General features: G+C 45.3%; 52 protein-coding genes (1 of these 52 cut by a window edge). 18 read left to right on the forward strand and 34 right to left on the reverse strand.

Features of this window, described 5'->3' with window-relative positions; all coding sequences use genetic code 11:
* Window positions 1-381: 381 nt before the first annotated feature.
* From A8708_RS13025 to A8708_RS13050, 6 genes are all read right to left on the reverse strand, one after another.
* Window positions 382-1,536, reverse strand: coding sequence for a sulfite reductase subunit alpha (locus A8708_RS13025; protein WP_068663999.1), 1,155 nt, complete (start codon window positions 1,534-1,536; stop codon window positions 382-384).
* 285 nt (window positions 1,537-1,821) lie between these two features.
* Window positions 1,822-3,201, reverse strand: a complete 1,380-nt coding sequence (locus A8708_RS13030; protein WP_068664001.1) for a sulfatase family protein — start codon at window positions 3,199-3,201, stop codon at window positions 1,822-1,824.
* 51 nt (window positions 3,202-3,252) lie between these two features.
* Window positions 3,253-4,077 (reverse strand): carbohydrate ABC transporter permease, encoded by an 825-nt coding sequence (locus A8708_RS13035; protein ID WP_068664003.1) that lies wholly within the window; start codon window positions 4,075-4,077, stop codon window positions 3,253-3,255.
* Complete coding sequence (locus tag A8708_RS13040) at window positions 4,074-4,976, reverse strand: carbohydrate ABC transporter permease (RefSeq protein ID WP_204787525.1); 903 nt, start codon at window positions 4,974-4,976, stop codon at window positions 4,074-4,076. Before A8708_RS13040 ends, A8708_RS13035 begins: the two co-directional genes overlap by 4 nt.
* Window positions 4,977-4,993: 17 nt before the next feature.
* Window positions 4,994-6,484, reverse strand: coding sequence for an ABC transporter substrate-binding protein (locus A8708_RS13045; protein ID WP_068664008.1), 1,491 nt, complete (start codon window positions 6,482-6,484; stop codon window positions 4,994-4,996).
* Window positions 6,485-6,598: 114 nt separating this feature from the next.
* The gene (locus A8708_RS13050) at window positions 6,599-7,450 is read right to left on the reverse strand and encodes an AraC family transcriptional regulator (protein ID WP_068664010.1); all 852 of its coding nucleotides are present in this window, start codon (window positions 7,448-7,450) and stop codon (window positions 6,599-6,601) included.
* 287 nt (window positions 7,451-7,737) lie between these two features.
* On the opposite strand from A8708_RS13050, the gene A8708_RS13055 reads away from it, so the two are divergent.
* The 3 genes from A8708_RS13055 (at window position 7,738) to A8708_RS13065 (ending at window position 11,157) form a co-directional block, all read left to right on the forward strand.
* Entirely contained in the window at window positions 7,738-8,574 is an 837-nt protein-coding gene (locus A8708_RS13055; RefSeq protein WP_167355883.1) for a helix-turn-helix domain-containing protein, read from the forward strand.
* A 92-nt stretch (window positions 8,575-8,666) separates the two neighbouring features.
* Window positions 8,667-10,061, forward strand: coding sequence for an ADP-ribosylglycohydrolase family protein (locus A8708_RS13060; RefSeq protein ID WP_068664012.1), 1,395 nt, complete (start codon window positions 8,667-8,669; stop codon window positions 10,059-10,061).
* Between the two features lie 106 nt (window positions 10,062-10,167).
* Window positions 10,168-11,157 carry a ketoacyl-ACP synthase III gene (locus tag A8708_RS13065; RefSeq protein WP_068664013.1) on the forward strand — a complete coding sequence of 330 codons (990 nt, stop codon included), beginning with the start codon at window positions 10,168-10,170 and terminating at the stop codon, window positions 11,155-11,157.
* Between the two features lie 25 nt (window positions 11,158-11,182).
* On the opposite strand, the gene A8708_RS13070 is transcribed toward A8708_RS13065, so the two are convergent.
* The 14 genes from A8708_RS13070 to A8708_RS13130 form a co-directional block, all read right to left on the reverse strand.
* Window positions 11,183-11,440: a hypothetical protein gene (locus A8708_RS13070; protein WP_082927474.1), complete on the reverse strand. Its 258-nt coding sequence runs from the start codon at window positions 11,438-11,440 to the stop codon at window positions 11,183-11,185.
* Window positions 11,437-11,787: a hypothetical protein gene (locus tag A8708_RS13075; protein WP_068664014.1), complete on the reverse strand. Its 351-nt coding sequence runs from the start codon at window positions 11,785-11,787 to the stop codon at window positions 11,437-11,439. The genes A8708_RS13070 and A8708_RS13075 overlap by 4 nt, the downstream gene beginning before the upstream one ends.
* An 11-nt stretch (window positions 11,788-11,798) precedes the next feature.
* Window positions 11,799-12,086: a hypothetical protein gene (locus tag A8708_RS13080; RefSeq protein ID WP_082927475.1), complete on the reverse strand. Its 288-nt coding sequence runs from the start codon at window positions 12,084-12,086 to the stop codon at window positions 11,799-11,801.
* A 59-nt stretch (window positions 12,087-12,145) separates the two neighbouring features.
* On the reverse strand, window positions 12,146-12,874 hold the full coding sequence (locus A8708_RS13085) for a glycosyltransferase family 2 protein (RefSeq protein WP_068664015.1): 729 nt from the start codon (window positions 12,872-12,874) through the stop codon (window positions 12,146-12,148).
* Between the two features lie 2 nt (window positions 12,875-12,876).
* Entirely contained in the window at window positions 12,877-13,962 is a 1,086-nt protein-coding gene (locus A8708_RS13090) for a glycosyltransferase family 2 protein (RefSeq protein WP_068664016.1), read from the reverse strand.
* Window positions 13,959-14,810, reverse strand: a complete 852-nt coding sequence (locus A8708_RS13095; RefSeq protein WP_068664017.1) for a glycosyltransferase family 2 protein — start codon at window positions 14,808-14,810, stop codon at window positions 13,959-13,961. Before A8708_RS13095 ends, A8708_RS13090 begins: the two co-directional genes overlap by 4 nt.
* Before the next feature lie 252 nt (window positions 14,811-15,062).
* The gene (locus tag A8708_RS35435; protein ID WP_157264748.1) at window positions 15,063-15,383 is read right to left on the reverse strand and encodes a hypothetical protein; all 321 of its coding nucleotides are present in this window, start codon (window positions 15,381-15,383) and stop codon (window positions 15,063-15,065) included.
* A gap of 31 nt (window positions 15,384-15,414) precedes the next feature.
* Window positions 15,415-16,560 carry a CgeB family protein gene (locus A8708_RS13100; RefSeq protein ID WP_068664019.1) on the reverse strand — a complete coding sequence of 382 codons (1,146 nt, stop codon included), beginning with the start codon at window positions 16,558-16,560 and terminating at the stop codon, window positions 15,415-15,417.
* A gap of 15 nt (window positions 16,561-16,575) precedes the next feature.
* The gene (locus A8708_RS13105; RefSeq protein ID WP_068664021.1) at window positions 16,576-17,670 is read right to left on the reverse strand and encodes a CgeB family protein; all 1,095 of its coding nucleotides are present in this window, start codon (window positions 17,668-17,670) and stop codon (window positions 16,576-16,578) included.
* Window positions 17,671-18,552: a dTDP-4-dehydrorhamnose reductase gene (gene rfbD / locus A8708_RS13110; protein ID WP_068664023.1), complete on the reverse strand. Its 882-nt coding sequence runs from the start codon at window positions 18,550-18,552 to the stop codon at window positions 17,671-17,673. It abuts the gene before it with no gap.
* Window positions 18,549-19,550: a dTDP-glucose 4,6-dehydratase gene (rfbB, locus tag A8708_RS13115; RefSeq protein WP_068664025.1), complete on the reverse strand. Its 1,002-nt coding sequence runs from the start codon at window positions 19,548-19,550 to the stop codon at window positions 18,549-18,551. The genes rfbD and rfbB overlap by 4 nt, the downstream gene beginning before the upstream one ends.
* Complete coding sequence (locus A8708_RS13120) at window positions 19,550-20,269, reverse strand: sugar phosphate nucleotidyltransferase (RefSeq protein ID WP_068664026.1); 720 nt, start codon at window positions 20,267-20,269, stop codon at window positions 19,550-19,552. Before A8708_RS13120 ends, rfbB begins: the two co-directional genes overlap by 1 nt.
* A gap of 227 nt (window positions 20,270-20,496) precedes the next feature.
* Entirely contained in the window at window positions 20,497-23,829 is a 3,333-nt protein-coding gene (locus A8708_RS13125; RefSeq protein ID WP_068664028.1) for a WIAG-tail domain, read from the reverse strand.
* Between the two features lie 90 nt (window positions 23,830-23,919).
* The gene (locus A8708_RS13130; RefSeq protein ID WP_068664030.1) at window positions 23,920-25,110 is read right to left on the reverse strand and encodes a glycosyltransferase family 4 protein; all 1,191 of its coding nucleotides are present in this window, start codon (window positions 25,108-25,110) and stop codon (window positions 23,920-23,922) included.
* 217 nt (window positions 25,111-25,327) lie between these two features.
* Between A8708_RS13130 and A8708_RS13135 the strand changes: the two genes are divergently transcribed.
* Window positions 25,328-26,428 (forward strand): YheC/YheD family endospore coat-associated protein, encoded by a 1,101-nt coding sequence (locus A8708_RS13135; protein ID WP_068664032.1) that lies wholly within the window; start codon window positions 25,328-25,330, stop codon window positions 26,426-26,428.
* Window positions 26,429-26,578: 150 nt separating this feature from the next.
* Window positions 26,579-26,752 carry a hypothetical protein gene (locus A8708_RS35440; RefSeq protein WP_157264750.1) on the forward strand — a complete coding sequence of 58 codons (174 nt, stop codon included), beginning with the start codon at window positions 26,579-26,581 and terminating at the stop codon, window positions 26,750-26,752.
* 609 nt (window positions 26,753-27,361) lie between these two features.
* Here the strand turns inward: A8708_RS35440 and nagZ are convergent.
* Window positions 27,362-28,663, reverse strand: coding sequence for a beta-N-acetylhexosaminidase (gene nagZ, locus A8708_RS13140; protein ID WP_068664034.1), 1,302 nt, complete (start codon window positions 28,661-28,663; stop codon window positions 27,362-27,364).
* A 76-nt stretch (window positions 28,664-28,739) separates the two neighbouring features.
* Window positions 28,740-29,036: a hypothetical protein gene (locus tag A8708_RS13145; protein ID WP_068664035.1), complete on the reverse strand. Its 297-nt coding sequence runs from the start codon at window positions 29,034-29,036 to the stop codon at window positions 28,740-28,742.
* Window positions 29,037-29,239: 203 nt separating this feature from the next.
* On the opposite strand from A8708_RS13145, the gene asd reads away from it, so the two are divergent.
* Window positions 29,240-30,028, forward strand: coding sequence for an archaetidylserine decarboxylase (asd, locus tag A8708_RS13150; RefSeq protein ID WP_068664037.1), 789 nt, complete (start codon window positions 29,240-29,242; stop codon window positions 30,026-30,028).
* A gap of 74 nt (window positions 30,029-30,102) precedes the next feature.
* Window positions 30,103-31,317: an MFS transporter gene (locus A8708_RS13155; protein WP_239696666.1), complete on the forward strand. Its 1,215-nt coding sequence runs from the start codon at window positions 30,103-30,105 to the stop codon at window positions 31,315-31,317.
* A gap of 60 nt (window positions 31,318-31,377) precedes the next feature.
* Here A8708_RS13155 and A8708_RS13160 read toward each other — a convergent pair whose 3' ends face one another.
* Both A8708_RS13160 and pdxR read right to left on the reverse strand, forming a co-directional pair.
* Window positions 31,378-32,817 (reverse strand): NAD-dependent malic enzyme, encoded by a 1,440-nt coding sequence (locus A8708_RS13160; RefSeq protein WP_068664041.1) that lies wholly within the window; start codon window positions 32,815-32,817, stop codon window positions 31,378-31,380.
* Between the two features lie 173 nt (window positions 32,818-32,990).
* A complete protein-coding gene (gene pdxR, locus A8708_RS13165; RefSeq protein ID WP_338044194.1) occupies window positions 32,991-34,493 on the reverse strand; it encodes a MocR-like pyridoxine biosynthesis transcription factor PdxR in 1,503 nt (500 codons plus the stop codon).
* A 98-nt stretch (window positions 34,494-34,591) separates the two neighbouring features.
* Between pdxR and A8708_RS13170 the strand changes: the two genes are divergently transcribed.
* Together A8708_RS13170 and A8708_RS13175 are read left to right on the forward strand one after the other, a co-directional pair.
* Entirely contained in the window at window positions 34,592-35,173 is a 582-nt protein-coding gene (locus A8708_RS13170; protein ID WP_068664045.1) for a GNAT family N-acetyltransferase, read from the forward strand.
* Window positions 35,174-35,445: 272 nt separating this feature from the next.
* A complete protein-coding gene (locus tag A8708_RS13175; protein ID WP_068664046.1) occupies window positions 35,446-36,756 on the forward strand; it encodes an aminotransferase class I/II-fold pyridoxal phosphate-dependent enzyme in 1,311 nt (436 codons plus the stop codon).
* A gap of 160 nt (window positions 36,757-36,916) precedes the next feature.
* On the opposite strand, the gene A8708_RS13180 is transcribed toward A8708_RS13175, so the two are convergent.
* From A8708_RS13180 to A8708_RS13195, 4 genes are read right to left on the reverse strand one after another with little or no spacing between them, the layout of a single operon-like run.
* Window positions 36,917-38,134 (reverse strand): MFS transporter, encoded by a 1,218-nt coding sequence (locus A8708_RS13180; RefSeq protein WP_068664048.1) that lies wholly within the window; start codon window positions 38,132-38,134, stop codon window positions 36,917-36,919.
* A 36-nt stretch (window positions 38,135-38,170) separates the two neighbouring features.
* A complete protein-coding gene (locus A8708_RS13185) occupies window positions 38,171-39,481 on the reverse strand; it encodes a D-arabinono-1,4-lactone oxidase (RefSeq protein ID WP_068664050.1) in 1,311 nt (436 codons plus the stop codon).
* Window positions 39,478-40,671 (reverse strand): amino acid deaminase/aldolase, encoded by a 1,194-nt coding sequence (locus A8708_RS13190; protein ID WP_068664052.1) that lies wholly within the window; start codon window positions 40,669-40,671, stop codon window positions 39,478-39,480. The genes A8708_RS13185 and A8708_RS13190 overlap by 4 nt, the downstream gene beginning before the upstream one ends.
* Before the next feature lie 26 nt (window positions 40,672-40,697).
* The gene (locus A8708_RS13195; RefSeq protein WP_068664053.1) at window positions 40,698-42,068 is read right to left on the reverse strand and encodes an aldehyde dehydrogenase; all 1,371 of its coding nucleotides are present in this window, start codon (window positions 42,066-42,068) and stop codon (window positions 40,698-40,700) included.
* A 364-nt stretch (window positions 42,069-42,432) separates the two neighbouring features.
* Here A8708_RS13195 and A8708_RS13200 point away from each other — a divergent pair, with 364 nt between their 5' ends.
* From A8708_RS13200 to A8708_RS36455, 7 genes are all read left to right on the forward strand, one after another.
* On the forward strand, window positions 42,433-43,230 hold the full coding sequence (locus tag A8708_RS13200) for an AraC family transcriptional regulator (RefSeq protein ID WP_068664055.1): 798 nt from the start codon (window positions 42,433-42,435) through the stop codon (window positions 43,228-43,230).
* 153 nt (window positions 43,231-43,383) lie between these two features.
* Window positions 43,384-45,327 carry a hypothetical protein gene (locus tag A8708_RS13205; RefSeq protein WP_068664056.1) on the forward strand — a complete coding sequence of 648 codons (1,944 nt, stop codon included), beginning with the start codon at window positions 43,384-43,386 and terminating at the stop codon, window positions 45,325-45,327.
* Between the two features lie 12 nt (window positions 45,328-45,339).
* Window positions 45,340-46,269, forward strand: a complete 930-nt coding sequence (locus A8708_RS13210; RefSeq protein ID WP_068664057.1) for an ABC transporter permease — start codon at window positions 45,340-45,342, stop codon at window positions 46,267-46,269.
* Between the two features lie 11 nt (window positions 46,270-46,280).
* Window positions 46,281-47,150, forward strand: coding sequence for a carbohydrate ABC transporter permease (locus A8708_RS13215; protein ID WP_068664058.1), 870 nt, complete (start codon window positions 46,281-46,283; stop codon window positions 47,148-47,150).
* A gap of 73 nt (window positions 47,151-47,223) precedes the next feature.
* Window positions 47,224-48,948, forward strand: a complete 1,725-nt coding sequence (locus A8708_RS13220) for a sugar ABC transporter substrate-binding protein (RefSeq protein WP_068664059.1) — start codon at window positions 47,224-47,226, stop codon at window positions 48,946-48,948.
* A gap of 73 nt (window positions 48,949-49,021) precedes the next feature.
* Window positions 49,022-51,472 carry a glycoside hydrolase family 2 TIM barrel-domain containing protein gene (locus A8708_RS13225; RefSeq protein ID WP_239696663.1) on the forward strand — a complete coding sequence of 817 codons (2,451 nt, stop codon included), beginning with the start codon at window positions 49,022-49,024 and terminating at the stop codon, window positions 51,470-51,472.
* Window positions 51,426-52,163, forward strand: a complete 738-nt coding sequence (locus A8708_RS36455; protein ID WP_239696664.1) for a carbohydrate-binding protein — start codon at window positions 51,426-51,428, stop codon at window positions 52,161-52,163. Before A8708_RS13225 ends, A8708_RS36455 begins: the two co-directional genes overlap by 47 nt.
* A 366-nt stretch (window positions 52,164-52,529) precedes the next feature.
* On the opposite strand, the gene A8708_RS13230 is transcribed toward A8708_RS36455, so the two are convergent.
* Both A8708_RS13230 and A8708_RS13235 read right to left on the reverse strand, forming a co-directional pair.
* On the reverse strand, window positions 52,530-52,724 hold the full coding sequence (locus tag A8708_RS13230) for a hypothetical protein (RefSeq protein ID WP_068664061.1): 195 nt from the start codon (window positions 52,722-52,724) through the stop codon (window positions 52,530-52,532).
* A 473-nt stretch (window positions 52,725-53,197) separates the two neighbouring features.
* Entirely contained in the window at window positions 53,198-54,301 is a 1,104-nt protein-coding gene (locus tag A8708_RS13235) for a hypothetical protein (protein WP_068664063.1), read from the reverse strand.
* Between the two features lie 155 nt (window positions 54,302-54,456).
* On the opposite strand from A8708_RS13235, the gene A8708_RS13240 reads away from it, so the two are divergent.
* Window positions 54,457-54,678, forward strand: a complete 222-nt coding sequence (locus A8708_RS13240) for a helix-turn-helix domain-containing protein (protein WP_082927479.1) — start codon at window positions 54,457-54,459, stop codon at window positions 54,676-54,678.
* Window positions 54,679-54,789: 111 nt separating this feature from the next.
* On the opposite strand, the gene A8708_RS13245 is transcribed toward A8708_RS13240, so the two are convergent.
* The 4 genes from A8708_RS13245 to A8708_RS13260 form a co-directional block, all read right to left on the reverse strand.
* Entirely contained in the window at window positions 54,790-55,737 is a 948-nt protein-coding gene (locus A8708_RS13245; RefSeq protein ID WP_068664065.1) for a hypothetical protein, read from the reverse strand.
* An 80-nt stretch (window positions 55,738-55,817) separates the two neighbouring features.
* Window positions 55,818-56,627: a hypothetical protein gene (locus A8708_RS13250; protein WP_068664067.1), complete on the reverse strand. Its 810-nt coding sequence runs from the start codon at window positions 56,625-56,627 to the stop codon at window positions 55,818-55,820.
* 62 nt (window positions 56,628-56,689) lie between these two features.
* Complete coding sequence (locus A8708_RS13255) at window positions 56,690-56,884, reverse strand: helix-turn-helix domain-containing protein (RefSeq protein WP_068664069.1); 195 nt, start codon at window positions 56,882-56,884, stop codon at window positions 56,690-56,692.
* Window positions 56,885-56,941: 57 nt separating this feature from the next.
* On the reverse strand, window positions 56,942-57,484 hold the full coding sequence (locus tag A8708_RS13260; protein ID WP_068664078.1) for a helix-turn-helix domain-containing protein: 543 nt from the start codon (window positions 57,482-57,484) through the stop codon (window positions 56,942-56,944).
* A gap of 150 nt (window positions 57,485-57,634) precedes the next feature.
* Between A8708_RS13260 and A8708_RS13265 the strand changes: the two genes are divergently transcribed.
* Window positions 57,635-57,671 carry the start of a tyrosine-type recombinase/integrase gene (locus tag A8708_RS13265; RefSeq protein WP_068664081.1) on the forward strand. Its footprint extends 1,094 nt past the window's final position, so the window shows 37 of its 1,131 coding nt (coding positions 1-37); the start codon lies at window positions 57,635-57,637; the stop codon falls past the right edge of the window.

Raw genomic sequence — 57,671 nt, forward strand, 5'->3', positions numbered from 1 at the left:
GCGGGCACAGATAAGGCCCAAAAGGGGCCTTATCTGGCCGACCGACGACATCCGCGCGCACGTTCCCGAGCTTTAGCGCCCTTTTCGGGCGCTAACTGCATAGCCCTGCGGCTGCGGGCACAGATAAGGCCCAAAAGGGGCCTTATCTGGCCGACCGACGACATCCGCGCGCACGTTCCCGAGCTTTAGCGCCCTTTTCGGGCGCTAACTGCATAGCCTCGCGGCCGCGGGCAAAGATAAGGCCCAAAAGGGGCCTTATCTGGCCGACCGCCGTCAACCGCGCCAGCCTTCTCGAACGTTAGCTCCCTCTTGCCCGCCAGCCGGCCAACGCCAACACAAAAGGCGAGCAAGCTGATCATCAGCTTACTCGCCTTTTCCATTCTAATAAACGTCGCGTTGGTAACGTCCTTGCTCCTGCAAGCCAGCCAAGTACGCTTCAGCATCTTCGCGGCTTAACTTGCCTTCTTTTTCAATAATGTCGATCAGGGTGTTGTGAACATCCTTCGCCATGTTTTGTTTATCTCCACACACGTAGAAGTAAGCGCCACCCTCTAACCAAGCGAATAGCTCTTGGCTATTGTCCTGCATTTTATTCTGCACATACACCTTTTGCGCTGTATCACGAGAGAAAGCCGCATCGATTTTAGTCAGTGCGCCAGACTGTTGATATTGCTCCAGTTCTTCCTGATACAAGAAATCTGTCGCGGAATGCTGGTCGCCGAAGAACAGCCATGCTTTGCCTGTCGCTTTGCTCACGGCGCGCTCTTGAATAAAGGAGCGGAACGGTGCTATACCTGTGCCAGGACCAACCATGATAATATCTTGTTCCGAAGACTCCGGAAGGTTGAAATGTTTGTTTACTTGAACAAAGACCGGAACCGTTTCCCCTTCATTCAAACGCTCTGCGCACATGACAGAACATACGCCTTTGCGCTCGCGGCCGTGTGCCATGTAGCGAACAGCACCGATCGTAAGGTGAACTTCACCTGGATTAGCTGCAAAACTGCTTGCGATGGAATACAAGCGTGGCGGCATTTTTCTCAATAAAGCGACAATTTCGTGTGGGGAAGCATTCCAAGGTCCGAATTCGCTCAGTAAGTCAAGCAAATCACGGCCATCTGTGTAAGCTTTCAACTGCTCCGCATTTGCAACAAGCTGCTTCAACGCTTCATTATTCGAGAATTCAACAGCTTGCTGAACGATTTTCTTGGACAACAACGTCAGCTCGAAATGCTTCAAAAGCGCTTCTTTCAATGGAAGCGTTTCGTTCTGTTTATTAATGACAACCTCCGTGTCCGCATCCCACTTCATCACCTCAAGGATCGAAGCGACCAACTCCGGATCGTTGTCTGGCACTACGCCTAAGCAATCGCCGGGCACGTAGGACAATCCTGAACCTTCGAGCGAAAGTTCAATATGGCGTGTTTCTTTGCTGGAACTTGCTCCGTTTAAATTAATATTTTTCAATACTTTCGCTTGAAACGGATTGGTTCTAGAAAACAAGGATGGTACTTTTTCGACATCAGTAACTTGCATTTCTCTTCACTCCAGAAATTTTTTTATTATTTAGAATATCACAAGCTGAACAACTTAGATATGCTTATTAAATAATCCTATTATGAATTTTTAACTTTTTCAAACAAATTAAACAATTTGTCATTTTCAAACAGTAATCTTCTGATCCCCTATACTATTCCCCGCTTGAAATTACCAATAAATATATCATTTATATAACTATTACCACATAAATAAAAACATAAAAAAAGGCAGGGATTCCGCCACAGCGTCCCCCTCACCTAAACCTATTTTACAGCTATGAAATTATTGTTTATATTCCTTGGCATGGTAAGGGCCGCCCTCTTTCATTACCGTCCACAAAGGATCTGTATCATCTTTCATGGAAAGCATCATGCTATCATGCCATTCATTTAGCAAATAAATCGCTTGCTTGCATATATCGCTTCTTTCTTCCGCCAGATTGTACTGTTCATAGGGATCATTGTCCAGATCAAACAGCATCTCCCTTGGAAATCCATGGTACCCGTCATGATAGGTTCGAATATAGAGCCATTTCTCGAATCTGACACTCCGCTGACAAACATGCGCGCACTGCGATACGACCAAATACGGTCTACCCGTATCCGTTCCTTGTGTAATACTTTCGGCATAGCTTAGGCCATCCCATGAGTCCGGTTTAGATGTTTGCAGCAGACTAGCCAGTGTAGGCGCGAGATCTAACTGATAATGAAGCCCCTCATCTACGCTGCCTTGGAGACCACCAGGCCATCGGATGATCATTGGAATGCGACAGGTTCCCTGATCGGCAGTACCGTGTTCGGAATAGATCCCTAGTTCCCCCATGTTCTCCCCGTGATCCGCACTAATAATAATGGCTGTTTCTTCTAGAATGCCTAGTCGATCAAGGGTCTGAATGACTTTCCCAATATGCTCATCCATATACTGAATGGCACAATCGTAATTATCGATGAGGGTTCTTAAATCGTTGTGTTCCTCTATCATCTTGTCGTGTCTCGAATGTTTATAGTAATGCGAACGAGCGAGCTTATTCATATCTTGAATACTATGCTGCCCTTCTTTGAGCATGTGGTTTTGAAAAACATCTTCCGTAAGCCAAGCAGGCATGGGCTCATTAGCAAAAGGGTTACCAAAGTCATCCGGCGCTCGATAAGGGGTATGGGGATCCCAAAAATTCAAATGCAGGAACCAATCCTCAGACTTTGCATTATCCTCTAACCATTTAAGAGCTACAGGCAGCACTTCTTCAGCCGATTCGCCGCCTTTGCCACCAACATTGAGTACTTCATTAAACCCTGCATTAAAGGTCCATACGGAATGTCTTTCCGCAAAAGTGCTGATTGACGCTGTCTTCATACCTAATTTTCGCAATACACCTGGAAGGCTTTCCGTGGCCAATCGGTCACCAAACCCTCGCTCTGCTCCTTCGCGCCTCATATCCGCAGCAGTTCCCCCGTGTCCAACGACTCCGGTATGAATCCCGAATTTTCCTGACATCAATGCGGTTCTAGATGGCATACAAGGCGCATCGGAACAGTAATAGTTGGTAAATCGCACGCTTTCTTCTGCGATACGATCAATATGTGGTGAAGTTGCTCGATGGTAACCGTAACAACCGAGATGATCGGGGCGCAAGGAATCTAAATCCAAATATAGTATTCTCATCGATTTGTATCCTACCTTTTGATGTCATTTATAGTTTATGTAATGGAAACGTTAGCCTTTAACAGCTCCAGCAATCCCATCTACAAAGTAGCGCTGGAGGAATAGAAAGATAACAATAATCGGGAGTATCGCGATCGTCCCACCTGCTGCAATACCCGTCCAGTCAACGACGTTCTCCCCTCGTAATGCATATAAGCCTACGGCTAAAGGTCGAAGATTAGGTGAGCTTAGCGTTAGGATCAAAGGAATCATAAAAGAATTCCATGACCAGATAAATTGCATGATCATCACACTGCCAACGATTGGTTTGGATAAAGGAAGCATAATGGTCACAAATGTCCGTATAAACCCACTGCCATCCACAATGGAAGATTCTTCTAACTCCTTAGGGATCTGACTAAAGAAGGTGGAGAAGAGCAGGATAAAAATGATATGCGCCCCGCCAGCTTCAGCAAGAATAACACCTAGTAAATTGTTCATCAGTCCCAAATGTTTGATTAAATCATAGATCGGGATAATCGCGAACTCCATAGGGACGAACATGCTAGAGACCAATACTCCCAATACGAACTTTTTCCCTCTAAATACATACCTGCCAAGCACGTAACCACAAGTAGCCGTAGCGACAAGTACAATAAGGATGGTACTGACGGAAAGGATCACACTATTCAGAAAATAACGTTCAAAGTTCGCTTCGTTCCAAGCTCGAATGAGATTCCCCATGTGAAAGTTATTCGGCATCAACTTTAAACCGTTAGCAAAAAATTCACTCTGTGTTTTGAACGCTGCTGATACCATCCATAAGAATGGATAAATCCAAACTAGACAAAATGAAGTCATCACGATGTGAAATAAGGATAGTCGAAAGATCTTCATGATTTTGCACGACCTTTTATTCGTTTAGTCAGCACAGATTGGATAATGGCTAGGAAAATAATCGTTACTGCGAAGAAAAGGCCCGCTGCCGATGCATACCCTAATTGGGGCAGTCCCATTTCACTAGAGAAAGCGTAACGATAAATATAAGTGGACACAACATCCGTGGCAAAGAAGGGGCCCCCGTTGGTCATTGTTTTAATCAAATCAAACACTTTCAGTGAATTGACGACATTTAGCAATAAAATGACAGCTCCGATAGGCACCAACAGAGGCACTGTTATATGAACAAATAATTTCATCCCTCGTGCTCCATCTACTTCGGCTGCCTCATAAATATCCTTAGGAATATTCTGTAGACCGGCAAGCCAATAGACCATGTTAATCCCTAGATTTTTCCACACGGATATGATGATAACCGTAAACATCGACCATTTGGCATCACCTAACCAATTAATGGGTGTATCTAGCAAACCTATTTTCAAGAGCGCATCATTGACTGCTCCATCACTACCCCATATGAAAACCATGATAATACCGACAATCGATGTCGTTGTAACCACTGGCAAGAAAATCAAGGTCCGATAGATGCTGGCTCCCTTTAACTTGGGACGATTCAAAATAATAGCTAGCACTAGTGGCACCAACAGATGCAGTGGAACTACGCCTAACATAAATTTAAAGCTATTTTTATATGCGTTCCAGAAATAGGGATCCTTCGCCACATCATAAAAATTGTTCAGTCCGACAAAGGTTGAATCTGTTGTTAGACCTGACCAATCCAGCATCGCATAATACAAGCTGGCCGCAATGGGCCAGCCTTGAAACAGAACGAAAAGGACGCCAGTAGGAATTAGGAATATCCAACACCACATTTCAATTCTCCACTTGGTTTTCATGCTGCGTGAACTCCCTATCATTGAATTGACTTATAATCTTGTACGGTGTAGTTCTTGTCAGAACTCCAATTTGAGAATATGAAATCATTTTTATCTACCTTGGCACCTTCCGATTTGGCCTTCGAAATCGCTGTATCCAGGGACTTATTAATATTATCGGATAACTGTTTAAGCGTAGCCGTAGGATCTTGGATTGCCCCGGATACGATAGCTTGCATAATATCGCCTACACCTGGTTGAACATCCTTGTAATTGCTATACACACTTGCAAGTTCTGGATTCCTGATTTGTGGGTTAGGCACGGATCGTGAAAACTTCTGAACAATGTCATAATACTGTTTAAACTGTGGAATCTCCGAGGAACTTTCGTTTACTTCTTTTAAAATGGAGAAGCGATCTCCTGCTTTAACTAGCACCGCCTGGTAATCTTTACTGAAATACTCTTTTAAATATAGGGCAGCTTCTTTCGGATGTTTCGTTGTTTTGGACATTCCGATCCATGGACTAAAGCTTGATCTAGGCAAGAAGCCTTGCTGACCACCATCCGGAATAGGTGGCGCCATAACTCCGAAGTCCAAGTTAGGGTTGTCGCGTTTCCATACGCCAATGGACCATTCGCCCTGTAAAATAAAACCAGCTTGCCCTTCCCCAAATAAGGCTCGAGCTTCAGGAGCAGATATGCTCATCGTCTTCGGATGGAAGCTACCGTCATCTTTCATTCCCTTGTACAAATTCATGACATCAACGACAGCTTTGCTATCATAGCTCGCACTATGAGTAACCAAACTAATCGGTGATTGCTGATTGAAGCCGCTGCCGCCTAATGCGGACCAATCCATAGCCGCTAGTTTCCATCGTCCGATTTGTTTGCCGCCCTCGATAATACCGTAAGCTTTGCCTTTACCTGCATCGGTAATTTTCTTAGCCGCTTGGCGGAATTCCGTGTATGTCTTCGGCGGGTTTTCAGGGTCTAACCCAGCATCTCGGAAAAGCTGCTTATTATAATACACAAGTGTACTAGGTACGCTCGCAAGTGCAGGAATCGTGTAGATCTTCCCATTCAACATGGTCGCCCCTTCAACAAATGCACCGTCAACGAACTTGTTCTTAAATTCTTCATCTATATAAGGATCTAAAGGCTGATACCATTCCCCTTTAACCGCCATACTCAAAGATACATTGTTGGGAATTGGGTATAAATCCGGTGCATCTCCCGATTTAATTGCCGTTGTAATTGTATTCTGAAATTGATCAACGCTCATTAGCGTATATTCAATTTTGATATTTGGGTATTTCGCTTCAAAATCTTTGATAAATTTCTCACGGAAAGGTTTCTCACTATCTGCCCAGTCCATCACACGCAAGGTGACCTTTTCTCCAGTTGTCCCTGTTGTTGCAAGCGTTGCCGTGCTATTAGCATCCGAATTTGAAGCCGAACAAGCTGTTATACTTTGTACAATACATACAGTTCCAAGTAGTAAGGCAGCATATTTCAGTTTTTGTACCAATGGTATATCCCCCTTTGTTTTGAACAATATTGATAGATAACACTTGCTAACAATTAGCTCCAGTGAGAACCGCCACTAGAACCTCCTTCCCTTCACGTTAACTATTATGTTATCCTACAACTTATCCTCAGACCATGTAGGCACGATTCCACTTTTTGTACTTTTGATACTTTTCCGAAAATTACTTGGGGACATCCCGAACGATTTCTGAAAAATTCGGTTAAAATGCGATGCGTCATAAAAGCCGCATTGCTGAGAAATGAGCTCAATGGTGTTCTCTGGATTTTCCAACATTCTTTTTGCCTTGATGAGTCGCATTTTCTGAAGCATCTGCATCGGCGTTAGATCATAGACCTGTTTGAATGCACGGCTAAAATAAATAGGATTCATATGGTAAATTTCCGCTAATTCCTCGCGTGTAATATTGCGTTCCAGTCCCTTCTCAATATAATGAAGCGCATAATTGAACCGAGTAATCTCAAACGTCTCCCTAGACTTACGTTTTTCTCCTATCTTGGAACTTTCTATAATTTCATGCAACAGAAAGAGCGCCAGGAAAGCAGATTGGACCGAATAGTGGTCCGCCTCTTTTTGCGCCCATAAGTCTTGAAGTTCATCGAACTTTTTTTCATACAGAGCGGTATCCCTAACTTTTATAACTTTATCGAGAGGAAATGCCTGCAAGAAATCGACTCCCTCCCTGACATGTAATTTCAAACTTAAGAGATAATGAATACCTTCTTCCTGTGAAATTACATTAAAAGGTGTGTTGGGGCGATTAATCATCACATCTCCGGTTTTGGCTACATACTCTTTTCCATCGTCCGTCGTGATAACCTCCCCTTTTTTGATGTAAGATACCGTAAGGTAGGAATGACTAATATCAAACATAATCCGGGAGTAGTATTGTACTTTTTTCACATCAAACAATGTTATGGAAAATAGATCGTTTACTTGAGTCGACATCGTTTCACTCCTTGCGTATCTATACGTAGCACACTACATTCGACAATTTCCTCATACTTCCTCTGTGTTCCCTGTATTCATGTTTTGAGCTAAGTAGGGGATTTAACGCAATGAAAATACCTGTTTCATCTCTTGATCTGTCTTATGCTTAACATATAGTTGATGGTTAATGATTGCTTTTGTAAAGCATCTAGCATCGATGTTATGCTGAAAGAACATGAACTTTAGAGAACTATAAGGCAAACATACAAATTATGCCCAGTCAATCAGAGAGGAGAGGACAATTTGTGGACCGTACGAATTTGCCAATCGATATGATGATGCATGTTCCCGATTATCGGCTCGAGCCGTTTCACCGGCATAGTATGCTGGAAATCGGCTGCTGCTTGGAGGGAGAAGGCGTATTTCATTTTGGTCATAAGAGCTATCCCATCAAGCCTGGTGATATTTATGTCGTGAATCCGGTCGAACCGCACCGCGCCCAATCCGATCCGGACCAACCAGCGCAATTTCTGTTCGTATTCTTCGAACCTTCCATCTGGCTGCACACCGATAAGGAACTGCTCCTGCCATTTCTATATCGCCCAGAAGGTTTCGAGAATCGTATTCCCGCTTCGGTAGCGTGCGCAACTGGCATGAAAGAAGCGCTTCTGATCATGTGGAACGAATACTGCCGCAGAGACCCTGGATTTCACTATATGATCAAGGGACACCTGATGAATATCTGTGCCTCCCTCCTTCGTTACTACAATCCGTCGCCAGACTTGCTAGAAGCAAGCAATGTTCTTAGCGCATATCGCACACTCAGGCCAGTTATTCAGTTCTTAGAACAGAACTACCATGACCCACTCACAGTAAACGATGTTTCATCTGTGCTGCATCTGAGTCCCTCTCGTACACAAGTCCTCTTTCGGGAAGCGGTTGGCATGGGCTTCGCCCAATATCTACGTTCTGTCCGCGTACATGCCGCGAAGGATCTCCTCATTCGCACGTCCCTGCCCGTGACGGAAATTTGCCAACAAAGCGGCTTCCAGAGTCAGGCCGCCTTCTATCGTGCTTTTGAGGATCAAGTGGGTATGAAGCCTTCTGATTATCGCAACCTATTAAGTGGTATTTTCAGTTGAAATCGAGAAGGTTTCAGTGCGTTCTGGGAAGCGGGTCTCTCATGCTATTCGTTATAATGAGATCAAACCAATAATGGAGGCCGATTCCAACTATGCTACTATCCCTTCCTTTCCTAAAAGACCAGCTCTCTGTCATTCTCCGCAATAAGTTTGCCCAAGGACATGACACATCTGGCTATTTGCATCGTCTTGAAAGTTTACCGACGAGCTATGATGCTTATTTCACATTTGCACAATCACTCTCAGAAATGCCGCTGCGGCTCGACTGGCCCTACTATGAACCCGATACAATTGAAGAGATTTGGAAGGAATGCGATCCAGCGAGACCTCTAGGCATACAAAGAGCGGTGAATATTGAGGAGAGCTCACGTCGAGTTGAGACGGCATTTCTCTCCTCTGTGTGCGGCTCCATGCTCGGAAAGCCGCTGGAAGTAAATCCGAATTTGTACGAGATGCGCGAAGCCTTCACGAAAGTCGGAGAATGGCCCATTCGGGATTACATATCTGATGAGATGCTTCGTTCGCTCGGCAAACGCCATTGGTCCTGGTTCGAAACAACACGTGATCGCATACATTGCGTAGCTCCTGACGATGACATCAACTACACGCTGATGGGCATGCTCGCACTCGAGCAGTTCGGGACAGCTTTCACACAGCTCGACCTCCGCAATCTATGGCTCCATCACCTCCCTATAAGCACGACATGGGGACCAGAGCGCGTTATGCTCCTCCGATCTGGGCTTAGTTACTTAGAGCATGACAAATCGCCAATTCCGCTCGAAGAGATTCAGCGTTGGGCAGATGTGCTGACGCCAGACAGCGAGCTATGCGGCGCTGCTATCCGCGCTGACGCCTACGGTTACGCCTGCCCGGGCAATCCCGCTCTCGCGGCTGAACTTGCTTGGCGCGACGCGAGCTTCACGCACCGCCGTACGGGTGTATATGCAACCATGTTCTTGGCGGCTGCGATTGCCGCGGCTCAGGTGTTGGATGACCGACTAGCAGTCATTGACACTGCTCTGCAGTTCATCCCGCAGCGAAGTCGCTTCTACGAATCGGCCTCGACTTGTCGAGACATCGTCATCCAATCTGGTGATTGGCTTGAAGCATATGACGCCATTCACACACGATACGGTGAGTTTCAGCATTGCGGTATCCATCAAGAAATCGGTACACTCATCAACACGTTCCTGTTCGCCGAGAATGTAGGCGATGGAATATGCAAGCAAGTCGCGCAAGGCAACGATACAGACAGCTTCGGTGCAAGTGTCGGCTCCCTGCTCGGTGCCTGGTTCGGTCCCGAAGGCTTGGACCGCGATCAATGGATCGCGCCCTTCCAGAACACAATCCACACAGGTCTCGCATACTTCTACGAGCAGTCGTTGTCCAAGTTGGCGGCTCGCTTCGGACGTTTGCCGCAGATCGTTAGCGAAAGGAGGCATAAGATCCTACCGAGCGAGCTTTACAATCAGGAGAACATCGTATAATCATCCCATTGACAAGGCACTCACCTTAGCTTAGAATAAAATTAGTACCTGATACTAATATCTAGTACCAAGTTTATTCTAAGCCTATTCCAAAGGAGTGTCTCACATGCCTTCCTCATATCCCTTGCAAGCGCGAATCTCTGCCATTGGCACGTATGTGCCCCATCGCATTTTAACCAACGAAGCGCTTTCCCAAATGGTAGATACAAACGATGAATGGATCGTACAACGCACTGGTATTCGAGAGCGCCGAATAGCTGAAGTGCATGAATTCACTAGCCATTTATGTATAGCAGCTGTGCAAAACCTAATCGACCGATACCCAAATTCCATAGATGGGGTAGACCTCATCATCGTATCCACACATACGCCAGATTTATCGTCGACGCCTGTTGCCTGTCAGGTTCAAGCCCACTTCGGCTTCCAAGCCGCGGGGGCCTATGATCTCAATGCCACGTGCGCGGGCTTCGCCTACGCGCTTCATACCGCGAGTGCGCTCGTTGCAGCCGGAGGGCATCACAAAGTACTCGTGATCGGCAGCGATGCGTTATCTAAGATCACAGATTACACAGACCGATCCACTTGCATCCTATTCGGTGACGGTGCTGGTGCAGTGGTCGTTGAACGCGAAGAAGCTAAGCCGGCCTTCCTCGCTTATCACATGGGGTCTGATGGTACAGGCGCCAAGCATGTGTACCGAACAGGTCTAGCTACAGAGCTGAATGGGGATACGCTGCTAGGGGAAGGGAAGCTTGTCCAGAACGGACGCGAAGTGTATCGTTTCGCGGTTTCGACCGTTCCCGTGGGCATCGAGATGCTGCTGCATAAGAGCGGCTTGCCACTCGAGGCCATCGATTGGTTCATCCCTCATAGCGCGAACTTGCGAATGATTGACTCCATCTGTGAGAGGAGCGGTATCCCGATGGACAAAGCGCTGTACAGCCTTGAATACTTCGGCAATACTTCCGCCGCCTCCATCCCACTTGCGCTGGATTTGGGGATCAAAGATGGCAAAGTGAAAGTCGGCGACAATCTGTTACTATATGGTTTTGGCGGGGGCTTGACACACGCAGGTGTAATCGTGCGTTGGGGGTAAATCCAGCCCTATTTGCTTCCTGCAGCTACACATGCTTATTCATCCACGGCTTGCCTGGTTTGCCAGTAACAGGCTTACGAGCAGACTGTTTCGATAATTTCATCATCATCACATGCTGATAATCGCTTATCGACTTTAGATTCGCTGCGACATGACCTGCTAGATGTTCAGAACCTTCTACATGATCCGCTACAGATTCAATGATTCTGCATAATGCTCGCTGGCTCCTAGCCAGCGAGATCAACATATGCAGCTCCACCTGTTCTCGATTCCATTCCTTCACAGCTTTCCATCCTCACCAAATGGGAGTAACTGGCCAAATTCCATGTCATCCGCAGCCCCTAAGGCTGATCCTATTTGATTTTTCCCAAGTAACGCCTTCATCTGGTGATTAAGCGCATTTTCCAACTTGGTTAAGCCGCCTATAAGATCAATAACACTCTCATGGACTTCACTAGTAACCTTCATTTTATGGTCATGCCCTTCCAAATTGGCCCCATTCATATGCTGACAAATCCAGTTTTGTGACTTCGTTGCTTCAATGACTCTAGCTTCCAACATCAAACTAATTTCGTATTGCAGCTTGGCTGTCGCATCTAACATTTGCATATAGAGATCTGTTCTATCCAACGTCGTTCCCTCTATTCTTCATCAGGTACCTGTATTTCTTTCATCAGTATTTCTGTTTGCATGGCTATAGCTTCTTCTAAGTCAGCAAGACTATTTAAATAAGCCGTTACGTTCTGAGTCAATTGCAACGCCCGCTTCTGCAGCATCTCTAATCCAGCAAACTCCGGGTGAGAGTCCGGCAGTTCACCCGCAACGACCGCCATCTGTGTAGAAATATGCCGATGAGCTTCTAATATGTGGGCCATCTGGCTATGTGAAGCCGTAATATGGGAAATAATCTTCGTCACCCGCTCCTCCACGGCTACGCCTCCTACAACCTTTTTCACTCTACGATATGCGGCCTATTGTAAATCGGTGCCTAAATGAACCGGTAGGGATCCACGCCCCATTTATCCATGAATTTTCGCCGATTACGTCTTAATAGCTTGCGACGAGCTTCATTGCCATTTTTCCTGAAACTTACGCTGCCGCGATGATAAATGAAACAATCTCCTGTAATGAGCAGCCGATAACCAGCTAATCGAACCCGATAACAGAAGTCGTCATCCTCGAAATAACCGGGTGAGAACCGCTCATCCAACAATCCGACCCGCTCGAACGTATCTCTGCTAAAAAGCAAACAAACCCCTACCAACCGATCGGTTGGCTTCCATAATGATGGGTTCACTCGGTTATATTTCCTAGCCATCCGCTGCGTCGTTGTGAAGCGCTCTCGAATTTTCTGCTTGCCATTCGCATAATTGGTCATCGGACCGACCATACCGACATCCTCGGCGCTATTCAAGCAGTTTTGGAGATGGGGAAGCCAGTTTGGCGTGACGATCGTATCGTTATTCAGCAGCATGAATAGATCGCCGGAAGCAAAGCGAAGCCCATAATTACATGCCGCTGGGAAACCAAGATTATGGGGGTGGGACACCAGTTTCAGCCTCATCTTGCGACAGTAGGCCAGCGTGCCATCCGTTGATCCATTATCTACGACGATGATCTCATAGGGGACAAAGGTATGTTTACGAATCGAAGCCACACAAGCCTTCAATAAAGCCAAACCATTATACGTAGGAATAATAATGCTTGTTACTTGCATACTCATTCCTCCTTAATGATCTCCCTTTTTCGAATCAGGTCTGGAAAATCAATCCGCTCGCCTCTTTCCCTCATCGCACACTCAAGTGCCTCTACATGATCGCCAATGCCTTGTTGCAACTTCTCTGGCCCAGGTTCTTTCTGCCATCCCATGGTGGGAATACTCGCTTGTGAAGTGATATGCAGACCAGCTAGAATCGCATGGATAAGCGCTTTGGGCGGCACCATTAATTCGTTATAGTCTACATGGTTCAAAGCATGGCGCGAGAGGGCATGCGGAACGTCGGACAGTGAGTTTGCTTGTAAATCTGGCCGATTAAACGAAATATTGAGGAACTGTTTCATCACCGTCAAAGCGTCCCATTCAGCAAATGGAGGCAAATAGGGTGTACGATTATTAAGGGCAATATGTGCCCCTCGTTCAATCTCTTGTAGGAATGGAATCACATGTTGAGCTCGAATGACTTCCTCACCCTCTAGGAATAGCAAGATATCTGATTTGGATAATTTCGCGCCAATCGCTCTCCCGACATGCGGTCCGATCCGCTCTGGATAATGGATAATTAGCGCATCCGATTTCCCTCTTATCCGCTCTAGCGTGCGATCCGTGCTTCCGTACACAATGACGATGATCTCATGCAGAGGCATGCGGTTCAATTCTTCAAGCACCTTGCCGATGGTCCCTTCCGCATTGCGTACCGTAACGATTGCACCGACTTTCGCCTGTGTCGGAAGAAGTATCCAGTTAGGTGCCTGTCTACCGACGGCTTCATAGTAGCCTGCTGAATAGCCATTCGAAGCGGCTGCATAATTGGATACCCCCGTTAGCTGAGACTGTGACTGCAGCCACTTAACCCAGAATGGATTAACTGATTTCTTGCCATACACGCGTTTCCCTTTCGCTTGGGCTAGCGCATCCTGCCGTCCCGCTAGATACGCCTGCTTTCTCCAAGAAAGCTCTATATCTGTCTGGGATCGAATTCGTTTCCTAATGCTCGTACGTCGCACTGATTTCTTTACTGTTTTCCTGCTCACATGCACGCGAACAGCCATATGTCTACGAACTGTTTTCTTCCTGATCGCTTTCACCTGTTCACCTCAATCATCTCTCGAATTCGCAGCTTATCCTCGTGAAGAGCTCGAACATCGGTTTTCCCAATAACCCAGTGCACAGCTTCCAGATGGTCACCGACAATCAAATCTCCGACAGGGTCCCCTTCATCCACGCTATATCGAACTCTATTCCGACTTCCAACTTGAATATATTTGACAGCTTGCACACGCAAACCGCGCTGAATCGCTATCGCTTGAGCAAGCGGAGGTACAGCTAAATGCTCAGCTCCAATAACGTTCAGTGCATTCCGACTCATCGCATGGGGAATTGTCGTCATCGAGGTCCCTTTCAAATCACTGCGATTTAGAATCGCATTCAATGCATATTTGGCTACAACAACTCGGTGTACATCTGTCGTTGCAATAGCGCCAATATATTTATTCAATGCAACATCTACACCTCGTTGGATCGCTTCAATCAACGGACTCATTTCCGCTGCTGGAATAACGAAATCCGCATCAACGAATAACAAAATATCGCCTTTCGCTTCCCTTGCTCCTACAGTTCTTCCCACATCATGTCCGAAACGCTGGTCATAAGAAACCACTTTGGCACCCGCTTGTTTCGCAATCAGTTTGCTGCCATCCGTCGAGCCATTCTCGATAACGATAACCTCCGTACGGGGATGCACACGAAGCGCCTCTTGAATAACCTTTCCTAGTGTATTAGCTTCATTGCAAACAGGAATGATAACTGACACAAGGGGTTTCTGAGAGAGATGGGTGGATGCCTTAGCCGATTTATTAGAGAGATGGCGGGAGCTTCTGCGGGGGATTTGTTGCACAATTTGCTTAGTTTTACGCGGTATACGCGCTTTGCTCATTCGTTCTCATCTCCTGTCCTTGGCGAAGTACTCTAATACTTATTCTATGATCTTCTTTGAAAATAGGGAGGGCAGAAGCCGCAGTCTCGTAAAACAGGCTGACTCCCTTGTACACCTTTGTCATTCACTCTGTAGGATCTATGTATTCTTAGAATATAGACATGCAACTCCTAATGGAGCGGATAAGGCAGGATCCCAATTGCGAATCCCAGCCTATTCGCTTCTACTTTGAACCATTTCTCATGTGCAAAACTATACGAGTGGATGCTCCATTTCCCATGCATACCCTTGATTAAACCCTAAACCGTAGCCTTCGTTATACGCTGTATTGTAAGCATGCTGATACGCTTCCATTACTCGTCTACTTCTTGGCGATCTGCGGACACCGCGAATGACTTTACGACGCCTTGGAAATCTGCGCAGCTGACGAATCACACGTCCTTTTCGTTTTCCCCTTAAACGGCTCTTCGGACGGTATTTCTTGATAACTCGGTACTTTTTGAGCACCGGCGACCGCTTCTTACGACTCTTTCTAACGATGGCCAGCTTACGTGGCCTCTTTTTGGTAATCACGCTTCATTCACCTCATTTATTCTTGTTGCCATTACCTAGGACCGAACACAATACTCAACATGGTCATCAATCGATTCGTGTAGGTATGGTCGCGCAGCGTGCGGTAAAGTCCGCGCAAGGCTATTTGCTTACGTTCTTCCTCATGGATTAAATAATGATTAATTTTGTGAACGAGCTCTTCGGGTGAAGAATATGTGACGATATCATAATCAGGGGTATAGAAATTAACCAGGTCACTCCGGATATCTGTCAATTGCATCACACCACAACCGGAAATTTCGAAAGTTCTCGGATTCGGTGAAGCCCCTTGAATACGACGACTATTATGATTATAGGAGTGATCATCGAAGGCTCTGTGCATATTGATGACAATTTTAGCGCCATTGTAGGCATCGGCCGTTTGCTCAGGCGTCATCCACGTATTTAACTGAATCTGTGGAGCGAGCATCTTAAAATTGCGTAGACGTTCCCACCAAATGCCAGAGATCAGGATGCGTTTTGTTGCTAAATGTGGAGCAATTTGATCAAACACGGCTACGCGATTCCAATAAGCAGAACCGATGAAACTTACATCCCGCTGCAAGCTGACGGGAGCTGGCTTCGGTTTGAACATCTCCGGTTGAAAACCTAGCGGCAAATAATGTACCTGCGCACAACCCATATCCCGATAAAGCCCCACACAGTTTATTTCTAACGTGAACATATAATCGTAATGTGGTGCATAAGAAGCCGTGAAATCCGTATAATACGGATCATCCGTTAGCCATACCGCCGTCCGAATACCCATGCTGCGAACACGAGCCACGGTATGCAGCGGCAAATTCATGCCATCAAGGACAAGCATCAGGTCGGGTCGATGAACCGTAGCCAACCTTTCAACGCTAGCCCGCGCATTCCCGACTCGAATCGGATCGTTGTCCATATTCCCGACAATGAGTTCACGTACCAGGGGACGCAAGGCTTCAATAATGGCTCTATCCAACGGACTATACGGAAAGCTTTTCCCCGATGTTACATACAGAACGCGTACGTCCCACACAGGTCTAGGTGCTCGGTCGCGTATAGCCTTCTGCATAACCGCCTCACATAAACCTAAACGAAAACCATTCGGGTACCCCGATTGATAGCCATCTGCATGACCTTGTTTCCTTGCCTGATCCAAATTCCGAAATTGCATCCTTTTCCCTCCCTTCTAGGTAAAAATAATGTCCAAAAGCTTGGCTAAACGCGGAGCATACGTATGCTCCAAAATCGTTCTTCGCAACGCATTCGTTGCAATACGCAGCCTTTCTTCCTCATGCAACAGATAGTGGTTAATCTTATGGATCAGTTCATTCGGATGCTCGAACGTTTCGATATCATGACCTGGCGTATAATAGTTCACCAAGTCTGAACGCCGATCCGTAATTTGCAAAGCACCGCATCCTGATATCTCATAAGTTCTGGGATTAATTGAGTAACCCGGCAAATTTCTGCTATTTTTATTGTAGGTTGCATCATAGGTGAGGCGGTGCATATTGAGCACGATTTTGGCGCCATTGTAATAATTCACTGACTCCCGCATAGGAACCCCTTGTAGATGAATGCCATGCTTAAATTGTGAAAAATGTTGCAATTGATTCCATAGCGGTCCCGCAAGTATGACCTTGCGACCAGCTAAGTAAGGTGCAATCGTATTAAACAGAGCAATACGATTGGGAAAGCCTACGCCAATAAAACAAACATCGCTTCTATATTCATGGCCCACCTGCATCGGTTTAAATAGGGATTGGCTTGCCGCTAACGGCAGATAGTGCACTTGCTGGCAGCCCGCGCCTTGATATAACGGGATGCATGACATTTCATGCGTAAACACATAATCATAATGCGGGGCAAGCGGGGTCGAGTAATCCGTGAAGTACGGGTCATCTGCGAACCAAATGGCCGTACGAATGCCCATCATTCTGATCCCGTCGATGTGAGCAGCATGATCTGCCGGGAATACATGCAGACCATTCATCACCAGAACGAGGTTTGGCCGCAGTTCTGCAGCCACACGAAGCATATCCGCCGCTGTTGCGGTGTGCACCACACGTACAGTCTGCTGCAAGCCTTCGATAATGCCTGTATCAATGGCATCGAAACCTTGTGGAATAAATAACACACTCACCTCGCGGATCGGGATACCAGCTGGTTTGCACGTATCCAGTACAAATTGGCAGCGTCCCATCCTTCTTCCATGCTCAATCCCCAGCTGTAGTCCCTTGTTCCGACCTTCCTTCGAACCAACTACTCGTGACATGTTCATTCACACCTTCTTCTCCTTCGCAAGGTCAACAGATTCGAAGTAATCCAACTGCAGGAAAAAATGTAACGCAGAACGCCAATCCCGTAGCGGTGTCAAACCATTCATCGTGATGGCATGATCCAGGAATGCTGAATACATTGGCCTTGCCGCGGGTAATGGCGGAAAAGCATCCGTATGGACAGGAAGCAAGCTTACCTGTGCCAATCCAGCTTCTTGTAGAATTTGCTGAGCAAACTCATATCTCGAGCACTCTCCTTGATTCGAAGCATGGTACAAACCATAATGCTCCGTTTCAATGAGGTTTCTTATGAATAGCGCTAAATCCAAGCAATACGTTGGTGAGCCAATTTGATCATCGACAATGTGCAGGGGGCCACCGCTGCGTGCTTTCTCTATAACCTTCGTGACGAAATTTGTCCCTTTACTTCCGTATAGCCATGACGTACGCACGATGTAGTGTTTCCGGCATGTCATGCTGACGAATTTCTCGCCTAGCAATTTGGACTGTCCATATATATTGATAGGATTAGGCGCATCGGCTTCTGTATACGCACTGCCTTTCCTCCCGTCAAACACATAATCCGTACTGACATAGACGAGCTTTGCACCGATTTCTTCGCATACCTGTGCAAGATGCAAAGCTCCCATGGCATTCACCTGATAAGCATTCTCCTTATCAACTTCAGCCTTATCCACGTTCGTATAGGCAGCGGCATGCACGACAACGTGAGGTCGTTCTTGTCGAAGCTTCTCCGTAACTTCGCGCTCATTGCTTACATCGAATTGCTTTCTAGGCCAGGCAACAATCTCATATACAGGTCTTAGTACACGATTCAAATCATAGCCTAACTGCCCGCCAGCTCCTGTAATCACTATTTTCACGTTGGATCAGCTTCTTTCTCCTCACGGTACGAACCGTCAGCAATGCGGGCACACCATTCGGTTTCCTGTAAATACCAAGCCAACGTCATGGGAAGCCCCATCTCAAATGGGTAAGCTGGCACCCAACCTAATTCACGACGTATCTTGGAGCTATCAATGGCGTAGCGCCGATCATGCCCAAGTCGGTCTGCAACAAATTGAATGAGCGACGTCGGTTTGCCAAGAAGCTTCAGAATACGTTCGACAACTTCCAAATTGGTTCGCTCGTTCTGACCACCAATGTTGTACACTTGACCAGGAACACCGGCAACAATAACTCGCTCAATCGCGGAACAGTGATCATCCACATACAACCAATCTCGTACCTGTAAGCCATCCCCATAGACAGGGATTGTTTCATTACAAAGAGCACGTGTAATTAAGAGTGGAATTAGCTTCTCGGGAAATTGACGGGGACCATAATTATTCGAGCAGCGTGTAATCACCGCTGGGAATCCATACGTTTCATAGTAAGCTCTAACGAGCAAATCCGAGCCTGCTTTACTCGCGGAATACGGAGAATTCGGTGCAAGGGGTGTTTCTTCACTAAAAGCTCCTTCTGCCCCAAGCGTTCCGTACACTTCATCTGTAGAAATATGAATAAACTTCTTAACCTGCGCTTGCCGTGCTGCTTCCAGCAAGGTTTGAGTGCCGACTACATTCGTTCTCACAAAACTGCCAGGGTCATGAATACTTCGGTCCACATGCGATTCAGCTGCAAAATGAACAACCACATCAATCCCTTGCATCCATGTCTTCATTAGCGTCTCGTGAGCAATATCACCTTGTACAAATTGATAGCCAGCTTGCCCCTCGAACATTCTAGTGTTGTCCCGATTTCCTGCATACGTCAGCAGATCGACATTGATCACATGATCGTTCGGATGATGTTTCTTCCAATAATGAATGAAATTACTTCCAATAAATCCCATTCCTCCAGTTACTAGCAACGACTGCATTAGCTGTGCTCCTTCCGAACTAAAAGAGTGGCTTGAAAGAGCGATTCATGTGTTCCCGCATCAATCCACCATCCTTTTAGCAACATATGAGAAAGAATGCCTGATGCGGCATACACATTATTCACATCTGTGATTTCCATCTCGCCTCTTGCCGATGGAGATTGTGATTTAATAATGTCAAAGACAGTAGAGTCATATAAATAAATGCCTGTCACCGCAAAAGGAGACTTCGGATGCTCCGGCTTCTCTTCGATGACCGCAATATGTTCGTTCTTCATGAGGGCTACACCATATCTGCGGGGATCTTCTACCTCTTTCAGAAGTACCATGGCTCCTTCCGCTTGTTGATTATAGGAATCAATGAAGGGTTGAAGGGAATCTTGGAATAGATTATCTCCCAAAATAACCACGAACTTTTCACCTTTCTCAACGAAACCCTCCGCCAAAGCCAAGGCTTGCGCAATACCTCCTGGTTTCTCTTGAATCTTATACGTCAAATTAACGCCAAACGCATCTCCACTGCCCAGAAAATCTACATATAAGCCAGCAGATTGTTTCCCTGTGATCATGAGAATATCCTGAACTCCTCCCTGGCATAGCTTATCAATGGCATATTGAATCATGGGCAGATCACCAACCGGAAGCAAATGTTTATTAATAATTTGAGTTAAAGGACGTAAGCGACTTCCCGTTCCTCCTGCAAGTACGACACCTTTCACAAGTCATCCCCCTTCACAATCGTTCGTAAGTTCCTTATGGTGCGTGGTTACATCCATTTCTGCTATCATATGCTATGATGATAGACGGAAATTGGACGAAAACCTCTAATTTGAAAATTGGTCATCTATCTACTAATATCGTAAACATAAGAAAAAACGGTAGTCTCGCATTGTGTGCGAACTACCGTTTCGTATTCTCCTCTTGCAAGACTTCCTATCGTCTTCCATTAATTCGTATTTCCAATGGCGATCCAGTTCACAGTCCCCTGTTGATCATGAGAAAACTTAGCCCGAATAATGGACAGTACCGCGCTCTCCTTCGACTTTTGGCTCACAATGACATAACATGCTGGATGATTCGTAATCGCTGTCAGTACATAATTGGTATTCGCGTATTCCTCTTCAAAATGGAGAGTCAGCTCAATAGTCTCATCCTGAATCTTCATACTAAATGGCTCAAGACCGAATTGTTGCAGCACATGTCGTTGCTGAGAAGAAGAACGAACAACAGCATCTGCAAGTTTTGCCACAGTGAGCGTTGCGTCTGCGATATGTTGATTCGTAACAGTACCCGCTTGAATCTTCGTTCCGTCGACGCAGCCTTCAGCAAGATGATAATCCGTCACCGCACCTTCAGCCAGCTTATAACTGTCTACACTGCCATCTGCTAGTTTCGTTGTGTCAATTGCGCCATCGACGATTATGCTGCCGTCGATGCTATTCGCAGCTAGTTTCGATCGAGATACAGCCTCATCGGCAAGGTGACTCTCATTTACGGCACCTAGCGCAAGTTTACTGCTGTCTACACTATTGGGCGCTAATTTCGCAAGACTAACCGCTTCGTCTTGCAAATGCTCGCTTCCAATCGCTTCTGAAGTAAGCTTGGAACTATCCACACTGGCATCGAGCAGTTTCCAGCCATCAATCGAACCTGCGGCAAGATGGCTGCTCGTTACAGTTCCTAAGGCCAGCTTTTTCCCATCTATAATGAAATCTGATAAATGCTCGCGTTGAATCGCGCCATAGACGATTTTGCTGCTATCTACACTACCTGATGCCAGCTTTGTGGCACCTACAGATTGATCTGTGAGATGCTCACTGCTCACTGCACCATCTGCCAGCTTACTTCCATCCACACTTGCCGGGGCTAACTTAGTTCCATATACAGCATGATCTGCCAGATGGTAGTTATTTACCGCTCCTGACACTATTTTATTACTATCCACCGAGTTCACAGCTAATTTCTCACTATCAATAACACCTGCAACGAGATGCTGATTGCTCACAGATCCATTGGCGATCTTCGTTCCATTCACCGCACCAGGGGCAAGATGTTCGTCATTAATCACACCTGGAACGATTTTCGTACCATCGATGCTCTGATTCGCCAGTTTGTTGCCCACAACAGCACTTTCTGCCAAGTGTTCACTATGAATGGAACGATAGGCAATCTTAGAACTTATCACAGAACCATCTGCCAAATGTCTGGAAACCACGGCTGCAGGTGCGAGTTTGCTGCCATGCACACTTTCATTCGCCAATTTCGACGCTGTGATCGCACCATCAACAATATGTTCCGCATTGACTGCTTTGTTCGAGATTTTGGCACTATTTACACTGCCGTTAGCCAGCTTATCAGATGTCACCACATCATCTTCAAGCTTCTCATTCGTAATCGCTTGATCTTCAATGATTTGCGTTGTCACCGAGTTAACTTGAAGATGGTGTGTACCTACCGACCCGTTCGCGAGCTTCTCATTCGTGACTGCGCCATCGGCCAAGGTTTCTGTAGAAATTGAATTCTCCTGCAATTTGCTGCCTACCAAGCTTCGATCAGCGAACACATCCAGCGTAATAGAACCTTGTGCTAGATGAGCAGACGTAATTGACGCTTCTCTGATATGAACCCCATCGATAATATCATCTTGCAAATGGCGTGATTCAATCGACATCGGAGCTATTTTCGCCGTAGTTACCGCTTCTTCGGCAAGCTTACTCGTCGTGATGCTTTCTTCTTGAATATGTCTCGTCGTGACCGCTTCGTCAGCAATATGGTTGCGATGAATGGCATGCAGATCGATTTGTTTCTCGCCAACCGCCCCTTTGACGATATGGCCTGTAGAAATAATTTCATCCTGCAAATGAGCGGCATGTATCGTGCGATAGGCAATTTTATTGGACGTAACACTTTCATCTTTCAGTTTCGAATTGACGACACTGCCCTCTGCCAATTTATCGGTAATGACAGATCCCGGAGCGATTTTAGCGCTGGATATCACATTGTCCTCCAAGTGATCAGGACGAATAATATGTGAACCGATGTGCTTGGCGATAATGGCACCTTGCGCAAGTTTATCCGTAGTAACCGCTCCATCTTGCAATTTACTACTCGAAATAACGCCATCATTTAAATGATTCGACTCAATCGCTGATAGCGTGATATGTTTGCTCCCAACGATTTTATCCCCCAATTTGGCTGCAGTAATCGCACCATCTTGAATGAGCTTCGTTTCAATGGCACCTTCTCCAATATGTTTGGTCCGAACCGCCTGATCAGCGATATGGTAACTGTTAACTTCAGCTCCTTCAATATGAACCCCTCTCACCGCAGATTGGGCGATATGCAGCGTATCTACAGCTTGCGGAGCTAACTTCGGGCCTGTGACAGCTTGATCTGCTAGCAAACTGCTAGTAATCACTTGATTGCCCAGATGCTCTGTTAGAATGCTTTCTCCCTTAATATGGAGAGAGCTAATACTGCCCGTGCTTAACTTTTCTTCTGTAACAGCACCGTCTCTAATTTTTGCTGTCGTGATCGACACATCCATGAGCTTTGCAGTATCAATGATGTAATTAGCCAAGTGCTTCGTCTGTACAGCACCACTGAGAATTTTATCTGATGTAATCGCTTGTTGATCAATGAGGTCACTCGTAATAATCAGTTCAGATAGATGTTGTGGCAAAATAGCGCCGTCGGCCAGTTTGGTCGCATCAACTGACTTATCTGCTAGTTTGGCCGTTGTGATGCTGGTATCCAATAGTTTGTTGCCCGGCAACGAGTTTTCTTGAATTTTATCACCCACGATACTGTTAAGAGCAACGTGCTCATCATATATCGCATGATTGGCGATTTTGGGACGGGTAACACTTGCTGGAGCTAACTTTGTATGCTCAATCGCGCCATCCTTGATCGATCTGGCACCGATACTGAACGGTTTAATTTTCACCTCGTCAATGGCCCTGCTTGCAATTTTGTCCCACGTTACAGCTTCATCCACAATGTCGTCTGTGTAAACAACCGGGTCAACGAATTTACCTGTTTTACGCTCGATCAGTAATAAATCAGGTGTGATCTGTTCGGTAACCTTCGATACCTGCATAACTTTTTCTGTTTCCACTTTCTCCGTAGGAACCACATTAACTTTCGTTATTAGTTTAGAAGGATCTCCCACTTTGTCTGACTTCGTAGGGGATTCATCAAGCCATTTCAATTCATTCATACTGGAGTTCACTTTATGCACGTTCGCCTTCTGGCCAGTACTGCTCTTCCGCTTGTTCATTGGACTCCTCTCCATTCCCAAGATTTATCATAGGTAACATATTCATTCTCATCTGAATACGTACATTAGCCCCCAAAAATGTGCTCCAACCTAGACAAGAGCCGTTTCCTTTAGCATTTGACTGTACAAGGAAGCTCTCACCTCAGCAGCTTTCTGCCACGTAAATAGTTCATCAACTCGTTTAATACCGTTCTCTCCAAGCTTACGCCGCAGACTCTCATCTTTCAGCAACTGTAGGATACGCTCGGAAAGCTCCGATTCAATTGCCTTCGGGTCTACTAAGTAACCTGTTTTCCCATCTTCCACAACCTCTTGAATTCCACCAATTCTCGAGGCTACGACGGGAACGCCCGTTGCCATCGCTTCTACATTGACTAGTCCGAATGCCTCATTACAGATCGAGGGTACGACGAAAACGTCAGCAATTTGAACCCATTTGGGCATTTCTTGATGCCGCACATAAGGGATGAAAGTAACATGACCATGTATAGCCTTAGCTGCTTGAATTAATTGCTTCACATATTTGGTTACTTTGGCAGAGCCATAATACGCACTACCAACGATAACCAGCTTAGCGCTGGGTTCTCGTTTTATCACCTGTTTCATCGCTTCAATGAGATGGTGTACGCCTTTCTGGGGAATTAATCTCCCCACAAACAAAATGATTTTACGCTGCTCAATATTCAGCTGCTTGCGCATTTCTGTGCGAGCTTTAAGCCCTTCTCCTGTCCACTTGGACGTAAATGCAGAGACATCTACACCTAAGTAGTGCGTGATAATTTTGTGGGCTGCACTTGGCACCTTTCTTTGCAGAAACTGTTTCAGGAAATGACTATTCACGATAATGACATCCGCAGCTAATAGACATAATCGTAAGGTCCGCTTGGAAATATAAGGCGGACTAATAAAAGATGTCGAATGGAGTACGAGACTTAAGATGCCTTGGGGATAGCGTTTGCGAAGAACGGGAAGAAATAACGGTCGATTTTCAACTTGAATAATACCTGGATGAAGCTGCGAGATCTGTTTGCTTATATGTGAAATATACGCGGATCGCCCCTGATACGGCACTCTTCGATACGATACACCGTGACGGATTTCCTTCCAAGGTTGATAAGAGGCTTTTCGTCCAAGCACGACCACAGGCATACGGCTCACTAATTGCTCTGCAGTCTTCTCAACGACCTGCTCGACAGAACTGCTAGAGCCCGATGGTATAGGGAAGGATCCAGGTGTAACGATAACGAGAACATTCGATTGGGGCTTCCGTTTAGTTTTCAATTGCTGATCCTCCTAGACGAATGAGGGGAAGCTCCACCCCATTTCTCTTCTTCCTTCTATACATATGCGGATATAGTGGCAAAGCATAGGCATCTGTCTTGGTTTTTCAATAAAGTATCTCCAATTGTACAAACCACATGACTTTCTTTTCCATAGACTAAGAGTGATTTCGTTATTGATCGAATGTGAAGGCCCGACGAAAGAGGGAGTGAAGTCAATGAGTAATCCCTATGTGGGTATTTTAGTTAACGATTCCTTGTTTGCAGGTATTCCTCTAGGGAACACACAATACGAAGCCATTCGCTTTTATGAGGATGCTGGCAAACACTTCGGCTTAACGCCTTGTTATTTTCGAATTCAAGATGTTCATTTGAAAACGATGAAAGTATATGCCTATGTACAGGAGGGCCACCAATTTAAAAGAAAATGGTCCGATCTCCCCAAAGTCATTCATAATCGTGCTATCTATTTGGACGCCGCTTCAGCTAGAGTTCTGCAAAAGTGGACAGAGCAAGGCGTAACGATCTTCAATCATTGGAACCGCTACAGCAAAATGCGCATTCATACACTGCTCATGAAAAATGAGCAAATTCGCCCACATCTTCCCTGTACATTTCCCGCTACCGTTGAAAATGTGAAAGTTATGATGGACACTTACGACTCCCTCATTATTAAGCCAACTAACTCCAGCATTGGACGCGGAGTGATGAAATTAGAAAAGCAAGGGAAAGCATGGAAACTCATCTATCCCATTAATCTAAAGCTGACCAACCGGCATTGGCGAACCTTAAGGTTTCGCCACCAATTGCCTCTGCTGCTTCGTCGAAGGATTCTCAAAAGCAACTATTTAATTCAACAATGCCTGCCTCTTGCTACGGTAAACGGATCCCCCTTTGATCTTCGCATTTCCGTTCAGCGTGGTCCTAGTGGAGATTGGGGGGTTACAGGTATAGTTGCCAAGATCGCGTCGCGTCAGCACTTCCTCACGAATGTTGCGCAAGGTGGGAAAGTAGCTTCCTTAGCCGATATATTGAATAACCACTATCCACAGCTCGATCGAGAGGCTGTATGTCTACAGTTGACGAATTTCGCTATCCTCGTCGCCCAGCATCTTAGCACCGAATTGCCAAACTTAGCAGACCTCGGACTCGATATTGCCATGACGTCTGATGGCTATCCGCTATTTATTGAATGCAACAGCAAGGATCAACGTTACAGTTTTCGCGAGGCAGAGATGCAGGATTGTTGGAAAGCCACCTACTTCAACCCTATGGGTTACGCCAAGTTCATTATTAGCGGCGGCACGCCGCCGTGCTAGTGAGCTTGGCGGGCTGAGCAAATAAGCCAAAAAAAGCACCGTATCTCCAAGTTCACTCGGAGTACGGTGCTTTTTTTGAGAGTTATATTGAATAACGACTATCCATAGCTTGATCGAGAGCTTGTACATCAACCGTTGACGGAGGGAGAGATGCTGGGGCTCACGGGAGGCGGGTCTCGGTCAGATACAGGTGCTTGGCGAGATGAGGGGCTTGCTGAGATGCTGGGGCTTGCTGAGATGCTGGGGCTTGCTGAGATGCTGGGGCTTGGCGGCAGACAGTCCTCGCTTGGACGGGGGCACCCACCTACCTTTTCGTGGGATTAACTGTAAAAAGTACAGCTATTCTCGCGAATAAATCCTCTCTGCGAAGAATAAATGGAAAACCTACAGCTATTTCCAGTCATCTTCCTCATTTACGGTGAAAACCTAGAAATTAACTACATATTTTCCATTTAAAATCAAAATTTGGATGAAAACTAGAAATTTAGATGTACATTTTCCAGTTAATTGATTACTCCATACATGTTGTCCCTAATGTAAGCCCAGTTGGCAAGATGGGCTGCATTCCAATACTGAGTTGAAGGGATAGTGGCTGTAGAGTAAAGTTCGCCTTCTGAGTTGATGGGATAGTGGCTATAAAGTAGCTAGATTGGTGGGGGCTGCATGTGCCATGTTCACCTTCCTGAGTCGATGGGATAGTGGCTATAGAATAGCTTGTTGGTGGAGGCTGCATGTGCCGCATTCACCTACCTGAGTTGAATGGATAGAAGCTGTAGAGTTGCTAGGTTGGCAGGTACCGAATGAGCAGCGTTCCCGGGCTAAGTTAATGGAGCGAGGGGGAAATAACAGCTAGTTGCATTTATCCCCCCCCACCGCTCTTCTATGTCGCGGACACTACGTAAATCACCATCACAGCACAGTGACTCTACTTCCTTACTTCGCACTAAGTGGCGCAAGCACCCGCTGAACCTCTGCATTGAGCAGCTTCGGATCCGGTGCAGTCACTGGTTGATCCTGAAGCTTATACTTCATCTTTAACTTATAGACCTGTTCCACACTCTGATCAATTGTGTCCATGGGAATCCGGCCCTCTTGAACAGCATTGCGCAATGCTTGAATAACCGCTATCGCTTTCTGCGGATCGTGACCGACCATCACGACATTGGATCCTGCGAGAACAGACTTCACGGCAGCTTCGCCCATTTCATAATTTTCCGCAATGGCGCCCATCGTCATATCATCTGTCATAATAAGTCCTTTGAATCCAAGCTCCTTGCGTAAAAGATCCGTCATGATCGTCTTCGACATCGAAGCTGGATATTTCACATCAATTTTTGGCAGCAAAATATGAGCGACCATAATCGCATCCGCCTGATGCTTGATGGCATCTGCAAATGGAATCAGCTCCAGCTTTCGCAAGCGATCGAGATCATTTTGAACAATGGGTAACCCAATATGTGAATCTACAGAAGTATCACCATGGCCTGGAAAATGCTTCACAACCGGAACGACCTTCATTTCTTGTATGCCATTCATCATTGGAATTCCAAAACTACTTACAAGCGCTGCATTTGCCCCAAACGAGCGATCACCAATTACTGGATTCTTAGGGTTACTATTGATATCCAAATCAGGCGCAAAATCCATATTAAGCCCATAGGCATTCAACTCTTTACCTAACAACTGACCGATTGTGTGAGCCAGCTCCGTTTTGCCCGACTTTCCAATCGTCTGACTTGTTGGTGTCTTGGAAATTTCATCAGGCAGACGCGTTACTCTGCCGCCTTCTTCGTCAACACCAAGCCAAAGTGGAAGCTTGTTCGCCCCATTCGCCTCCTTCAAATCATTCACTAAGCTCACTAATTGACTCGTATCTTTCACATTCGGCTTATACAGAATAATGCCACCTACATGATAGATTGCAATCAATTTACGAGATTGTTCATTTATTGTGTATTCATCGATACCCGCAATAATCAATTGCCCTAGCTTCTCATCGAGCGTCATCTTCGGGAAATTCACCGACGATGCAGGAGTTGCCGTAGGTGTAGGAGCAAGTGATGGGGTCGGTGTAGCCGTTGGTACAACAGTTGGCGAAACAGTTGCTGACGGCGTACTCGGTACGGGAGATCCACTTGGCGTAGCTTCATGACGTGTTGCGCAGCCCGACATAAGGAGCACTAACCCGCCAATAACACCAATTCTACGCATGATTTGTGGTAAATTTCGTTTCATGTTGTCACCTGCCTTTACTTTCACAGTCACTACATGTAATAGACGCACGATGCATGGAAATCGTTGAATTGCCAGTTTACTCGCTGCGAAGCTCTCTTAAAAAACAATGAAGCAACATATATATGCCATATGCCCCTAAGTACCCACCCGTGAACAAAAACAGCTTGTTCGTAAAAACAACATGGATGTTCGTCATGAAAACCGTGTCATCCTGAAGAATTTGGTACACATTCGTGGAACTAATTGCACCAAATATATACGCACATAGCACCGCTGCCCCTGTGAATATATGTTTAATGGATTGTAGTAACCATGCACTAGCCAACATGACTAGCGGAATCAAAATAACAAAAATTACGATTATTATCGACATTGTCGCGTTCACCTCTTCAACAGCATTGACGAATTTGCTGTCGAAAATACAGAAACTTACTGGGCTAATCCCAAGGAATTGAACAATAGACAATTGATTCTTTTATCTTTCTGTGGCAAGATTAGCGAAGAACCGCTAATAGGAAACTTTGTGCTGAGGCCAAAGTCCTTCCTAACCAACGAATGAACAGGAGTTTATGATCTATGTCTAAGCCTTTTTTTCGACTACTGACTGAGTTGTCTTCACGCAAATGGGTCTCCCAACTAACAGGTGCCCTTGCTCGTTCCAAAGTAAGCCGACTCTTTATCCCTCGTTTTGCCCAAACATATGGCATTCGTATTGAAGATGCTGAAAAGCATATCAAGGAGTATAGATCCCTGAATGATTTCTTCACTCGGAGATTGAAGCCAGGTTTGCGCCCCATTCATGAAGACACAACACGCGTTGTAAGTCCAGTTGATGCCATGATCACTGGTATCGGTGATATTAAAGAAGGTTTGATCGTCAATGTCAAAGGTCAAGACTACACGATCGACGAGCTGCTAAATCGCTCCCCACGGACAGTCAATTACAATAATGGCTTTTATTTCGTTCTGTATCTGAGTCCAACCGATTATCACCGAATTCATTCACCAATTTCTGGGGATATTCTAGAGAAAGAACATGTCCTTGGGAAAGTGTATCCCGTTAACGAATTCGGGCTGCGCCACATGAAACGTGTACTTAGCCGCAACGAGCGATTGATTACATTCATTCAACATGCTACTGGCGAAGTCGCTGTTGTCAAAGTCGGCGCTCTGAACGTAAGCTCCATTCAATATGTAACACCACTTCCAAAAACACTTGAACGTGGTCAAGAGCTTGCTTATTTCGAGTTCGGCTCCACAGTCGTTTTGTTATTTGAAGATGGCATGTTCGAAGCACGCCCTGATTTAAAGCTCGGCTCCAAAGTGAAAATGGGCGAAGACCTCGGACGTTTCTTAGACACCTAGTCGGGAATCAGAACCTGAGAGGAGAAACCATGGCATCCATTTCAACACCATCTCCTAACCATAGCTCGAAGAGCATGCAAGGAACGGGAGATATCAAACCTACTGTTTATCGGATTTTACTCGCTATTGGGCTTGTACATTTGCTCAATGATTCCATTCAATCCGTGATTCCGGCTATTTTCCCCATTCTGAAAGATGAAATGGGACTCAGTTACGCACAAGTCGGCTGGGTGCAATTCGCGATTAACTTTACAGCATCCATCATGCAGCCTGTTGTTGGACTCTATACGGACCGCAAGCCATCGCCCTACATGCTGCCAATTGGGATGACATCGACCTTGATCGGCATGCTGTTGCTAGCATTTGCTCATTCGTATTGGGTAGTCCTTTTGTCTGTCTGTTTTGTCGGACTTGGCTCTGCTGCCTTCCATCCGGAGGGCTCACGTGTTTCGCATATGGCAGCTGGAAATCGCAAAGGTCTCGCCCAATCGATCTTCCAAGTCGGCGGTAACGCCGGTCAGTCATTGGCTCCGATTATGACCAAATGGATCTTCATTCCGCTAGGATTGTTTGGTTCCATCTGGTTTACTGGTGTCGCGGCTATCGCGATTGCTGTCCAATTATACATAGCTCGTTGGTACAAGATTGTCCTGCAAGACGCACCCGTGAAGGCCAAAACTGTGGTAAAACGTGTTGTTAGTCCGCAGCGACGCAAGCAAGTCATGTTCGCGATCTCTGTATTAATCTTCCTTGTGTTCGTTCGTTCTTGGTATGGCGCGGCGATGAGCGGTTATTTCGCTTTCTTCCTACAAGATACATACGGGATATCCATTGACCGCGCACAAAATTTCATTTTCTTATTCCTAGCGGCTGGAGCCGTTGGTACGTTCTTTGGCGGACCGATTGCAGACCGCTTCGGGAAGCGTAATGTCATTTTCTTTTCCATGTTAGGATCAGCACCATTCGCTTTACTACTACCGCATGTGACCGTTGGTTGGGCGTACGTGTTGCTCGTGATTATCGGTGTAATTCTGTTATCTAGCTTCTCTGTTACCGTCGTGTATGCACAAATGCTTTTTCCTGGCAAAGTAGGAACGGTATCCGGCCTCATTACGGGATTAGCCTTTGGTCTTGGCGGAATCGGAAGCGTCGTGTTAGGCAACCTGTGTGATGCCATCGGAACTGGCCGTGTCATGGAATTATGCGCATTTCTCCCCTTGCTAGGCATCCTTACTTTCTTGCTTCCGACCGATCGTAAGTTGAAGGAATGGACAGAAGAACAAGCTTAACCTAATAAAAAGCAGTTCGGCACGCTGGATCAGCGTTGTACCGAACTGCTTTTTTTTCAATTAGATGTGATGAGCTTCATTTACCTCACGTTGGCTGCGGCGACGCGCAACACCTGATTCAAACGCCGCTTCCATAACGGCTTCTCTAACCTTCTCGACCACAGCGTGATTGAACACGCTCGGAATAATGTAGTACTCGTTCAGCTCGTCCTCATTCACAACAGCAGCAATTGCTTTAGCAGCAGCCAGCTTCATCTCCTGTGTAATCTTGGATGCTCGGCAGTCCAACACGCCGCGGAAAATTCCTGGAAAACAAAGCACATTGTTGATTTGATTCGGATAATCCGAACGTCCTGTTGCCATGACGCGAACATAAGGTTCTGCTTCTTCTGGCGTGATTTCCGGCGTAGGATTGGCCATTGCGAAAACAATCGGATCTGTGGCCATACGTTTCACATCATCTTGCTTCAGAACGCCTGGTCCGGAAAGACCGATGAAAATATCTGCACCTGAGATGACATCAGATAATGTACCACGTTCTAATCCAGGATTCGTATTCTCAGCGTACCACCCCCACGCCTTGTTCGTGAAATCATCGCCTCGTACGATAGCCCCTTGACGATCTACACCAATGACATTGGTAACCCCTGCTGAGAGCAACATTTTGGTACATGCAATACCTGCAGCCCCGATACCTGTGATAACTACTTTACATGACTCTAATTGCTTACCTACCAGCTTGACCGCATTTAACAGGCCAGCTAGAATAACTACCGCTGTTCCATGCTGATCATCATGAAAGACAGGAATATCAAGTTCATTAATTAAGCGTTCTTCGATTTCAAAACAACGCGGGGAAGAAATATCTTCCAAATTAATGCCGCCAAATCCTGGCGCAATCGCCTTCACTGTACGAATGATTTCTTCGGTATCTTGGGTATCCAAACAAATGGGGAACGCATCTACGCCTGCCATTTGTTTAAATAGCATTGCTTTCCCTTCCATCACGGGCATTGCCGCTTCCGGTCCAATGTTCCCAAGTCCTAAGACAGCTGTTCCATCTGAAACGACAGCAACGGTATTTCTTTTAATCGTCAAGGAATGTGCCTTACTCGGATCTTCATGGATCGCCATACAAACCCTGGCAACTCCTGGTGTATATACGCGGGATAAATCGTCCCGGTTTTTGATCGGTACTTTAGGGGTGACTTCGATTTTTCCACCCAAATGAAGCAGGAAGGTCTGATCAGACACGTTAATGATGCGGACACCTGGAATAACCTGTAGTGCTTTCGTTATTGTTTCCGTATGCTCGGGATCACTTACTTTGACTGTAATGTCACGTGTAGTCGTCGTTTTGCTAGCTCTTGTGACGTCAATCGCCACAATATCGCCGCCTGCATCACCAATGGCCGTTGCAATTCGCCCAAAGGTTACGAGTTCCTTATGTATTTCCAGTCGCACGATGACACTTGTGCCCCCACCATTTAATCCAGCCATGAAAGGATCACTCCTACGATTTGTAATTTAATTGAACACATGTTAGATGATAACATACAACCTATGACAAACAAAGTTATCGCCAAGAAGACTTATCTTGCACAGTGATAGAGACTTTTTATGGTAAGGAAAAGAGGATTTGGTAAACGCATGGCATAGATGAGCCGACCAAGTTAACACAAGCCCACCGAAATGGAACGAAGCAAGGCGATTCCTTGCCTGATTTCAGCTTCTGTTAGATGGGCATAACCGAAGCAGACTCCCGCTCTGCCTGGCGGGAGTGCGTAATTGCCGGCGTCCGTCCAGGTCACGCCGACTGCAAGGCATGCGGCTGCATAAGCTGTGTAGGTGCGCAGGTCCCCGCGCCACCACCCGAACAGATGCAGCCCACTATCGCTGTCCACCCACTCGAAGAGGGTGGACAGATGCTCCTGCAGCAGCGCCTGCAGGAGCAGGAACTTGCTCGCGTACACCCGCCGCATGCGGCGCAGGTGTCGCTCGTAGCCGCCGCTCGCCATGAAGGCGGCGAGCGAGCGCTGTTCGAGCAGCCCCGTTGGGTGCGGCTCGTATAGCCGCTTCGCGGCTACAAAAGCATCGTGCAGCGCCTCCGGCAGCACGACATAGCCGATGCGCAGGTCCTGCAGCATCGTTTTGGAAAAGGTGCCGATGTAGACCACTCGGCCTTCTTGGTCTAACACCTTGAGCGGCTCAATCGGCCGCCCGCGGTGCCTGAACTCGCTGTCATAGTCGTCTTCGACGATGACAGCGCCTTGCTCCGCCGCCCAGCGCAGCAGGTGCTGGCGGCGCTCCAGGCCCAGCACCGCCCCCGTAGGGAATTGGCGGCTGGGCGTGACGAACAGCAGCCGCGCGTTCCACGGCTGCGGGATGAGCCCATGCCCGTCCACCGCCGCGTGGACGAGCACCCCCCCAGCCGCCAGCACAGCGCGGCTGGCGCCCTGATACCCGGGGCGCTCGAGCACCACGGGATCGCCCGGGTTAACGAGCAGTTGGGTCAGCAGGGCTATCGCCTGCATCGACCCATTGACGATCACGATGCGCTCCGGAGGCGCATCGATGCCTCGCATCCGCCGCAGATGCACCGCGATCGCTTCGCGAAGCGCGTAGTGCCCCTCCGCGATGTGGGCATCCGCTTGCGGCGACTCCGTCATCTGCCGCACCTGCTCGTACATGCCGCGGTTCCATGACTCCCGCGGGAACTGATCCATTTGCGGACGCCCTACGACGAACGCAATTTCTCGTCCTTTTGGAACACGTACGGATTCCTGCTCTTTCCCACGTTCCCCACCATCATCCTCGCCTTCGCTCACGCGGACGCCCCAAGCCGACAATTCTATATGCTTCCCCACCTTGCTCTTATACATCACATAACCGTCCGCATAAACAACGAATGTACCTCTGCCAACATCCCCCTGCAAATATCCCTCAGCGATCAACATATCGTACACTTGATTCACCGTTCCCCGAGAAATACCCAGTTGTTTAGCCAAGTCTCGGCTAGAGGGCAATTTGGTATGGGACTGCAACTTATTTCCCACGATTTCATCGCGAAGCGCATGATACAATGCAGCGTATTTACTAGGATATCGTGTGCAGTACGATTGGAAAGGCAAATAAAATGCCATACACCCACCTCTATCTTTTTTTAAATGGTACATAAAAATCGAGTCATATTGGTACTTATTATGAATCCAATCATACAGTATGCTTACTATTATCACATTAAAATCATTTACGAGTAAGGAGAAATCAACCTATGAATCTATTGCCACCAACCTTAGAAGGGACCCGCGTCACCTTGCTACCCTTGCAGGAATCACATATTCCTGGTCTGATTGAAGCTGCGAACGACCCTGCTATTTGGTCATTTATGACACCCTTGCTGAATCCACCTGAGGTTCACAAATTTGTATACCAAGCGCTTAATGAGCAAGAAGCGGGGCTTGGCATTCCTTTCAGCGTCTACGATAGAGCTGCCGATACCATCGTCGGCAGTACGCGACTTTTCGACATTTCCATTCCTCATCGGAATTTGGAAATTGGCCATACCTGGTACAATTCCAATGTGTGGAGAACACGCGTAAATACAGAAAGTAAGTATTTATTGCTTCGCTACTGCTTTGAATCACTGAATCTTCTGCGTGTTCAGCTCAAAACAGACCTTCGCAACGAACGCTCCCAAGCAGCTATTGCTCGTTTAGGCGCACAAAAAGAAGGTATCCTCCGGCAGCATCGAGTGCTTCACGACGGGTATGTACGAGATACCGTTATGTTCAGCATCCTCGACAAAGAGTGGCCGCAGGTTAAGCAACAACTAGAAAGTTTTTTGATCAATTAAACCTGTGAGCAAGTGACTGGGATGCGTTCATCCAAGGCACTTGCTTCTTTTGATATCAATTCATGAGAAAACCTCTATCGAGGCCAATCGGGGATGAGCGACCGCGTTTAGAGGTAGGTTTTATCGCCAATAAGAAAGCGGTTTTCGGGAACCGAAAACTTTTACTTTCTTATATGGTAAGAAATTTGTTTAGCGCAGTGACGTGCAGGTGTGAAAGTGATATAATAACTGGGAAAAAATGAATCGCTCATTGGAAGGAATGACCCAATCTTATGAATCCTTTGGCAAGTCAGTTAAACGAGACCCTGCAACGTGAAAATTCTCACGTACATGACATGCTTTCTGCATTAGGTAAATCGATTTACTTCCCGAAAGAAGGCATTCTCAGCCAATCGGCTGAAGCGAAGGCCAAAGCTAAGAAATTCAATGCTACCATCGGTATTGCCATCGAGAATGGTCAACCCATGCATCTGAAGGTCATTCAAGATACACTCTCCACTTACAATCCTAAAGATATATATGAATATGCTCCACCGGCTGGCAAGCCTGAGCTACGCACAGCTTGGCGCAAGAAAATGCTCGAAGAAAACCCGAGCATTGGCAACAAGCTCATCGGTAATCCAATTGTGACGAATGCTCTGACACATGGATTAAGTATCGCTGCCGATCTCTTTGCAGACGTAGGTGATGCTGTCATTATTCCTGATAAAAACTGGGAAAATTACGAGCTTACTTTCGAGATCCGCCGCGGCGCTCAAATCGTAAACTATACGCTCTATAACGAAGAGGAGCGTTTTAACTCCGAAGGCTTGCGTGAGGCACTTCTTGCTCAGAAGTCCAAAGGCAAAGCAATCGTTGTTCTGAACTTCCCGAACAATCCAACGGGTTACACGCCTGATGCTCAAGACGGCAAGGCTATTGTTGCCGCGATTCAAGAAGCAGCAGAGGCAGGCATTAACGTGGTTGTCCTGACTGACGATGCCTACTTCGGTCTTTTCTTTGAAAATTCCTTGCATGAATCCTTGTTCGGTCAATTGGCTGACCTGCATCCTCGTGTGCTAGCGGTCAAAATCGACGGAGCAACCAAGGAAGAGTACGTTTGGGGCTTCCGTGTAGGCTTCATTACGTATGCAGGTCAAAGTGATGCTCTACTTAGTGCTCTCGAACAGAAAACAATGGGAATTATCCGTGCCACTATTTCCAGTGGACCGCATCCGTCCCAAACATTCGTGCTTCACGCCCTGAACTCACCAGAATTCAATGTTCAGAAGCAAGAGAAATATGAAATCATGAAAGGCCGCGCGAACCGCACTAAATCCATTCTGGATAGTGGCAAGTTCGACGATGCTTGGGGCTACTACCCTTTCAACTCCGGCTATTTCATGTGTTTAAAGCTCAAAACCGTTGAAGCTGAAGCATTGCGCGTACATTTGTTGAATCATCATGGGGTAGGCACAATCGCGCTTGGCGAGACTGATCTTCGTGTAGCCTTCTCTTGTATCGAAGAGGGTAACTTGGAAGAGCTCTTCACGATCATCTACCAAAGCGTTAAAGAAATAGAGACAGTTGCCGCAAATAAATAGGCAATAACTGGAAAAAGAGGTTTCCCAATAGCCATGTATGTGGCGGGGGAACCTCTTTTTTTGTGAGTTCATGGACTTAACAAAAAGGCATGATATGCTCATACCCTGTCACCGATCCACTCTCTCCCGCTCGAACCTAAACAGTAGATTTGAAATGTACTTACATCATTTCGTTGTTATCACGATGCAACCTCGATGGTGTCGTCTGCAGCCACCTAACTGCAGGTACAATGAGAATGGCCACAGCTGCTAACACGCCGATCGCTGCAATTCTATTCCCTAGCAAGAGTTGAACAATCAGGGAGAGCACGATGCCCCCTAAATTACCAAACAGCAGCAGCAAGCCTGTAACGACGCCGACCGACTGCGGATCGGATTTGGCTTCCGCCAATGAGAGCATCACAGGCAAATCCGCAAGCAGCAGAAAGCCGCACATTGCTAACAAGGAGATGAACATCCATTGTGGCATCCCGACGGCAAGTCCGATCAGAAGAAGCACGCTCGCAATGAGTGAAAAGCATACAACCACCCGCGCGCGCTGACCGCGCAGTGCCCATTGTGGAACAACCGCAGCGCCGATGATACCTGCTGCGGTCATAACCCCAATGCCAATGCCTACTTGCTGGGCATTGTAGCCGATCGCGCTGGCCAGCACTTCGAGCCATGTCGCCAGCGTAATGAAAATGCCGAAGCCTGCGAACAGCAGCAGGCTGAACAGTCGTACCCATCGCTGCGACCAGAGTGTCGCAATTGCGCCGAACCCGAACGTGCTGCTCGTTGCAGCAGCCGCACCGACCTCGAAGACTGGCGCACGCCTTAGCGCCAGCCCCATGGCTGCTGCGGCGATCACCCCGATCGCGCCTTGTATCCACAGGACAGCTGACATCCCCTGCCATGTCAGCAGAAAGGGATCGGTGACGGTAGAGAGAAGGATACCGACGAACAAACTGGCCGTTCCAGCCGCAATCGCAGTAGCGCGTTGTTCTGGACGAACATAGAGTACAGCTAATTTGTTCACGCTATTGAGGACAAGCGGCTGTCCAATGGCGATCACAAGCTGCCCGATCAAAGCATATTCGTAGCCAGGCAGTATGCGAATAAGCGCTCCGATTCCAGTTAACGCACCGCCAATGAGCAGCGATCCGCGAAACCAACGATCCGCAGCCTGGCCGAATGGCACTGACAGCAGTACATAGACGAGTGGAAATACGAGAGATAACCAGCCTACGGCATCGACAGAAACATGCCACTCGCTGGAAGCCGCCGTTGTAATCGGCGTGAACGTTACCCATAGCAGTTGAGTCACCGCCGCTAACACGGCATACGCAGTGACAACTGACCAACGAGATCGAGGCATACTTGCACTTGTCTCCCTCATCCAGAATCCTCCCTCTTCCCTTGTCCCTTGACAAGGTTACCCCGTCACACCGAAAATCTGATCCAGATACCCATTGCGCATAATACCATCGGGATCCAATTCCTCTCGTGATCGGCAAAATGCTTGCCACATGGGATACCTTTCTGCCAAGTCCGCTGAACGAAGCGAATGCATTTTACCCCAATGCGGTCTGCCGCCATGCTTTAGAAAAATGTCTTCCATCCCTGCAAAATAGCCCTCATGCGGCATCCCCTTATACATGTGAATCGCAATGTAGGAAGAATCTCTACCGAACGCTGGACTTAACCAGATATCGTCACCTTTGGCATAACGGCATTCAATAGGAAAATGCACATTATAGCCGTCCTTCACCATTTTCTCACGCATTTCTTCTATGACGGTGGGCATCGCTTCTGCTGGGAGATTGTATTCCATCTCATTAAAACGAACGAGTCTTTGCGTCGCGAACAAGCGATGACTGTAATCCACTTTGCTCCCCACTGGTACTTGCGAGGCAGATATCCGGCTCACCATCCGACTGAGCTTAGGAACCTTACGACAGAGTTCGGACAACAGACCGAAAACTGTATTCTCGATCAGGACATCCCCTACGTACTCGCGTACCTTGCGGCTTGTCACCGCACGATCTGTGGGATTCATGAATTTCAGCTGACATGGATCCGCGTAAGGAAACCAATAAAATTCAAAATGCCGATGCCCCCGCGCGATATCGGGTAACTCTTGCAAGCATTGTTTCAGCGGCATGCGCTTGCTTTCATACATCATTTTGTAAGCAGTTTGGAGACGTAGCGTCACTTGCACGATGATACCCAACGCCCCAATGGAGATCTGCATCGCTTTGAACAAATCAGGGTGAGTTGCGTGTGTACACGTGATAACTTCTCCAGCGCCAGTCACCATTGTCACTCCAACCACCTGCGTTGCTATGTTGCCAAATTGCTGCCCCGTTCCATGCGTACCCGTGCTAATCGCACCCGCGATGGACTGTACATCGATATCGCCAAGATTCTCCTGCGCTAGCCCATGCAAGAACAACAGTTCGCCAAGTAATTTGAGTTTCGTGCCTGCCCACACCGTCGCGGTCAGCTCCTCCACATCTACCTCTATTAGGCCTTGCATGTGGTCCAGTGAGATCAACACATCATCTGATGCCGCAATTGGGGTAAAAGAATGTCCCGTACCGACGACCCGTAGCCTGCGCCCCTCGCGTCTGCATAGCCTTACTGCATCAACCACCGCTTCAATGCTCTCCGGATAAAGCACGGTCTGAGGGGATGCCTGCACAATACCTGACCAATTCGTCCATGTCCCTGATTTGCCCATCATAGAAAACACGCCCCCATACCACGATACGTAGGATATGTACTTACAATGTTGCCTTGTGAAACGGCATATAACATAAGGAATCGCTCACACAGCTCTCCTGCCTTCGCATGACGGAAAAATACTGGATCCCCCAGCTCCAACTGGACATCGCCTCGTATTCGTAGCGGTGTTTGCACTTCTCCTGCTCCCTCTAAAGGAAATAGCTCCAGCCCCTCCGGTAAATATGGCTTAGGCCGTTTGTCTATACCAGTCGGCCCTGAAGCCGTATAACCGCCGCCCATACAGGTCACGATATTCGGCTGCGGACGTCGCACCACCTCTACGGCATACCCGGCAGCAGGCTGGTAACGAAAGGACTTGTAGTTGTCGAATAAGCCTGGTGCGTAAAAGCCTGAGCCCGCCGTAATCTCCGTCACACACGCCTCTTCGCGCGAGCTATCCATACTTCCCGTCCCACCCGCATTGACGAATCGCAGCTGTACCCCCATCGCCTCAATTCCACGCGTCACTTCTGCTCTCCACTTCGCCGCTTTGCCAATGGAGCTTTTTTTCAACCTGCGGATTAGCGCATTTTTTAGCACCTGCCCAGGTACCTGATCGCCAACACCTGCAATCTGCGCCTCGTACCCCATAATACCTGCAAGCCGCAGCCAATGCTCCCCTACAATCCGTTCAGCCACTGGGCGAACCTGTTCCCATCGTGTCAAAGGTGATCGCCATACGCCGAAGTGTAACCCAGGATAATCCGTCGACATATCGATGTCGATACAAAGGGGTACAATCACCTGCTCTGCCCGCGCCAGCCGCCCAATGTGTTCAACATGCTCGATACAATCGACCATGATTGTTATCGTCTTCCCTTCGCGGATCAGCGAAATCACATCTTGTAGTGCCTCCGCATGCCACTGCGGATAACCTAGCAATAGATCATCAAACCCCTGTCTCGCTAAAAAAGCAGCCTCCGCCGCCGTATAACACATAATCCCCTGATATACGTCGTCCCCTGCCATAATACGGCGAAGCACTTCTGGACAGCGAATCGACTTGCTCGCCACCCTTACTTTTTTCCCTCCCGCTTCCTTCGCAATCGCCTTTATGTTCGCATCCAGCAAATCCAAATCAACGAAAGCAAATGGCTTTGGTACGTCCTTGAAAATCTGTTTATAGTACTCGTAGGATCCTGTCGTCATGAGACTCCCTCTTCCTAATTGATCCGTTACGGCTTCGTCAGCCTCCGAATGATTTTCAAGCCAATTTTACTAGAAGGATAGCGAAAAGGAATATCGAACTTCGTCGTCTGCTTTAAGATACTTTTCATATGCGAAAAGATGTGAAAGCTCATCTCGCCGTGATAGCTGCCCATACCGCTCTCACCGACACCGCCGACAGGCAGATGTGTAGAGCCGAAGTGCATCAGCGTATCATTGACACAACCGCCGCCGAATGATAGTCGCTCCAGCAGGGTATCTTGCACCTTTTTATCCTCCGAAAAAACATACAACGCCAGCGGCTTCGGCCGAGCTTGAATCCTGCCTATCACTTCCTCAAGACTGTCATAGGTGAGTACAGGAAGAATAGGGCCGAAAATCTCCTCTTGCATCACGGGCATTTCCCAGGTAATATCCTCAAGCACCGTTGGTTCAATTTGCAGCGAGAGATCGTTAGCCAATCCACCAATAGCAACCTTTCCCTCATTCAAAAAGTGACGTAACCGCTCATAATGGCGGCGGGAAATGATTTTGCCATAATCGGGGCTTTGCAGCGGTTTGCTTCCATAAAACGAAACAATGGCTTCTTGTAAGTAAGCCAGCAGCTTCGATTTCACGCTCCTATGCACGAATAGATAGTCGGGAGCCACGCAGGTCTGCCCTGCATTGGAGAACTTCCCGAAAGCGATTCGCTGTGCGGCCAACTTCAAATGCGCGTCATCGTGTACGATGCAGGGGCTCTTGCCGCCAAGTTCTAATGTGACTCGTGAGAGATGTTTCGCTGCCGCCTCCATCACGATTTTCCCGACGGCGACACTGCCTGTAAAAAAGATCTTGTCAAACGGCTGCTCCAGCAACGCATGACTTTCTTCCACGCCGCCTTCCACAACCGCAATATAGTGAGGTTCGAAGGCAGCACGCAATATCGAAGCCATCACAGCGGATACGGCTGGAGCTAGCTCGGAAGGCTTTAACACAGCCGTATTGCCAGCGGCAATCGCTCCCACTAGCGGGTCAATAGCCAGCATAAATGGATAATTCCATGGCGCAATGATGAGCGCCGCACCAAGCGGTTCAGGGATGATGTAACTTCGGCTTCCCGAATGTGTCATTGGTGTTTTCACCTTTTTCGGCTTCATCCAACGTTTCAAATGCTTAATGACATGGGCGATTTCTTGATACACGATGCTGATCTCGAACGCGTACGCTTCCTTCTCTCCCTTATTCAAATCGGTGCGAAGTGCCTGAATAATATCGGATTCACGTTCAACAATCGCTTGCTTGAGCTTTTTAAGCTGGGCAAGCCGGAAATCCAGTCCTCGCGTGGCACCGGTGAGATAATAACTTTTTTGCTGCTCCATCAATTGGCTTAACGCCATTCGGCTCTCCCCCTATGAGATATGGATATCCCGGTTACAACCACTTCGCAAAATTGAAAACGCTTACAAATTACAGCGGTTAATAAATATTTATTTCTATTATCTTACCACCGCAATCCCCAAAGTGACAACAGCGCGAAGATGAAGAAGATCTCTCTTCTTACGCGGCAGCCAATCCGCTTCTATTCCGTGCGGAACCCATGCGCCGTCTTTTACGCGTTGATCGACTCAGTACGCTTTGGACCGTAAATCATGTATTCCACCTTTTTCCATTTAAATCAAACTTCTACATTTTTTATTGACAGTGGTTGAATTATAGTTATAGGGTATAAATTAAAGACATGGTTTTAGGAGGAGAACAACTTTGTCCGTAGAAATTAACGACTTCTTAGTTCCTGATATCGGTTACTTAATATATAGAAAGTGCACACCAACATGGGAGATCGCCAAAAATGAAATCTCATTTTGTGACATTACCTATGTCATAGAAGGCAGAGGTATCTATATAATTAATGGCGTGCAGTACGAAGTGAAACGTGGTGATCTTCTTTGCATTCCACACGGAAGTGTTCGTATGGCCCATTGCATCGTCGATGACCTTATGAACGTGTATTCCGCGAACTTCAAACTCTATGACATGAACGGACATCAAGCTAACCTGCCTCTTCCTTTACTGACGCACATCGGAGTTAAAAGCGACCTCATCGGGCTCTTTCGCGAGCTATCCAATGCTTGGGTTCGTAAAGAAATTGGGTATCGGACCAAAACCAGAGGTCTGCTGCTTGTCATTATGCATAGATTGTATGAGCTGATTCTCTTAAAAAAAGATCCCACAAGATCAGACTATCGGGTAAAAAAGGCGATTAACTATATCTCCGAAAACTACACAAGCAATGTTACTGTCAAGGAACTTTCCAATCTCGTAGGCCTCAATACGGTATACTTTGGGGCACTATTTAAAAATGAAACGGGCATGCTGGTCAATCAATATTTGACCCAAACGAGAATTAATCATGCAGAGGACATGCTGCAAAATGGCGAATGCAATGTTACTGAAGCCGCAGATCGTTGCGGATATAGCGATCTGTCACACTTTCGCAAGCAATTTAAAATGATTAAAGGCTATTCGCCATCACAATGTCTCAGACATCAACCTGACTAGCGTCCGCTAGTCTTTTTTTTGCAAATAATATCTTTAATTAGGCATTGTTAACTATAGTCAGACTATTGTTGGAAGGTATCTTCAGTGCTAAATTCTTAACAGAGAGACAAAAGCGTTTATGAAAACGCTCTAATTTTTTGATAGAGGTGCACCATGGAACACACGAGACGTATATATTCTGAATACAATGCTTGGCTGCAGCCAAAATTCTATCTAGCGTCTAAAGCTTTACGAATTCGTGCAGATTTCGATTTAGATTTTATCCATCAAGAATGTCATCTAGGTCTAATTCGTCTATGGGGAGAAATTCAAGATAGTGCTGCGTACACGCTGCAATTGAAAATGGATGACTTGGAGCCTGAGGCTTTTTCACTCACCCCTCTGATAAATGGGTTCGAGATCGCAGGCGGCAGTAAAACGGGGCTCTTATATGGTGTTTATCGCTTCCTTAATCGTCTTGCCGCTGGAGAAAACATAGAAAAAATACAAGAACGCTCCGCCCCCCAAGTGGACTATCGCATTATTAATCATTGGGACAACATGGATGGACACATTGAACGGGGGTATGCCGGTCATTCTTTCTTTTTCCACAATCATAAATTTGATTACGATGAAGAAAGAATCATCACGTATGCCCGAATGATGGCCTCCATCGGTATTAATGGGATTTGCATTAACAATGTGAATGTAAACAAAGTAAGCGCTGGTCTGATAGCCGAACCACATCTTTCTGACTTGGCTGAACTAGCTGCCCTATTTAGACCATTTGGCATCCGATTATTGGTATCCGTCCACTTCGATGCACCGATGATCGTTGGCGGGCTTACAACCTCTGATCCGCTGGACGCGGGAGTAAAGGAGTTTTGGCAAGCTCAATCCACGGTTGTATACACTAAGATCCCAGACTTTTTAGGTTATTTAGTGAAAGCGGATTCAGAATTTAGAGGCGGCCCCGAGGCCTTTGGACGAACTCAGGCAGACGGTGCTAATACGATTGCCGCAGCGGTCGCTCCCTTTGGAGGGTTAGTCTTTTGGCGATGCTTTGTGTATAACTGCCAGCAGGACTGGCGAGACCAGCAAACCGATCGTCCGATGGCAGCTTATAAACATTTTCAGCCTCTGGATGGTACGTTTGATGAGAATGTCATTCTTCAAATTAAAAATGGACCTGTCGATTTTCAAACAAGAGAGCCCGTATCGCCTCTATTTTCAAGCCTTAAAAACACTCGCGAAGCTATTGAGTTTCAAATTGCTCAGGAATACACTGGCCAGCAAATCGACCTCTTCAGTCTGGCTGTTCAGTGGGAGGAAATTTTGACAACGGAAATTGACAAAGGCAAGCAATTGAAGAGCTTGTTTGGTCAAGAAATCGTTGCGGTGACAGCGGTTACAAACACAGGCAATAATATGAACTGGACTGGGAACACCCTTGCACAGTGCAATCTGTATGCCTTCGGGAGAATCGCGTGGAATCCCGACCTTACTGCGAAAGAGCTGATTCGTGAGTGGATTCAGATCACGTTCGAAACAAATGAGCTCGGATGCCTAACGATGGAGGAGATGCTGCTTACATCACGAGGGATTTACGAGAGCTATACAGCCCCACTTGGGATTGGTTTTATGGTAAACCCTAATTCTCACTACGGGCCTAATGTTGACGGCTATGAGTTCTCACATTGGGGGACGTATCATAGAGCAAGCTTTGATGCGATCGGTGTCGATCGAACTTCCAAAGGAACGGGATTTACACTGCAATATCCAGAGTCGCTGCAAAGGAAATATGACGATATCACAAGTTGTCCGGAGGAGCTTTTACTGTTTTTCCATCGTGTTCGTTACGACTACAAAATGAAAGACGGACGCACATTGCTTCAATATATGTATGATAGTCACTTTGAAGGTGCTCAGCAAGCTGAGGCCTTGTTACAAGCCTGGGAAACTCTGGAGAACCGAGTGCCACAGGAGACTTTTAACTCGGTGAAAGAGCGGCTTAAACGTCAACTTCGCAATGCTCGTGAGTGGCGAGATCAAGTAAATACGTATTTCTATCGCAAAACAGGCATTAACGATGACAAGGGAAGGCAAATTTATATGTAAGGCGGTCCGAATATGGTAATTACAAATAAGAGTCCATCCCTCAGGTACATGAAACGTTACTGGATACTCTACGTGATGTTGGTTCTCCCAATGGCCTTCTTTATCATTTTCCGTTACATACCTATGGGCTACATTCAAATTGCATTCAAAAATTATAGCATTGTAAAAAGCCCCTCGGAGATGGAATGGGCGGGAAATAATGGGTTCGAATATTTTATTCAAGCCTTCTCTAATCGCGACTTTCTGTATTCACTTCGAAACACCATCGGGCTTAACTTTCTTGACTTACTGTTCGGCTTCCCTGCACCTATTTTGCTGGCCATTCTCTTAAATGAGCTCGCTTTCAAACGTTTTAAACGATTCACTCAAACGATTGTATATATGCCACACTTTTTATCATGGATTATCATTTCAGGTATGGCACTCCAGCTTTTTGCACCGACTACTGGACTTATCAACATCCTGCTAAATAAAATGGGCTTTGCCTCCATTCCATTTCTGAATGAACCTGGGCATTGGGTCGTCACCTACATTGTATTGGGCATATGGCAAAGCTGCGGGTGGAATACCATCATCTATCTGGCAGCCATCACAGGGATCAACCCAGAATTGTACGAAGCCTCCTCGGTGGATGGAGCAAGTCGTTTGCGCAATATTTGGCACATTACGCTGCCAGGTCTTCGTCCTACGATCATTATTATGTTGATTCTAAGCCTTGGACGTATTTTGGGCAGTGAATTTGATAGACCTTACGCACTCAGCAATAAACTTGTCACAGAAGTTTCTAACGTTATTTCCATATTCGTATACAACAACGGTATTCGTGGTTTGCAATTCTCTCTCACCACTGCCGTCGGTATATTTCAGTCTGTCGTGTGCGTCATCTTTTTGTTTGCGGCAAACGCTTTGGCGAAAAAATTTGGCGAACGTGGCATCTGGTAGGAGGCTGTAACATGATTAAATCAAGGGGTACTAGATTTGGGGACTGGATTATCGCTTTCATTTGTTTCTTGTGTATTTTAATCTGTCTCCTGCCATTGTTGAATATATTGGCACGATCTCTCAGTTCTGCGAGTTCCTTGGTGAAAAATGAAGTTTTAATTCTGCCTGTAGGACTGAATTTCGATGCTTACTCAACAGTACTTGGCGATTCCAAATATACATGGGCTTTATTGTGGACAGCCATACTGACCGTAATTACCACACTTTGGTCGATGTTCATGACGATTATGTGTGCCTACCCGCTTACCTATGACAACCTGAAGGGGAAAAAAATTCTCACAGCACTCATTATCTTTACGATGTATTTTAGTGCAGGTACAATCCCTACCTACTTACTATTGAAAGAGCTGCATCTGCTCAATAATCCCTTAGTATTGATTTTGCCCAACTGCATTAGTGTCTTTAATGTCATCATTATGCGCAGCTTCTTCTTCGGGATACCAGAGAGTCTTAGGGAATCCGCTGAAATCGATGGTGCAGGACCTCTTCGGGTGCTCATCAATATCTATCTGCCGCTTTCCACTCCTGTGCTTGCGACACTGGCTCTCTTCTATGCGGTTGGCCGCTGGAACGGGTTCTCTGATGCATTAATGTTTATGTCTAATAGAACCTACTTCCCTATACAATTATTGCTTTATAACATCCTTAATAGTGTCAGTAGTATTGAAGTGGCAACGCAGGAAGGCTTTTCAAGCCCAGGCCTGTCTGAAACGATTAAATCAGCAACCGTTATGTTTGCGACTGTACCTATTTTACTCATCTATCCATGGCTGCAGCGGTACTTTATCTCAGGCGTCACAATCGGGGCGGTAAAAGGTTAAATCTAACAAAGGATAGGAATTGGCTACGTCAATTTTTATAAAGGAATCCAAATATGAACTAGGAGGAACAACCGTGAAATTTCTCAAAGCATTGTCCGTTCTAGCGGTTAGTACTATTTTTGCTGGAGCACTTTCAGGATGTACAACGAACGACAAACCAACGCCAACAGCCTCATCAGATCCAGTAACTTCATCAGCTCCATCAGCTTCAGCGACTAATGCGCCTAGCAACAACGCTGCACTAGAAAAACTAGGTCTCGATGCCAATCTCAAATTCAAGGAAGCTCGTAAGATCAAAGTAGAGATTTATGATCGTGGTAATCCCGGGGGAACCAAACCAGAGAACAATTTCTATACCAAATATATTAAAGACGGCATGCTGCGTGACCACAATGTAGACGTTACTTTTGTACCTGTACCGCGTTGGACAGAGGGTGAGGCTATTAACAACCTCCTGGCAGGGAATCAAGCGCCGGATATCAGTCTTACCTACTCTTATCCAACCATCCAAACGTACGCCAACATGGGCGGTGTTCTTGACCTAAGTCCCCTTCTCAAAGATAACAAAGATCTTCTGCCAGACATGTGGAAATACTTAACGGAAGCCAACATCTATTGGGACAAGGATCCTAGCAAAGGAACCTTATGGGCAATAGAATCTCGTCTGAACACCCTTAACCGCACGAATACCTTTGTGCGCGAGGATTGGTTAAAGAAACTCAATCTTCAAGCTCCAAAAACGTTGCCAGAATTTGAAAGCATGTTAAAAGCATTTAAAGACAACGCGTCCACACTCCTGGGAAAAGATGCCGACAAGATAATTCCTTTTTCCACGAGCTTTGACGTCGGTTGGCGTACAGATCATTTGACTGCGGCCTATGCGCCCAATAATATAACGGACAAGGACATCTACACGCACGACTTTGACGATCGTCGTTTCCTCTATCCGAACTATAAAGAAGGCATAAAAACGTTAAATAAATGGTATAACCAAGGTCTAGTGTGGAAGGATTTCTCACTTTACCCTGCCGGAGATAAAACGGAAGATAATCTCATGAAAGCAGGCTACGTTGGCGCATTTATGCACAACTGGGATTATCCATATCGTAACGGAGCTGACAGCATTCAGACAGGCCTTCAGAAGCTTGTTGGCCCAGATGCAGCCTATATTGCGGTTGAACCATTTGCCAATGAAGCCGGCGTTTACAAGAAATTTTTATCAGGTCCTGTTGACCGTAAAATATTTTTCCCAGCTACAAACAAAGAACCAGTTGCTTCTCTACTCTATCTAAATTGGATTTCCAAGCTTGATAATCGCGTATTCCTGCAATTTGGAGAAGAAGGTGTAACTCGTCAAACGATGCCTGACGGTTCTGTGAAGACAATTGCAGCAACAGGCGAAAAGATTATGAACTCCCCAGCAAACATCGACTACACGATCACAAGCAACGGTCTTGACCTTGGCGATCCGGCTAAGACAGTCAAGTCAATTGCCAACGGATATGCGGGTATTGATGCCAAATATATTGAGAAAGCGAATCAAATTACAACGCATGATGGTCGCGTAGGCAAAAATGCCAATGTGGGTGCTATTAAGGCAGAAAACGGACAAGGTCAAGCTCTTAAAGAAAAACGTGATACACTCTTGAACAAGGCTGTTGTGGCACCTGTTGACAAGTTTGACGCTGTATATGACGCAGGCATGAAAGATTACCTTAATTCAGGCGGTCAAGCAATTATCGACGAGCGAACAGCGGCATGGGAGAAATCGTTCGGAAAAGAAACAACGCTGAAATAGCATTCTTAAGATTGATAAGCCCAGAGGCTTGCGCATGCAAGCCTCTGGGCTTTTATGGAGGCATGGGATTCGTATGCAACTTTTGAATGATGGTTGGCAGTTTGCAAAAGGGGAACCTGGCGAGTTTGTACCCGTCAGCGTTCCTCACGACTGGTTAATTGGAGATACCAACAATTTGTACAAAGATGACATTGGCTGGTACAAGCGTGATCTAGACGCAAGTCATGTGAAAAACGGACAGCATCTTTTCATCCGCTTTGATGGCGTATATATGAACAGCACGTTGTTTGTTAACGACAAAGAGGTGGGGCAATGGAAATACGGATATACCTCTTTTGAATTTGAAATTACCGATTTTATTAACAAAGACAGCATAAATACCTTGGTGCTCAAAGTCGTCCATCAAGCGCCGAACTCGCGCTGGTATACAGGGGCGGGCATATATCGAGATGTGTTTCTGATTATCAAAAATGCTTGTCATTTTGTATCTGACGGCATCTATATCACTACACGCAAAGTGGACGGTCAGTGGAGTTACGAAGTAAATGTGGAAGTAGAAACCGAAGGAAGGCCTTATCAGGTTCGACACACGCTTTTAGAAAGGGATGACGAAATCGTCGAGTGGGACGTTGAACATCCTAAGCTCTACACCTTGCGAAGTGAACTCTCTGTTAACGATGAGATCACAGATACCATAGATACCCGCTTTGGCTTTAGGACGATCGAGTTTACGACAGATCGGGGATTCTTCCTTAACGGCAGGCATGTCAAGTTAAATGGTGTCTGCCTTCATCACGATCTCGGCGGTTTGGGAGCGGCTGTTTACCCCGACGCCATTCGCAGGCAGCTTGCGATATTCCGTAAAATGGGCGTCAATGCCATCCGTGCAGCTCACAATCCGCCCGCTAGCGTTTTTAACGATATTGCCGATGAAATGGGTTTTCTTGTCATGAGTGAAATATTCGACGTTTGGAAACGTCCTAAAACGAAACATGACTACGCGAATTTCTTTGAAGAATGGGCAGAAAAGGATATGGCCTCTTGGATTCGCCGAGATCGCAACCACCCTTCCATTATCATGTGGAGCGTTGGCAACGAAGTTTATGATACGCATGCAGACGCAGAGTCTGGCAAAGTAACCATGACTTACCTCATGGAATTGGTGAAAAAACATGATCCCCATGGTCATGCTCCTGCTACTTTATGCTCCAACTACATGCCTTGGGAAAACACGCAAAAGTGCGCCGACGTTATCAAATTAATCGGATATAACTACGCTGAGCCATTATACGAAAAACATCATGCTGCTCATCCGGATTGGATCATCTATGGCAGCGAGACTTGTTCCACGGTGCAAAGTCGAGGCATTTATCATTTTCCACTATCCAAATCAATCTTAGCTGACGATGACCTGCAATGTTCGGCTCTCGGCAACAGCTCCACAAGTTGGGGAGCCAAAAACGTAGAAACATGTATCCAAGCAGATGCAGATAAGCCTTTCTCTCTTGGACAGTTTATTTGGGCGGGTCAGGACTACCTTGGCGAGCCAACTCCTTACCACACCAAGAACACCTATCTTGGACATGTAGATACAGCAGGCTTTCCAAAAGATTCATTCTACTTATTTAAAGCGGCATGGACCGACTATCGAAAAGCGCCCTTCGTCCATCTGTATCCGTACTGGGATTTTTCGGAAGGCCAGATCATTGACGTAAGAGTCTGCTCCAACGCTCCTCAAGTCGAATTGTTTGTCAATGAGGAGAGTCAAGGTATTGTACCGCTGGATCACGATAAAATCGTTGCAGATTGGCAAATTAAATATCGCACTGGAACGCTCCGCGCCGTGGCTTACGATGGCAATGGCGAACAGATTGCAACGCAGAGCAGGACCTCTTTTGGTGATGCTGTGAAGCTGCAGCTAGAGAACGAAATTATAGGGGAGCTTATTTTCACAACGATTACAGCCTTAGATTTGCAAGGGAATCCCGTTGACAATGCCAACTGTCGTGTCCAGGTGTCCGTCGAGAACGGAACACTGCTTGCACTGGATAATGGTGATGCTACCGACTATGACCAGTACCAGACGAACTCCAGGCGACTATTTAGCGGGAAGTTGCTGGCCATTGTAAAGCGGGTTGGTCGTAGAGCTCCTGTCGTTCGTGCATTATTGGATCAGCGTGAAGTGCCTATTCGTAAAATTGAATTATCAATGGACGGTTACCATGTGAGTGCAAAGACGTTTCCAGAACATGCAACTTATAGCGACTTATACTGGCGGGTCACAGATTCTGCTGGCATTGATAGCCAGTTGGCTACGATTGTGGTAGCTGAAGATGGACAAACCGCAACCATCAAGCCTAGGGGAGACGGTGAAGTTTTTGTCCGTTGTTCCCCTAAAAACGGCGGCAATCATTTTGCTTTTATCTCGATGATTACCCTAGAAATTCAAGGTCTAGGAAAGCCATTTATGAATCCTTATGAGTTCATATCTGCCGGACTTTACAATGCTAGCCAATGGCAATGAGCGTGGCGTAGCTACGTTAAGAGATGGCGAAAGTCATGTCGGCTTTCAAAACTTAGACTTTGGAGATTACGGGTCGGATGAAATCACGTTACCTCTATTCCCTTTGAGTAAAGAACCTTTTACTTTTGAAATTTGGGAGGGAATGCCTTTGAAGGGCGGCCAGCCTCTCACCACCATCCACTACGATAAAGGTTCAATTTGGAATACTTACCAAGAGGTGATCTGTAAGCTCCCGAGTAGGTTGATCGGTGTAACTACCTTATGTCTTGTGTTTAGCCAAAAGGTACACATCAAAGGCTTTACCTTTTCCCGGTATCAAAAGGCGTTCCAAAAATTGAAAGCCACTGAAGTTTCAACAGTGTATGGCGATTGCTTTACCATTCGAGAGGATACGATTGAACAGATAGGGAATAACGTATCGCTCGTATACGATAATATGGACTTCGGTGAATTAGGCGCAAGACAAATTGAAATTTGCTGGCGTTCACGTATAGAACAAAATTCGATACAGCTTGTGTTTACTGATAATGGCCAGCGTGAAATCAGACAAATGATCGAAGTGGCAAGCTGTGCGGATTACACCAGTGCTGTGTTCAAACTAGACGAAACGATTACCGGCAAAAATACCGTGTCGCTCATTTTTCTTCCCGGCTGCAACATCGACATGGGATGGGTTCGATTTATTAAGTAGGTTTGGAGACGCCAAGAGGAGGATGCCACATTGTGGCTTATGGGGCATCCTCCTCTTCTCACTTCTCATATAAAAACAGAAAAAAACCCTATATATCAAGGGTTTCATGTTGTAAATCTGGGATGCGGTCGGAGGGATTTGAACCCTCACGCCTTGTGAGCGCCACCCCCTCAATGTCGAGTGGAACGTTATTTATAGTTAACTATGATGCCTGAGAAGCCTTTACCATCAAGCTTCTTGGGTATTCTTATATTCTCTAGTTTTCTTTTGTTCAGGCTAGTTATTCCGAGTTTGTTGCCAAATATGTTGCCATTTTTCTTTACCAATCTGTATAACTGTTGAACCTTTATTTTATTAAAATCATTGTTAAAGATGAATAATTGGGAGTAGGCTAACCAAAAGAAAGAAAATAACCAAACCAAGAAAAACAACCAAGAATCCAATTAGAACGTTAACCCAAAATGGACGTTCCTGCACATTTTTATTGTTTATCATCATATCTATTTTTGTTTCAACCCGAATCATGCGTTCCTTTAATTCTTGGATTTCTTTTTCATCCATTACTTTCTCCTTCTAACCATGCTTTTTCATAATTTAATCTGATTTCCCATAATAAGGATAATTATACCATCTACGTTTCGTATTGCCTAGCCGAGTAGAACAGTTGCACCCCTATATTGAAGAATGTCTTATGCCTTTTATGCGAAACATACCCCCACTATTTTCTTTTATTCATTGATTGAACTCCTATCTCCATTTGAAAAGGATTGTAACCTCAGAACGATTGCAAATGGTATTGATGTTAATCTATCGCTATCGCATTTCAACAAATAGAGCAGACTGGATGACTTCATCAATGTACGCACCTTAAAATGATTCAGTGTGACCGCTCGTCTTAAAAAGTAGACCACAATCCATATGGGAATATTGCCTCTTCTTGATGAACTGCATGGAAAACTCTATTTGATTCACCCTCCGTATGACTTAGCATTTAGGCATAATAAAAACCTGCCTTCTAAGCAGGTTTACCAATTTTATTTACTACTAGTTTGAATTGCTGTTACCTTTCCATCTTCAAAATATATATACCCCATACGTTCATATACCCATTGTTCACTAGTGCCATACTTTGTAGTAGTCTTGTTCGTGCGACTAGGCTTGCCCCAAGTGGATTTTTCTACTTGTTCCGCTGTCATTCCTATCGTTGGTTGTACTGGCGTAGGCAAGGAAGCTATTCTAGCTTTATCTGCACGATTATCTTGAATTTCTTTGGCATATTTCTTTTGTAGCGGTTTAATTTCACTAGATAGCAAACCATCGTAATCGTCATCAATATTTGCCAAATAGCTTATCATACAGTCATTTTTTTCGTAACTTGAACACTTTGTTGTTAGGGCAAAATGATAGTCATATAATGCTCTAACTGTTTTGTTCTTTTTCAATGTGTCAGAAGCGAAATTCCACATCTTATTAGAGGAATTATCTTTAATATGAGTAACTAGTTGTTCATAAAATCTATCTGTTTCTAACTTAATCTCCTTTGACAATAATCCATTGTAGTTTTCTGGAATAGTGAGAATCATATCTCTTGAAAATTGAGGGTTAGCATCTTTTGTCTGAAACGCTGTAATGTAGTTATATAATACTGAATATGTGGAATCTTCCTTATCATATTTGGAGTTATTGATTATTGCTTTGGCACTTTTGTAATCCTTTTGATTGATGAGATTTGCTATTTCATTCAATTCCGCTTGTATAAAATTGGCTTTAACTTTGCTCTTCCAGTCATTTATCTTTTCCTTCAATACTCCTTGATAATCATCAGGTATCGCCGCTATATCGTCTATCACAGTCTTATATGCAGACAAGTCAGATTCCCCATTACTTATCTTTTCATATTTCATATATGCAACTAGGAACTTTTTCAGTATTTCTCCATCTTTATACTCCTTTACTACTTCAACGCTTAAACTCGCATCTTCCCATTTTTCGTCATTGATTAACCCAATTACCTTTGAGTATTCTTCATCTAGGTTTATTTGACTATTTACATTTACAGGGGAAGCCTGTTTTGTGTTACACCCTACAACTGTCAGCAAAGAAAGAGTAACTAAAATGGAAAGTATTATGTTTCTCATTGGTTATGTCCTCTCAATTTTTAAATATAAATGAACAATATGTAATTTATATCCATTTAGTAGGATACTTCTTCTGTGATCTATTGTCAATGCAATTTGATAATAGACTAAAAGAGGTAATGGTATTGAAAAGGATTGCTATCATTAAGACAATAATGGGAAAAATCATAAAAGCACGCAGAATAAAGCAGGGTTTAAGCCAAGAAGATTTGGCAGGAATATGTGAAGTTGATCGTAGCTATATTAGCCAATTGGAAAGAGGGCTTAATGAGCCTTCTGTAAGTAAGCTATTTGAGTTATGCGAAGGTTTGAATATGAAGCCCTCAGACTTTATAAAATTGGTTGAAATTGAATATGAAAAGCAAAAAAGCGATTAACTCAATATTTGAAAGTTAGCCAAGCTATTCTATACCTATTGATTTTAAAGCGTAAAAAATAACAACTATCAAATAAATAGGTGTTATTTTTTACGAAATTAAATTAAAACACTACAAGTTAAATACTGCTCCATTAACCACTTGTTTGGGAAAGTCAATCTCTAACTCCATCAGATTATTTGCTCTTGGAAACTGTAACTGTTCAATCATATGTTTTCTGCTTTGAAGTGTTTTAGGTGAATACAGCTCTTTTAGGACAAATTCGCCAAAAGTTTCACTTATCATTCTAAAGCCTAATATTGTTTCCGCATTACTGATGCTTTTTTGTTGTTTTAACCAATCGAGAGTTAACTCGTTATCTATGTTTTGGAAGGTTATGCCTTCCAGTATTGGCTTGGTTATGTGTTCAAAAAATTCTCTTGTTAGTAGTTCAACTGCTCTTTTCTTTGGCGAGAATTTTCGAATGTCTGCATCAGAAGGGCTAACTTCAAGCCTGAGAATACCCTCTGCCTGTTTTATTGTATCGTTTGATTCCTTGTCATTTATGCATTGTTTGGCTTTGTCATAGAACATAATTCGACTACTTTTGTTTCCAAAGATCACAGTTTCATTATGATTATAGACATTCGTGTTTTTGTATGGCATTCTTCGTTTTGCCAGTTGCATAATGTAATCGCTTACGTTTGAGCCTACTTGAAAGTTCCAACAAACATCTACTCTGCTTGTTATTGTCCATTCAGAAGGGTCTACATCTATATGTAGTAAGTTATACAAATGATTCCTTAGCTTCTTAAAGAAATTCGCTACATCTTCTTGACCAACCATTTGAATGTTATTTCCAAATAGAAACTTTGGAATGGATAGTTGTAATGATAATATCAGGCTTCTACTGTTATAGACAAGATAAGGTATCTTTTCGTCTTTCAACTTATATACAACGTTGATTTCACCTGTAGTTCTGTCCAAGTAAGTTATAGATTCTACCTTATCAACTAGTTTTTCAAACACTGAATCATCAATGTAAATATTATTAGCCTTTAATTTGATTGTATCAAACAAACATTGAATACTCCCTTTCTTTAGAAATAATAGTAGTAGCGGCGGAAAAATTTTCCCCAGAATTTAGCATGTTATAAGAATCAGGCACTAGCTTGATTTCCTACTTGTATTCTCTTAAAGCTTAGTCCCAAACTATTTATAGGAATAATATGTTCTTTACGTTCAAGAAGGTCATTTATTCCCCTTGTATTATCAATTAAATACTTGCTATGAACTACTTTTATAGAATACTGAGCAGTTTCATATTCTTGGGGTGTACCATTTTGAGTCTGGATTATTATTGATAATCCATTACCCAAGTTATGGACTTTTCCAGTATTTATATTGTTACATGCATTTACTGGAACGCCAACACTTTTTAAATATTCCTTTACATCTTTAATACTTGCAAATTCTTTCACATTACCAAACTGCTTATCCCTAATTTCAAGCATATAGCAGGGCTTAGCATTTGCCTGTATTGAACCCTCTTTTAAAGATTGGACAATTATATTATCCCTTGTATAATTGCCAATATCACCAACTCTTCCAATTGAAGGTTTATCTGAATTATCTCCTGTTTTCTCAAATATAGCTGTCTGATTTCTCCAATCACCCATCCATTTTTTGTCATTAGACAAGTCATCAACAATTTCCTTAATTCTATTCCAACCACAACTGACATTTTCATAAGGTGAAATAATATAGTTTTTTTGACCACGCTTATACACATTTTTGGCAGAACTTTTAAGTTGGTAAATAGCTAAATCTTCTAATCTTTTTCTCGCTTTATACTGCTTTTGATAATCCCTTCGACAATCCAAGCAATGACTATTCTTTTCAATAAAATCTTTGAATTTCTTCTCTTCCTTGCATTTTGTGCATTTTTTCATTACATCTATTTTTGTCATTTAGCAATCCTCTTCCATAATGTTTTTTCAATTTGACATTAAAATCTCATACGCAAATACAACTATTCTTGTTTTCCTTCAAGCCATTTAATGAAAACTTCTTTTCCAACCAAAATTCTCTTACCAACTTTTGCAATGTGGAATTGTCCAGAATTTACGAGTTCGTATGCTTGTACTCTTCCTATACCCAAGATGTTTTGAATATCCTTTACGGTCAACACAGAAGGGTATTCAAGTTTACTGATGTAGCATGTCATTCTATTTAGTCACTCCTTTCTGTCAAGTGAATACGAGCCTCATTCTAATGAAAAAGGTTATCGTGTAATTTTTTTAATTTTCTTCATAATATTAAGAATTTCTTCGTTATACTTTTCATAACGTCTATAGTTATGTACACCAAATTCATCATTTTCAAAATTCACTACATAGATTAGAAGATCAAGTATCTTTTTGGATTCGCTATTTGATAATATTTTGATTACATTAGTTAGCAAATCTCTGTTATAATCTGCTTCTTGTTCATTGTCATCTTCAACTAGACTTTTTACTCGCAAAAGTATTTCATCATTTTTTCTTGAAATGTGCTCATGAAATATTTCACTTGTATTTTCGTACTCTGCATGCATAGTTTGGAAATATGCTATTTGTACTTCCATTTTTTCTGAATCATTTAGTTCCTTTTGAAAAAAGGATTCTTTTAACCCAAAATGCTTAGATAGTTGCTTCAAACGAACTTCGGGTATGTTTCGTTTTTGCTTTAGCCAGTCGTTTACAGTTTGTCTACTGACTCCAAGACTCTGGGATATTTGATTATAATTGGTTTTATAAACCTTTATAATATATTCAAGTCCAATCATATTATCTTCCCTCACTATATTTAATGTTGACTTACATTTGTAAGTCTAGTATTATCGTATCATAGCCTGTTCTCGAATGTCAAGGCACTAGAGCGGCATTTAGACTTACATTTGTAAGTCATTAAAAACTCAGTCTAGGATGGTGTCAAAATGCCAGTATTCAAAGATCAAAACGCAAAAAAGAACT

Source organism: Paenibacillus oryzisoli (genome assembly GCF_001653565.1).
GTDB classification, from domain to species: domain Bacteria; phylum Bacillota; class Bacilli; order Paenibacillales; family NBRC-103111; genus Paenibacillus_E; species Paenibacillus_E oryzisoli.

Coding starts and splice junctions, on each gene's coding strand:
- A8708_RS13025 (WP_068663999.1), bottom strand. CDS start 1,536: ATGCAAGTTACTGATGTCGAAAAAGTACCATCCTTGTTTTCTAGAACC.
- A8708_RS13030 (WP_068664001.1), bottom strand. CDS start 3,201: ATGAGAATACTATATTTGGATTTAGATTCCTTGCGCCCCGATCATCTC.
- A8708_RS13035 (WP_068664003.1), bottom strand. CDS start 4,077: ATGAAGATCTTTCGACTATCCTTATTTCACATCGTGATGACTTCATTT.
- A8708_RS13040 (WP_204787525.1), bottom strand. CDS start 4,976: ATGAAAACCAAGTGGAGAATTGAAATGTGGTGTTGGATATTCCTAATT.
- A8708_RS13050 (WP_068664010.1), bottom strand. CDS start 7,450: ATGTCGACTCAAGTAAACGATCTATTTTCCATAACATTGTTTGATGTG.
- A8708_RS13060 (WP_068664012.1), top strand. CDS start 8,667: ATGCTACTATCCCTTCCTTTCCTAAAAGACCAGCTCTCTGTCATTCTC.
- A8708_RS13065 (WP_068664013.1), top strand. CDS start 10,168: ATGCCTTCCTCATATCCCTTGCAAGCGCGAATCTCTGCCATTGGCACG.
- A8708_RS13085 (WP_068664015.1), bottom strand. CDS start 12,874: ATGCAAGTAACAAGCATTATTATTCCTACGTATAATGGTTTGGCTTTA.
- A8708_RS13095 (WP_068664017.1), bottom strand. CDS start 14,810: ATGAGCAAAGCGCGTATACCGCGTAAAACTAAGCAAATTGTGCAACAA.
- A8708_RS13100 (WP_068664019.1), bottom strand. CDS start 16,560: ATGCAATTTCGGAATTTGGATCAGGCAAGGAAACAAGGTCATGCAGAT.
- A8708_RS13105 (WP_068664021.1), bottom strand. CDS start 17,670: ATGAACATGTCACGAGTAGTTGGTTCGAAGGAAGGTCGGAACAAGGGA.
- rfbB (WP_068664025.1), bottom strand. CDS start 19,550: ATGCAGTCGTTGCTAGTAACTGGAGGAATGGGATTTATTGGAAGTAAT.
- A8708_RS13125 (WP_068664028.1), bottom strand. CDS start 23,829: ATGAACAAGCGGAAGAGCAGTACTGGCCAGAAGGCGAACGTGCATAAA.
- A8708_RS13135 (WP_068664032.1), top strand. CDS start 25,328: ATGAGTAATCCCTATGTGGGTATTTTAGTTAACGATTCCTTGTTTGCA.
- A8708_RS35440 (WP_157264750.1), top strand. CDS start 26,579: ATGCTGGGGCTCACGGGAGGCGGGTCTCGGTCAGATACAGGTGCTTGG.
- nagZ (WP_068664034.1), bottom strand. CDS start 28,663: ATGAAACGAAATTTACCACAAATCATGCGTAGAATTGGTGTTATTGGC.
- A8708_RS13145 (WP_068664035.1), bottom strand. CDS start 29,036: ATGTCGATAATAATCGTAATTTTTGTTATTTTGATTCCGCTAGTCATG.
- asd (WP_068664037.1), top strand. CDS start 29,240: ATGTCTAAGCCTTTTTTTCGACTACTGACTGAGTTGTCTTCACGCAAA.
- A8708_RS13155 (WP_239696666.1), top strand. CDS start 30,103: ATGCAAGGAACGGGAGATATCAAACCTACTGTTTATCGGATTTTACTC.
- A8708_RS13160 (WP_068664041.1), bottom strand. CDS start 32,817: ATGGCTGGATTAAATGGTGGGGGCACAAGTGTCATCGTGCGACTGGAA.
- pdxR (WP_338044194.1), bottom strand. CDS start 34,493: ATGTACCATTTAAAAAAAGATAGAGGTGGGTGTATGGCATTTTATTTG.
- A8708_RS13170 (WP_068664045.1), top strand. CDS start 34,592: ATGAATCTATTGCCACCAACCTTAGAAGGGACCCGCGTCACCTTGCTA.
- A8708_RS13175 (WP_068664046.1), top strand. CDS start 35,446: ATGAATCCTTTGGCAAGTCAGTTAAACGAGACCCTGCAACGTGAAAAT.
- A8708_RS13180 (WP_068664048.1), bottom strand. CDS start 38,134: ATGAGGGAGACAAGTGCAAGTATGCCTCGATCTCGTTGGTCAGTTGTC.
- A8708_RS13185 (WP_068664050.1), bottom strand. CDS start 39,481: ATGATGGGCAAATCAGGGACATGGACGAATTGGTCAGGTATTGTGCAG.
- A8708_RS13190 (WP_068664052.1), bottom strand. CDS start 40,671: ATGACGACAGGATCCTACGAGTACTATAAACAGATTTTCAAGGACGTA.
- A8708_RS13195 (WP_068664053.1), bottom strand. CDS start 42,068: ATGGCGTTAAGCCAATTGATGGAGCAGCAAAAAAGTTATTATCTCACC.
- A8708_RS13205 (WP_068664056.1), top strand. CDS start 43,384: ATGGAACACACGAGACGTATATATTCTGAATACAATGCTTGGCTGCAG.
- A8708_RS13210 (WP_068664057.1), top strand. CDS start 45,340: ATGGTAATTACAAATAAGAGTCCATCCCTCAGGTACATGAAACGTTAC.
- A8708_RS13215 (WP_068664058.1), top strand. CDS start 46,281: ATGATTAAATCAAGGGGTACTAGATTTGGGGACTGGATTATCGCTTTC.
- A8708_RS13225 (WP_239696663.1), top strand. CDS start 49,022: ATGCAACTTTTGAATGATGGTTGGCAGTTTGCAAAAGGGGAACCTGGC.
- A8708_RS36455 (WP_239696664.1), top strand. CDS start 51,426: ATGAGTTCATATCTGCCGGACTTTACAATGCTAGCCAATGGCAATGAG.
- A8708_RS13230 (WP_068664061.1), bottom strand. CDS start 52,724: ATGGATGAAAAAGAAATCCAAGAATTAAAGGAACGCATGATTCGGGTT.
- A8708_RS13235 (WP_068664063.1), bottom strand. CDS start 54,301: ATGAGAAACATAATACTTTCCATTTTAGTTACTCTTTCTTTGCTGACA.
- A8708_RS13240 (WP_082927479.1), top strand. CDS start 54,457: ATGGGAAAAATCATAAAAGCACGCAGAATAAAGCAGGGTTTAAGCCAA.
- A8708_RS13250 (WP_068664067.1), bottom strand. CDS start 56,627: ATGACAAAAATAGATGTAATGAAAAAATGCACAAAATGCAAGGAAGAG.
- A8708_RS13255 (WP_068664069.1), bottom strand. CDS start 56,884: ATGACATGCTACATCAGTAAACTTGAATACCCTTCTGTGTTGACCGTA.
- A8708_RS13260 (WP_068664078.1), bottom strand. CDS start 57,484: ATGATTGGACTTGAATATATTATAAAGGTTTATAAAACCAATTATAAT.